The 55431-nt window shown below is 72.8% G+C and carries 53 protein-coding genes and 1 tRNA gene (2 of these 54 running past the window's edge); 38 read left to right on the top strand and 16 right to left on the bottom strand.

Features of this window, described 5'->3' with window-relative positions; translation table 11 throughout:
* Both ACNJ93_RS09950 and ACNJ93_RS09945 read left to right on the top strand, forming a co-directional pair.
* Positions 1–485, top strand: the final stretch of a protein-coding gene (locus tag ACNJ93_RS09950; protein WP_418957009.1) for an MFS transporter. Its footprint begins 949 nt before the window's first position; the window shows 485 of its 1434 coding nt (coding positions 950–1434); its start codon lies beyond the left edge, outside the window; the stop codon is at positions 483–485.
* Positions 486–733: 248 nt separating this feature from the next.
* Positions 734–967 carry a hypothetical protein gene (locus tag ACNJ93_RS09945; RefSeq protein WP_026277450.1) on the top strand — a complete coding sequence of 78 codons (234 nt, stop codon included), beginning with the start codon at positions 734–736 and terminating at the stop codon, positions 965–967.
* Here ACNJ93_RS09945 and ACNJ93_RS09940 read toward each other — a convergent pair.
* The gene (locus tag ACNJ93_RS09940; protein ID WP_418957008.1) at positions 936–2147 is read right to left on the bottom strand and encodes a glycosyltransferase 87 family protein; all 1212 of its coding nucleotides are present in this window, start codon (positions 2145–2147) and stop codon (positions 936–938) included. The two genes, ACNJ93_RS09945 and ACNJ93_RS09940, sit on opposite strands and share 32 nt — an antisense overlap.
* A 120-nt stretch (positions 2148–2267) precedes the next feature.
* On the opposite strand from ACNJ93_RS09940, the gene ACNJ93_RS09935 reads away from it, so the two are divergent.
* Positions 2268–2340, top strand: a tRNA-Ala gene (locus ACNJ93_RS09935).
* 47 nt (positions 2341–2387) lie between these two features.
* Here the strand turns inward: ACNJ93_RS09935 and ACNJ93_RS09930 are convergent.
* Both ACNJ93_RS09930 and ACNJ93_RS09925 read right to left on the bottom strand, forming a co-directional pair.
* Complete coding sequence (locus ACNJ93_RS09930) at positions 2388–3962, bottom strand: NADH-ubiquinone oxidoreductase-F iron-sulfur binding region domain-containing protein (RefSeq protein WP_418957007.1); 1575 nt, start codon at positions 3960–3962, stop codon at positions 2388–2390.
* Positions 3959–5137: a hypothetical protein gene (locus ACNJ93_RS09925; protein WP_418957006.1), complete on the bottom strand. Its 1179-nt coding sequence runs from the start codon at positions 5135–5137 to the stop codon at positions 3959–3961. The genes ACNJ93_RS09930 and ACNJ93_RS09925 overlap by 4 nt, the downstream gene beginning before the upstream one ends.
* A gap of 477 nt (positions 5138–5614) precedes the next feature.
* On the opposite strand from ACNJ93_RS09925, the gene leuS reads away from it, so the two are divergent.
* From leuS to ACNJ93_RS09890, 7 genes are all read left to right on the top strand, one after another.
* A complete protein-coding gene (gene leuS, locus ACNJ93_RS09920) occupies positions 5615–8479 on the top strand; it encodes a leucine--tRNA ligase (RefSeq protein WP_418957005.1) in 2865 nt (954 codons plus the stop codon).
* A 141-nt stretch (positions 8480–8620) separates the two neighbouring features.
* Positions 8621–9457, top strand: a complete 837-nt coding sequence (locus tag ACNJ93_RS09915) for a hypothetical protein (protein WP_418957004.1) — start codon at positions 8621–8623, stop codon at positions 9455–9457.
* Positions 9458–9592: 135 nt separating this feature from the next.
* Positions 9593–10438: a DegV family protein gene (locus ACNJ93_RS09910; RefSeq protein WP_418957003.1), complete on the top strand. Its 846-nt coding sequence runs from the start codon at positions 9593–9595 to the stop codon at positions 10436–10438.
* Positions 10439–10547: 109 nt separating this feature from the next.
* Complete coding sequence (locus ACNJ93_RS09905) at positions 10548–11678, top strand: helix-hairpin-helix domain-containing protein (RefSeq protein WP_418957002.1); 1131 nt, start codon at positions 10548–10550, stop codon at positions 11676–11678.
* A gap of 101 nt (positions 11679–11779) precedes the next feature.
* On the top strand, positions 11780–14185 hold the full coding sequence (locus ACNJ93_RS09900) for a ComEC/Rec2 family competence protein (protein WP_418961358.1): 2406 nt from the start codon (positions 11780–11782) through the stop codon (positions 14183–14185).
* 74 nt (positions 14186–14259) lie between these two features.
* Positions 14260–14931 carry a winged helix-turn-helix domain-containing protein gene (locus ACNJ93_RS09895; protein WP_418957001.1) on the top strand — a complete coding sequence of 224 codons (672 nt, stop codon included), beginning with the start codon at positions 14260–14262 and terminating at the stop codon, positions 14929–14931.
* Positions 14928–16199: an MFS transporter gene (locus ACNJ93_RS09890; RefSeq protein WP_418957000.1), complete on the top strand. Its 1272-nt coding sequence runs from the start codon at positions 14928–14930 to the stop codon at positions 16197–16199. The genes ACNJ93_RS09895 and ACNJ93_RS09890 overlap by 4 nt, the downstream gene beginning before the upstream one ends.
* Here the strand turns inward: ACNJ93_RS09890 and ACNJ93_RS09885 are convergent.
* Positions 16196–16441: a hypothetical protein gene (locus tag ACNJ93_RS09885; protein WP_418956999.1), complete on the bottom strand. Its 246-nt coding sequence runs from the start codon at positions 16439–16441 to the stop codon at positions 16196–16198. The genes ACNJ93_RS09890 and ACNJ93_RS09885 overlap by 4 nt on opposite strands.
* A gap of 57 nt (positions 16442–16498) precedes the next feature.
* On the opposite strand from ACNJ93_RS09885, the gene holA reads away from it, so the two are divergent.
* Positions 16499–17485, top strand: a complete 987-nt coding sequence (holA, locus tag ACNJ93_RS09880) for a DNA polymerase III subunit delta (RefSeq protein WP_418956998.1) — start codon at positions 16499–16501, stop codon at positions 17483–17485.
* Positions 17486–17783: 298 nt separating this feature from the next.
* Here holA and rpsT read toward each other — a convergent pair whose 3' ends face one another.
* A complete protein-coding gene (gene rpsT / locus ACNJ93_RS09875) occupies positions 17784–18050 on the bottom strand; it encodes a 30S ribosomal protein S20 (protein WP_318106881.1) in 267 nt (88 codons plus the stop codon).
* Between the two features lie 217 nt (positions 18051–18267).
* Here rpsT and lepA point away from each other — a divergent pair, with 217 nt between their 5' ends.
* The 3 genes from lepA (at position 18268) to hemW (ending at position 23579) form a co-directional block, all read left to right on the top strand.
* Complete coding sequence (gene lepA / locus ACNJ93_RS09870; protein WP_418956997.1) at positions 18268–20139, top strand: translation elongation factor 4; 1872 nt, start codon at positions 18268–18270, stop codon at positions 20137–20139.
* Between the two features lie 247 nt (positions 20140–20386).
* Complete coding sequence (locus ACNJ93_RS09865) at positions 20387–22279, top strand: AMP-dependent synthetase/ligase (protein WP_418956996.1); 1893 nt, start codon at positions 20387–20389, stop codon at positions 22277–22279.
* A gap of 67 nt (positions 22280–22346) precedes the next feature.
* Entirely contained in the window at positions 22347–23579 is a 1233-nt protein-coding gene (hemW, locus tag ACNJ93_RS09860; RefSeq protein ID WP_418956995.1) for a radical SAM family heme chaperone HemW, read from the top strand.
* Positions 23580–23739: 160 nt separating this feature from the next.
* Here the strand turns inward: hemW and ACNJ93_RS09855 are convergent, their stop codons facing one another.
* On the bottom strand, positions 23740–24543 hold the full coding sequence (locus ACNJ93_RS09855) for a DUF3097 domain-containing protein (protein WP_418956994.1): 804 nt from the start codon (positions 24541–24543) through the stop codon (positions 23740–23742).
* A gap of 123 nt (positions 24544–24666) precedes the next feature.
* On the bottom strand, positions 24667–25392 hold the full coding sequence (locus ACNJ93_RS09850) for an MBL fold metallo-hydrolase (protein WP_418956993.1): 726 nt from the start codon (positions 25390–25392) through the stop codon (positions 24667–24669).
* Positions 25393–25536: 144 nt separating this feature from the next.
* On the opposite strand from ACNJ93_RS09850, the gene hrcA reads away from it, so the two are divergent.
* From hrcA to ACNJ93_RS09805, 9 genes are all read left to right on the top strand, one after another.
* Positions 25537–26553, top strand: coding sequence for a heat-inducible transcriptional repressor HrcA (gene hrcA / locus ACNJ93_RS09845; RefSeq protein WP_418956992.1), 1017 nt, complete (start codon positions 25537–25539; stop codon positions 26551–26553).
* Positions 26554–27693, top strand: coding sequence for a molecular chaperone DnaJ (gene dnaJ / locus ACNJ93_RS09840; RefSeq protein WP_418956991.1), 1140 nt, complete (start codon positions 26554–26556; stop codon positions 27691–27693).
* A 77-nt stretch (positions 27694–27770) separates the two neighbouring features.
* Complete coding sequence (locus ACNJ93_RS09835; protein ID WP_418956990.1) at positions 27771–28847, top strand: nitronate monooxygenase; 1077 nt, start codon at positions 27771–27773, stop codon at positions 28845–28847.
* Positions 28844–29587 carry a 16S rRNA (uracil(1498)-N(3))-methyltransferase gene (locus ACNJ93_RS09830; RefSeq protein ID WP_418956989.1) on the top strand — a complete coding sequence of 248 codons (744 nt, stop codon included), beginning with the start codon at positions 28844–28846 and terminating at the stop codon, positions 29585–29587. The genes ACNJ93_RS09835 and ACNJ93_RS09830 overlap by 4 nt, the downstream gene beginning before the upstream one ends.
* Positions 29588–29711: 124 nt before the next feature.
* Entirely contained in the window at positions 29712–31091 is a 1380-nt protein-coding gene (locus ACNJ93_RS09825) for an AAA family ATPase (protein WP_418956988.1), read from the top strand.
* The gene (locus tag ACNJ93_RS09820; protein WP_418956987.1) at positions 31088–32200 is read left to right on the top strand and encodes a tetratricopeptide repeat protein; all 1113 of its coding nucleotides are present in this window, start codon (positions 31088–31090) and stop codon (positions 32198–32200) included. Before ACNJ93_RS09825 ends, ACNJ93_RS09820 begins: the two co-directional genes overlap by 4 nt.
* A gap of 188 nt (positions 32201–32388) precedes the next feature.
* Positions 32389–32748, top strand: coding sequence for a histidine triad nucleotide-binding protein (locus ACNJ93_RS09815; RefSeq protein WP_418956986.1), 360 nt, complete (start codon positions 32389–32391; stop codon positions 32746–32748).
* A 22-nt stretch (positions 32749–32770) separates the two neighbouring features.
* Positions 32771–33673: a ribonuclease Z gene (locus ACNJ93_RS09810; RefSeq protein ID WP_418956985.1), complete on the top strand. Its 903-nt coding sequence runs from the start codon at positions 32771–32773 to the stop codon at positions 33671–33673.
* 105 nt (positions 33674–33778) lie between these two features.
* Positions 33779–34771 (top strand): adenosine deaminase, encoded by a 993-nt coding sequence (locus ACNJ93_RS09805; protein ID WP_418961357.1) that lies wholly within the window; start codon positions 33779–33781, stop codon positions 34769–34771.
* A 69-nt stretch (positions 34772–34840) separates the two neighbouring features.
* Here ACNJ93_RS09805 and ACNJ93_RS09800 read toward each other — a convergent pair whose 3' ends face one another.
* The gene (locus tag ACNJ93_RS09800) at positions 34841–36025 is read right to left on the bottom strand and encodes an MFS transporter (protein ID WP_418956984.1); all 1185 of its coding nucleotides are present in this window, start codon (positions 36023–36025) and stop codon (positions 34841–34843) included.
* A gap of 253 nt (positions 36026–36278) precedes the next feature.
* On the opposite strand from ACNJ93_RS09800, the gene ACNJ93_RS09795 reads away from it, so the two are divergent.
* The 9 genes from ACNJ93_RS09795 to era all read left to right on the top strand — a co-directional run bounded on the left by ACNJ93_RS09795 (position 36279) and on the right by era (position 44681).
* Positions 36279–37397, top strand: a complete 1119-nt coding sequence (locus ACNJ93_RS09795; RefSeq protein ID WP_418956983.1) for a carbohydrate kinase family protein — start codon at positions 36279–36281, stop codon at positions 37395–37397.
* A 165-nt stretch (positions 37398–37562) separates the two neighbouring features.
* Positions 37563–38588, top strand: coding sequence for a PhoH family protein (locus ACNJ93_RS09790; protein ID WP_418956982.1), 1026 nt, complete (start codon positions 37563–37565; stop codon positions 38586–38588).
* Between the two features lie 12 nt (positions 38589–38600).
* Entirely contained in the window at positions 38601–39098 is a 498-nt protein-coding gene (gene ybeY, locus ACNJ93_RS09785) for an rRNA maturation RNase YbeY (protein ID WP_418956981.1), read from the top strand.
* Between the two features lie 19 nt (positions 39099–39117).
* Positions 39118–40416, top strand: a complete 1299-nt coding sequence (locus ACNJ93_RS09780; protein ID WP_418956980.1) for a hemolysin family protein — start codon at positions 39118–39120, stop codon at positions 40414–40416.
* The gene (locus ACNJ93_RS09775) at positions 40413–40766 is read left to right on the top strand and encodes an MmcQ/YjbR family DNA-binding protein (protein ID WP_418956979.1); all 354 of its coding nucleotides are present in this window, start codon (positions 40413–40415) and stop codon (positions 40764–40766) included. The genes ACNJ93_RS09780 and ACNJ93_RS09775 overlap by 4 nt, the downstream gene beginning before the upstream one ends.
* Before the next feature lie 40 nt (positions 40767–40806).
* Entirely contained in the window at positions 40807–41169 is a 363-nt protein-coding gene (locus ACNJ93_RS09770; RefSeq protein ID WP_418956978.1) for a cytidine deaminase, read from the top strand.
* Between the two features lie 193 nt (positions 41170–41362).
* Positions 41363–42700 (top strand): beta-xylosidase, encoded by a 1338-nt coding sequence (locus tag ACNJ93_RS09765; RefSeq protein ID WP_418956977.1) that lies wholly within the window; start codon positions 41363–41365, stop codon positions 42698–42700.
* Between the two features lie 59 nt (positions 42701–42759).
* The gene (locus ACNJ93_RS09760; RefSeq protein WP_418956976.1) at positions 42760–43701 is read left to right on the top strand and encodes a WxL protein peptidoglycan domain-containing protein; all 942 of its coding nucleotides are present in this window, start codon (positions 42760–42762) and stop codon (positions 43699–43701) included.
* A 38-nt stretch (positions 43702–43739) separates the two neighbouring features.
* Positions 43740–44681 (top strand): GTPase Era, encoded by a 942-nt coding sequence (gene era, locus ACNJ93_RS09755; protein ID WP_418956975.1) that lies wholly within the window; start codon positions 43740–43742, stop codon positions 44679–44681.
* Between the two features lie 10 nt (positions 44682–44691).
* Here era and ACNJ93_RS09750 read toward each other — a convergent pair whose 3' ends face one another.
* Positions 44692–44961, bottom strand: coding sequence for a protealysin inhibitor emfourin (locus ACNJ93_RS09750; protein ID WP_418956974.1), 270 nt, complete (start codon positions 44959–44961; stop codon positions 44692–44694).
* Between the two features lie 3 nt (positions 44962–44964).
* Complete coding sequence (locus tag ACNJ93_RS09745; protein WP_418956973.1) at positions 44965–46029, bottom strand: M4 family metallopeptidase; 1065 nt, start codon at positions 46027–46029, stop codon at positions 44965–44967.
* A 295-nt stretch (positions 46030–46324) separates the two neighbouring features.
* On the opposite strand from ACNJ93_RS09745, the gene leuA reads away from it, so the two are divergent.
* Together leuA and ACNJ93_RS09735 are read left to right on the top strand one after the other, a co-directional pair.
* Positions 46325–48088: a 2-isopropylmalate synthase gene (gene leuA, locus ACNJ93_RS09740; RefSeq protein ID WP_418956972.1), complete on the top strand. Its 1764-nt coding sequence runs from the start codon at positions 46325–46327 to the stop codon at positions 48086–48088.
* 198 nt (positions 48089–48286) lie between these two features.
* Complete coding sequence (locus ACNJ93_RS09735) at positions 48287–48982, top strand: TerB family tellurite resistance protein (protein ID WP_418956971.1); 696 nt, start codon at positions 48287–48289, stop codon at positions 48980–48982.
* Between the two features lie 73 nt (positions 48983–49055).
* Here the strand turns inward: ACNJ93_RS09735 and ACNJ93_RS09730 are convergent, their stop codons facing one another.
* From ACNJ93_RS09730 to ACNJ93_RS09720, 3 genes are all read right to left on the bottom strand, one after another.
* Positions 49056–50435: an FAD-dependent oxidoreductase gene (locus ACNJ93_RS09730; protein ID WP_418956970.1), complete on the bottom strand. Its 1380-nt coding sequence runs from the start codon at positions 50433–50435 to the stop codon at positions 49056–49058.
* A gap of 164 nt (positions 50436–50599) precedes the next feature.
* On the bottom strand, positions 50600–51076 hold the full coding sequence (locus ACNJ93_RS09725; RefSeq protein ID WP_418956969.1) for a hypothetical protein: 477 nt from the start codon (positions 51074–51076) through the stop codon (positions 50600–50602).
* Positions 51077–51161: 85 nt separating this feature from the next.
* Positions 51162–52013 (bottom strand): DUF3592 domain-containing protein, encoded by an 852-nt coding sequence (locus ACNJ93_RS09720; RefSeq protein WP_418956968.1) that lies wholly within the window; start codon positions 52011–52013, stop codon positions 51162–51164.
* Positions 52014–52099: 86 nt separating this feature from the next.
* Here ACNJ93_RS09720 and ACNJ93_RS09715 point away from each other — a divergent pair, with 86 nt between their 5' ends.
* Complete coding sequence (locus ACNJ93_RS09715; protein WP_418956967.1) at positions 52100–52549, top strand: hypothetical protein; 450 nt, start codon at positions 52100–52102, stop codon at positions 52547–52549.
* Between the two features lie 6 nt (positions 52550–52555).
* Here the strand turns inward: ACNJ93_RS09715 and ACNJ93_RS09710 are convergent, their stop codons facing one another.
* Positions 52556–53404: a hypothetical protein gene (locus ACNJ93_RS09710; RefSeq protein WP_418956966.1), complete on the bottom strand. Its 849-nt coding sequence runs from the start codon at positions 53402–53404 to the stop codon at positions 52556–52558.
* An 86-nt stretch (positions 53405–53490) separates the two neighbouring features.
* On the opposite strand from ACNJ93_RS09710, the gene ACNJ93_RS09705 reads away from it, so the two are divergent.
* Entirely contained in the window at positions 53491–53937 is a 447-nt protein-coding gene (locus ACNJ93_RS09705) for a hypothetical protein (RefSeq protein WP_418956965.1), read from the top strand.
* On the opposite strand, the gene ACNJ93_RS09700 is transcribed toward ACNJ93_RS09705, so the two are convergent.
* Both ACNJ93_RS09700 and ACNJ93_RS09695 read right to left on the bottom strand, forming a co-directional pair.
* The gene (locus ACNJ93_RS09700) at positions 53927–54121 is read right to left on the bottom strand and encodes a DUF397 domain-containing protein (RefSeq protein ID WP_418956964.1); all 195 of its coding nucleotides are present in this window, start codon (positions 54119–54121) and stop codon (positions 53927–53929) included. The two genes, ACNJ93_RS09705 and ACNJ93_RS09700, sit on opposite strands and share 11 nt — an antisense overlap.
* Positions 54103–54936, bottom strand: a complete 834-nt coding sequence (locus ACNJ93_RS09695) for a helix-turn-helix domain-containing protein (protein ID WP_418956963.1) — start codon at positions 54934–54936, stop codon at positions 54103–54105. Before ACNJ93_RS09695 ends, ACNJ93_RS09700 begins: the two co-directional genes overlap by 19 nt.
* A gap of 116 nt (positions 54937–55052) precedes the next feature.
* Here ACNJ93_RS09695 and ACNJ93_RS09690 point away from each other — a divergent pair, with 116 nt between their 5' ends.
* Positions 55053–55283, top strand: a complete 231-nt coding sequence (locus ACNJ93_RS09690) for a hypothetical protein (RefSeq protein WP_418956962.1) — start codon at positions 55053–55055, stop codon at positions 55281–55283.
* A 2-nt stretch (positions 55284–55285) separates the two neighbouring features.
* Positions 55286–55431, top strand: the 5' portion of a protein-coding gene (locus ACNJ93_RS09685; protein WP_418956961.1) for a hypothetical protein. It continues 70 nt past the right edge of the window; only the first 146 of its 216 coding nucleotides appear in the window; it begins with the start codon at positions 55286–55288; the stop codon falls past the right edge of the window.

The raw sequence follows: 55431 nt of genomic DNA, 5'->3' as shown, positions 1-55431 counted from the left end.
ACAGCGCGCTGCGCGCCGGGCTGACCTTCGCGCCGACCGCCGTGATCTTCGGCGCGGTCGGGTACACCTGGCGGCGCTGGCCGGGACGGCTGCAGCGGTACCTGATCCCGGCCGGCTTCGCGCTGACCGCGATCGGCACGCTGTTCGTGGGCTGGGTGCTGAGGGACGGCTCGGACGGGGGCGCGGCGCTGTACGCGGCCTTCGCCGCCGTCGGCGCGGGTCTCTCGATGGCCTTCAGCCCCGCCCTGACCGGCGCGCTCGCCACCGTACGGGCGGAGGACGCGGCGGACGCCAGCGGACTGCTGGCCACCGTGACGCAGCTCGGTCAGCTCGTCGGGGTCGCGGTCTTCGGGGCGCTGTTCCTGAACCGGCTGGACGCTCTGGGGGCGCACGCCTCCGCCGATGCGCTCTGGGTGTGCGCCCTTGCGCTCTCCCTCGCGTCGATCTTGGGCGGATCGGCCGGTCCGGTGCGCCGAGCCCGCTGACCCCCTTGCCAGGCCATGGCAGAATCGGACCGCCGGAGGGGGAAGACGGTCCGGGCGGGAGGGAAGGTGCGATGGCCGCGAGCAGTTCCGGGCAGGCCGATGATCTGTTCGTCGCCGCGGAACGAGCGGAGTCCCGAGCTGCCCTGCACTGTCCGTCCTGCGGCTCTTCGCACGTCGCCCAAGTCCTCGGCGACAACGGTGGAGTGTCCTACGTCTGCACGGCCTGCGGCCACAGCTGGAGCTGAGTGATGGGTGCCCACAGGCGGAAGTGCGACTGGTGCGGCAGCGGCACGCCCATTGTCCGGGACATGGATCCCGTCAACCCCGAGTACCAGTACTGGTGCGAGGAGTGCGCGCGGGCGCTGATCATAAAAGGCGACCCCATCGAGACCTACCGGGAGCTCGAGGGGGAGCCGATTTACGGACGGCTGCTCGACGAGCACTGCACGCTCAAGCGCTTCTACTCGTTCGCCACCGCGTGACCGCGTAGCCCACGAGCAGCCCCGCCGCCACCAGGGGGTACACCCCGGACAGCAGCATCTGCCCCGGGTTCTGGTCCAGTTCGGGCCGGCCCGGGTCGTGCGGCACCCACCACAGCGCGAACGACGCGAAGGCGAGCGCCACCACGACCACCGGCCAGACCCTGCGCGCCCGGTCGGCCAGCAGCACCAGGAGCGGCACGCACCACACCCAGTGGTGCGACCACGAGATCGGGCTGATCATCAGGGCGGTCACGGCGCAGACGACCACCGCGAGGGCCTTGTCGCCGCGCAGCGCCGCCCGTACGGCAAGCGTCATCGCTACCGCCCCCAGGACGGCTGCCGTCGCCGCCCACCACAGGCCCGGGTCGTCGGTGTGCAGCAGACGGGCCAGCACGCCGCGCAGCGACTGGTTCGCGGTCTCCTCCGCGAAGCCGACCCGTCCGGTCTCGAACAGCGTCTCGGTCCAGAAGCGCTTCGAGTCGTACGGCAGGACCAGCGCGCTGAGCAGCGTCGTCCCCAGGAACACGGCCGCGGCCGTCAGCGACTGGCGCAGCCAGTGGTTCCAGCCCGCCTGCCGCAGGCGGCACACTCCGACGACGAAGAGCAGCACCGCGAACAGTCCCGGAGTGAGTTTGACCGCCGTGGCCAGACCGATGCCGAAGCCGGCCCACCGGTTGTCGTCCCGCCGCGTCAGGTCCCAGAGCACCGCCACCGCGATCAGCAGGTTGATCTGTCCGTACCGCAGCGTCGTCCACACCGGCTCGCACCACACCAGCACGGCCGCCGCCCAGAAGGTCGCCTTCCACTGCGCCGTCCGCGACCGGTCCGGCGACACCAGACGCAGTGACAGACGGACCAGCGCCACCACGAGCAGCAGGTTCCCCGCCGTGGCCAGGGTCCGCATCAGCGGGACGTCGACCAGGGTGAGCGGGGTGAACAGCAGACCCGCGAACGGCGGGTACGTCATCGCCAGGTTCGCCGAGGTGGCGCGCATCGCGTACAGATCGCCGCCGGCCCGCACGGTCTCGCCCTCGGCCCGGTAGACCATCAGGTCGAGCATCGTCACATGGGCGGCGCGCTGGGCCGCCCAGAACGCGATGAACGAGAACAGGCAGGCCGTCGCGGCGGTGGCCAGAGGCCACTGCCGGACACGGGATGCGGCGATCACGGACACGGTCACATCGGGCGACCCTACCCGCCGCCGTCGGACCGCCGGAGAACCGATTTGGTGATCCCAGGGGGAGCCGGTTAATGTTCTGTCTGTCGCCGCGAGGGAAACCAAGGCGGAGACGGAAAGCAAGGGGCTATAGCTCAGTTGGTAGAGCGCTTGCATGGCATGCAAGAGGTCAGGAGTTCAATTCTCCTTAGCTCCACAGAAGAAGAAGCGGGCCACCCGGATCGGGTGGCCCGCTTCTCGTCGTCAACCCCGACCGCTGCCCAGGGCCTTGCGGGTCACCGCCGGCAGCGCCGGCCGCTCCTGCTCCGTCTGCTCCACCCGCAGCGCCAGCGCGGGACAGCGACGTACGGCGCGCTGCGCACGGCCGCGCAGATGCATCGGCACCGAGGCGTCGGCGAGCGCCGGGAATCCGTCCGGGCCGAGCCGGATCAGCTCGGGCACGATGTCCGCGCACAGCCCGTGGCCCTGGCAGAGCGTCCAGTCCACCGCCAGCCGCTCCCCGCTCGGGATCGACTCCTCGGCGTCCTGGTAGCCCGGTGCGGGCAGCGGCAGCACCCCCGTCGTGGGCCGGCCGCAGCCGCCGTCCAGGACGTGCGCGGCCAGGTCGTCGGTGAACGCCGACAGGGTCGAGGCGAAGAACCGGGCCGAGCCGTCGGGGTGCTTGCACGCGCCCCGGCCCTTCACGGCCTGGGTGACCTCGCGCAGCGCCTCCAGGGCGGCCGGCCCGCCGCCGTTCAGGACGTCCGACAGCCCGCCCGCCGCCGCGGGCAGCCCCAGCCGGCAGGGCCCGCACTGTCCGGCCGTCTCCGCGGCCAGCCAGTTCGCCACCCGCAGCGCCTCGCCCAGGGGGCAGGTCTCCGGCCCGATCGGCAGGATCGCCCCCGCGCCCAGGGAGCCCCCGACCGCCGCCAGGGACGCCCGGGACACCACGGCGTTGTGCACGGCCATGGAGTCGATCCAGTTGCCGTGGTATCCGCCGGTCAGCACGCCCTGCGGCATGGGCGGCGCGCCGGCCAACTGGAGCACGTACCGCAGCGGGACGCCGCTGGGGACCTCGACCACCATCGGACGGGCGACCGCCCCGGAGAGCGTCAGCAGGACCGTCCCCGGCTCGCTGTCGAGACCGGTGTGGCCGTAGCGGCGCGGGCCGATCCGGGCCGCCACGGCGAGCTGCGCGAACGTCTCCGCGTTCGACAGCAGCGTCGGCGCACCCCCGACGCCCGACTCCGCCGCCCGCTCCCGGCGGCCCGGCGGCAGTGCCGGCCCGCCGCCCGCCGCGCGGATCACCGCCGACGCCTCGCCCGAGACCATTCGCTCCGGGGTGCGCACCACCCGGGCGCGCAGCGACTGGCCGCGCCGGTCCGACAGTCCGCGCTCGGCGAGCGCGGCCCGGATCGAGATCTCCGTGGAGTTGCGGGTCACGGCCACGATCAGGGTGCGGGCGCCGAGCGCCTCCGCCGCGAGCAGGGCGCCGTCCAGGATGAGGTGCGGGGAACGGTTGAGCATGACGGTGTCCTTGCGGCAGGCGGGCTCGCCCTCGCTGCCGTTGATCACCACGACCGGCCGCACACCGCGCCGGATCGCCGACTTCGCCACCGAGCGGAGCTTGCGGCCGAAGGGGAAGCCCGCGCCGCCGCGGCCGCGCAGGGATATGTCGTCCGCGAGCTGTGCGAGCCGCTCGCCGTTCATGGGCTCCAACGGGCCGTGCACCTTCAGGTGCATGGCCAGGTCGAGCCGCTCCACCAGGTCGAAGCCCTGGGTGAGCTGGGGAAGGCCGACGACGCGGACCTCGGGGACGTCGGGGAGCGGGGCGTTCACGGGCGGTCTCCTGCGGGTGTGGTCCAGGGCTCGCCCGGCGCGGGGCCGCCGAGCGGGCCGGTCACGGTCTCGGCGGGGTTCGCGTAGGCCGGCGGCGGGGGAGAGGGGGCGGGCCAGTAGCCGGGCCGGGGGGCGGGGTCGGTGACGACCGGCAGTTCCTCGGTCATCGGCACCCGCTCGGCGAGCGGAATCTCGGACACGGCGCGGTAGGCGGCGGAGAAGCCGCCCGTGGTGGCCGCGGCGGGCGTCGCGGCCGGAGCGGCCGGGGCCGGCTCGGGCGCGCCCGGTGAGGGGGCGGTCAGCCGGGGACGGGTCCGGACGGTCGTGGTGTCGAGCGGGGCCGGGGCGAGCGGGCCCCGGTCGACCCCGTCCGCGTACGGCGCGGCGTACCCGTCCGCGCCGTCCCCGTACCCGCTCGTGTACCGCTCCGTGAAGCCCCTCAGGGGTCGCTGGGCGGCCGGCGGGGCGTACGGCTCCGGTTCCGGCTCGCGGGGCGGTTCCGGGCGCTCCTCGGGGCGTTCACCGGCCCGGCCGGACAGCGCCAGGATCCGGCTCGCGATCTGCTGCCGCACGGGTTCGGGCAGCAGCCGCAGCGCCACGGCGGCGGCGACGCCGGCGAGGGACAGGCAGTACATGACGACGACCCAGGTCGCGGGGGCGCGTCCCGCGTACAGGCCGTGGACGAGCGCGGAGCACCAGGCCGGGTAGGCCAGCATGTGCAGCGGCCGCCAGCGGGCCGCGACCCGGCCGCGTCCGGCGAGGGTGCTGCGCAGCGCCCCGGTGGAGGCCGCGACGACCATCAGCAGTCCGGCGAGCGAGCCGAAGCCGATGAGGCCCGCGGTGCCGGTGATGCCGAGTCCGAAGGGGACGAACGCGCCCAGCGCCTCCACGTGGCCCAGGGAGACCTTCACCGTGCCGTGCAGCAGGAGGAAGCCGAGGGAGGCGACGGCGGTGGCGCGGTGGATGCCCTGGGCCAGCAGCCGCTGCCGGGTGGTGAGCAGCAGCCGGTCGGTGGCCATCAGACCCCAGGCCACGGACGCCGTGAGCGACACGAGGGAGAGCACGCCGGTGGTGAAGTCGAGCGCGGCGCGGAATCCGTCACTGCCGCCGACGGCGAGCAACGGAATGATCACCAGCGCCGCGACCGAAAGTCCGCCCTGAACCGGCCGGCTCATACCGGCATTCAGTCCGGGCGAGGAACGGATCTTGCGATGAGGCTTCATGGGGGCGACTCCGAATGGTGCGGATAAGCGGTCCCGTTGCCGCATGCTAAGTCGCTGCATACCAGTGGGTAGGTGGTTTGCGGGTTTACCTGGTGCGCTCGTGCAAACTGACTCTGGGGTTGCCCTGGATAGGGGCGATACGCGGAGTAACCCGGCGGCCCGGACGGCCGCCGTCAGCCTGCGGCGCGCCGGGCCACCCGTCCGCGCCCATGGCTCGGAACGTCGGTGCGCCCCGCTCGGGCCCTGCGGTACCCTGACGCCATGCGTGCCGACCGCCTTCTGCTTAGTGAGCCGCGCTGATCAGTCCCGACGGATGAGCGATCCGTCGGAATCGGCGCGGCGTCCCCTCCTGTGCGAGGGGCTTTTTCATTTCGCGACAGCGCAGTTCGCGGGCAGTGGGCAGAGACGATCGATGGAGCTTCAGGGATCATGAGCGAGATGAATTCGGCTGCCGAGACGGCGGCCCCGCATCGTTACACGGCGGCCATGGCCGCCGACATCGAGGCACGCTGGCAGGACTTCTGGGACGCCGAGGGCACCTACGAGGCGCCGAACCCGAGCGGCGACCTGGCCGGGGACGCGGCGGTCGTCGCCCGCCCCAAGAAGTTCATCATGGACATGTTCCCGTACCCCTCCGGTGCGGGCCTGCACGTCGGCCACCCGCTGGGCTACATCGCCACGGACGTGTACGCGCGCCACCAGCGCATGACCGGGCACAACGTGCTGCACACCCTGGGCTTCGACGCCTTCGGCCTGCCGGCGGAGCAGTACGCCGTGCAGACCGGCACGCACCCCCGCGTGTCCACCGAGGCCAACATGGAGAACATGAAGGCGCAGCTGCGCCGCCTGGGCCTGGGTCACGACAAGCGCCGCTCGTTCGCCACGATCGACCCGGACTACTACAAGTGGACCCAGTGGATCTTCCTGCAGATCTTCAACGCCTGGTACGACGACGAGGCGAAGAAGGCCCGCCCGATCGCCGAACTGGTCGAGCAGTTCCAGAGCGGTGCGCGTGAGGTCCCCGGCGGCCGCGACTGGGCCGCCCTGAGCGAGACCGAGCGCGCCGACATCCTGAGCGAGTACCGCCTGGCGTACACCTCCGACGCCCCGGTCAACTGGTGCCCCGGCCTGGGCACCGTGCTGGCCAACGAGGAGGTCACCGCCGAGGGCCGCTCCGAGCGCGGCAACTACCCCGTCTTCAAGGCGAAGCTGCGCCAGTGGAACATGCGCATCACCGCCTACGCGGACCGCCTGCTGGAGGACCTGGACGCGCTGGACTGGCCCGAGGCCATCAAGCTGCAGCAGCGCAACTGGATCGGCCGCTCCGAGGGCGCCCGCGTCGACTTCGCCGTCGGCGACGACGCCATCACCGTCTTCACCACCCGCCAGGACACGCTGTTCGGCGCGACCTACATGGTGCTGGCGCCCGAGCACGACCTGGTCGAGAAGATCGTCCCGGCCGCCTGGCCCGAGGGCACCCACGACGTGTGGACCGGCGGGCACGCCACCCCGGCCGAGGCCGTCGCCGCGTACCGCAAGCAGGCCGCCTCCAAGTCCGACGTCGAGCGGCAGGCCGAGGCCAAGGAGAAGACCGGCGTCTTCACCGGCGCGTACGCCACCAACCCGGTCAGCGGCGAGCAGGTCCCCGTCTTCATCGCCGACTACGTCCTGATGGGCTACGGCACCGGCGCGATCATGGCCGTCCCGGCGCACGACTCCCGCGACTTCGCCTTCGCCCGCGCCTTCGAGCTGCCGATGCGCTGCGTCGTCGAGCCGAGCGACGACCGCGGCACCGACCCGTCGACGTGGGACGACGCCTTCGCCTCGTACGAGGCCAAGCTGATCAACTCCGCCAACGACGAGGTCTCCCTGGACGGTCTGGGCGTCGTCGACGCCAAGGCGCGGATCACCGCCTGGCTGGCCGAGCGCGGCATCGGCGAGGGCACCGTCAACTTCCGCCTGCGCGACTGGCTGTTCAGCCGCCAGCGGTACTGGGGCGAGCCCTTCCCGATCGTCTACGACGAGGACGGCGTCGCCCACGCGCTGCCCGAGTCGATGCTGCCCCTGGAGCTGCCGGAGGTCGACGACTACTCGCCGCGCACCTTCGACCCGGACGACGCCGACAGCCGGCCCGAGCCGCCGCTGTCCCGCAACGCGGACTGGGTTAACGTCACCCTGGACCTGGGCGACGGCCCCAAGAAGTACCGCCGCGAGACCAACACCATGCCCAACTGGGCCGGTTCCTGCTGGTACGAGCTGCGCTACCTGGACCCGCACAATTCCGAGCGTCTGGTCGACCCGGCCGTCGAGCAGTACTGGATGGGCCCGCGCGAAGGCATGCCGACCGGCGGCGTCGACCTGTACGTCGGCGGCGCCGAGCATGCCGTGCTGCACCTGCTGTACGCGCGCTTCTGGTCCAAGATGCTGTTCGACCTGGGCCACGTGTCCTCGGCTGAGCCGTTCCACAAGCTGTTCAACCAGGGCATGATCCAGGCCTTCGTCTACCGCGACGCCCGCGGCATCGCGGTGCCCGCGACCGAGGTCGAGGAGCGCGACGGCGGCTACTACTACCAGGGCGAGAAGGTCAGCCGCGTCCTGGGCAAGATGGGCAAGTCCCTGAAGAACGCCGTCACGCCGGACGAGATCTGCGCCGAGTACGGCGCGGACACGCTGCGCCTGTACGAGATGGCGATGGGCCCGCTGGACGTCTCCCGCCCCTGGGACACCCGCGCCGTGGTCGGCCAGTACCGGCTGCTGCAGCGCCTGTGGCGCAACATCGTCGACGAGTCGACCGGTGAGGCGACCGTCGTCGACACCGAGCCCGACGAGGACACGCTGCGCGCCCTGCACAAGGCGATCGACGGCGTCTCCCAGGACATGGCCGGGATGCGGTTCAACACGGCCATCGCCAAGGTGACCGAGCTGAACAACCACCTGACCAAGGTGGGCGGCCCGGTCTCCCGGTCGGTCGCCGAGAGCCTGGTGCTGCTGGTCGCGCCACTGGCCCCGCACATCGCCGAGGAGCTGTGGCACAAGCTGGGCCACACCGACTCCGTCGTCCACCAGGACTTCCCGGTGGCGGACCCGGCGTACGTCGTGGACGAGACCGTGACCTGCGTCGTCCAGATCAAGGGCAAGGTCAAGGCCCGCCTGGAGGTCTCGCCGTCGATCACCGACGCCGACCTGGAGGCGCAGGCGCTGGCCGAGCCGGCGGTCGTGGCCGCGCTGGGCGGCGCGCCGATCCGCAAGGTGATCGTGCGCGCGCCGAAGCTGGTCAACATCGTGGCCGGCTGACGAGGGAGCAGCGCACCGGGCCCGCACGGCGGACCCGGGGCAACCCTTACGGGCAGGTTCGGGGTTCCGCTGGAACCACGGGCCTGCCCGCTCCGTTTACCGTGGAAGAACACAGACGACGCTGCCGGAGGGGCGACGCCCATGGAAATCGCGCTCACGATCATGGCGCTGCTCTTCGTCGCCTTCGTGATCCTCGGGGTCTACGCGGCGGTGAAGGCGGCGCGGGCCGCCGCCCGCGGCATCGACCGCACCCTCGACCAGGCCAAGCGCACGGTCGAGGACACGGCGCTGCGCGCCCGCAGCTTCGGCCAGGGCGGCGTCGCGGGCGAGCTGGCCCAGCTCAGACTCGCGCTGCGCAACTCGATGCGCGCGACGCAGACCGCGCTGGAGGGCGGGGTGGCGGAGGACGCGTCGCTGCACGAGTCCCTCGCCCTGTTCCGGCGGCTCAGCGGGCATGCGCGCGAGCTGGACGAGGAGCTCAGGAACCTGGAGCGGGAGCCGGACCGCAGCGGCGTGGCGGCGCAGCTGCCGGGCCTGCGGGAGCGGACCGAGCAGATCACGAAGTCGGCGGAGTCGCTGCGGTGGGCGGCCCGTGACCGGGCGCGCAAGTTCGCGGACGACGACCTGGCCACGCTGAGCGCCGAGATCGACATGGAGGCCGGAGCGCTGCGGCACTGGTCGGAGGAGGAGACCGGGCCGGAGCCGGCGGCGGCCTCGAGACCGGCCACGGCTTCGCGACCGGCCCCGGCTTCCGGGAAGGACACCGGCGCGGCGGCCGGGCGACGCGGGGCCGCGTGGCCCGAGGCCGGAGCGGCCGGGCCGGAGGCCGAGCAGGTCTGGCCCGCCGAGGACGAGGCGGAGGACCGGACGGCCGAGGCGGCCGACGAGACGGCGCGGCCGCGCGAACTCCCGGCACCCGACCCGCGGCTCACCGCGTACCCGTGGGAGAAGTCCGCCCGTCCCGAGACCACCAACTGACCCTGTCCATAGGGGCTTTCGCGCCGGAAACGGAGTACGCGGAAGGCGCCGGGGCGCGCCGGTCCGGGGACGTGCGCGCAAGCCGATCGGGGGCCGGGCTGCCGCGAGGCGGCCCCGAGAGGTAACCTCCCGCTCATGTCCCGGCATGTCGCGATCGTCACCGATTCCACGGCCTACCTCCCAGCCCCGGCGATGGAGCGGCACGGCATCACCGCGGTCCCGTTGACCGTCGTCATCGGAGACGAGGCGCTGGAGGAGGGGACCGAGATCTCGGCCCGCGCGCTCACCCAGGCGCTGCAGAAGCGGAAGCCGGTGACCACGTCGCGGCCGAGTCCGGAGGACTTCGCCGCGGCCTACCGCGCGGCGGCCGAGGCCGGCGCCACCGGCATCGTCTCGCTGCACCTGTCCGCCGAGGTCTCCGGTACGTACGACGCCGCCGTGCTCGCCGCGAAGGAGGCGTCCGTCCCGGTGCGCGTCGTCGACACGGGGATGATGGGCATGGCGGTCGGGTTCTGCGCCCTGGCCGCGGCGGAGGTCGCCGAGGCCGGCGGCTCGCCCGACGAGGCGGTGGCCGCCGCGGAGAAGCGGGCCGCCGGCACGTCCGCGTTCTTCTACGTCGACACGCTCGAGTACCTGCGCCGCGGAGGCAGGATCGGGGCCGCGCAGGCGCTGCTCGGCTCGGCGCTCGCGGTGAAGCCGCTGCTCGAACTGGACGGCGGGCGGATCGAGCTCAAGGAGAAGGTGCGTACGGCCTCGAAGGCGATCGCCCGGCTCGAAGAGCTCGCGGCCGAGCGGGCCGGCGCGAGCCGCGTCGACATCGCCGTCCACCACCTCGCCGCGCCCGAGCGGGCCGCCGCGCTCGCCGAGCGGCTGCGCGAACGTGTGCCGGGAGTCGAGGAATTGCACGTCAGCGAGGTCGGCGCGGTCATCGGCGCGCACACCGGGCCGGGGCTGCTCGCGGTCGTGGTCTCGCCGCGCTAGGGGGCGGAAGTCACCCACAGGGGTGACGGTTTTATCCACAACTCCCTGGTTTTCCACGGAAATCGAGGCTGTTCCCCGCGTTCGGACGGATGTGCCTACCGTCGTCTGCATGGGACTTCGAACGCATTCCTCGACGACGACGGCAACGACGACGACCGACGAGACGACGGCTCCGGGCACACCGGCCGCGACGCCCGTACGGAGCGCGACGTGGGTGCGGAGGGCGGCGAGCAGCGGGCCCGGGCGCGCGCCCGGATCGGACGGCCGGACCCGGAGGGGCGTCCGCGGGTCGCCACCCGGCCGCGCCGGGCGGCGGGCCCGCGTGCGGGGCCGGCACGCGGCGCTCGCGACGGGGGCGGCGGTACGGGGCCGGGGCGACGCGCTGTTCGGCGGTGCTGGTCTCCCGGCCGATGGCTCGGTGGTCGTGCGCAGCGAACCTGAGGCGGCACTGATCGCGGTGCGCGAGCCGGAACGGGAAGCCGAGTACGAGTCGCTGCTCGCGCCGGAGCGTGCCGAACGCGGCGGGTGGCGGGAGCGGTGGGGGGAGGCGCTGCGGGAGCGGCTGCCGTTATGGGTGCAGCTGCGCTGCGGTATCGAGCCGCGGACGCTGGTCGCTCTGACGGTCGTCCTGGTCGTGGCGGCGGGTCTGGCCGGGCGGCACTTCCTGGCCGGGCGGCCGGAGGAGGTCCGGGTGCCCGAGGTCGTCCGGGCCGCGGCGCCGCCCGGGGCCGGGGAGACCGGCGGCACGGGCGGGGTGGCTGCTCCGCCGGGGGCCAGTGGCAGCGCGTCTCCGTCGCTGCGGCCGGCAGCCGTGGTGGTCGACGTGAGCGGCAAGGTGCGCAGGCCCGGGATCCTCAGCCTGCCGGCCGGTTCGCGGGTGGCCGACGCGCTGCGTGCGGCGGGCGGGGTGCGGCCGGGCACGGACATGACCGGGCTGAACCGGGCCCGGGTGCTGATGGACGGCGAGCAGGTCGTCGTCGGGGTGCCGGGGATGGTCGGTTCGGCGGGCGGAGCGGCGGGCGGTGCGCCGGGCGGGGCCGCGCCGGGCATGCCGGTCAGCCTCAACGCGGCAACCGTGGAGCAGTTGGACACGCTCCCAGGGGTGGGGCCGGTGCTCGCCCAGCACATCGTGGACTACCGCACGGAGCACGGCGGGTTCCGCTCCGTCGGCGAGCTGCGCGAGGTCAGCGGCATCGGCGCGCGCAGGTTCGCCGAACTCGAACCCCTGGTGCGGCCGTGAACCGGCGGGACGCGGCCGTGGACCTCCCAGAGCTGCCCGACGACGAACGGCATGAGCCCTGGCGGGAGGGGCCGGCCGATCTCCGGCTGGTGGCCCCGGCCGTGGGTGCCTGGGCGGCCGCCGCGCTCGCCCTGGGCGCGGCGGGAGGAGACGTCGCGGTCGCAGTGGCCGTCTGCTTGACCGGGGCCGTGCTGCTCATGCTTCCGGCGGGGCTGCGCGCGCTGCGGCGCCGGCACGTGCGGGGGCTGCGGGCGACGGCCTGTGCCACGGTGCTGCTGTGCGCGGCGGCCGGCGCGGCCGCGGCGGGGCTGCACGCGGCGGACCTGAGACGCGGACCGTTGCCCGGGATCGCCGGGGAGCACGGGCGGGTGACGGCCGAGGTGACCGTGACCTCCGATCCGCGCCCGAGCCGGCCGGTGGTCCGGGGCGACCGGGCGACCTCGGCGGCCGTGGTGCTGGCCGCGGAGGCCGTGCTCGTGGAGGCCCGGGGCGATCCGCCGGTGCGGACGAGGACGCCCGTGCTGGTCGTCGTACGGTCCGGGGGCGGCGACCGGGCGTGGAGGGCGCTGCTGCCGTCGACGCGGGTGCGGGTGACGGCGCGGGCAGCGCCGCCGATGCGCGCGGGCGACCCGTACGCCGCCGTGCTCCGCGTCGACGGCACGGGACCGCCGCACGTCACCGCACCGCCGAGCGCGGCGCAGCGGCTGGCGGGGGAGCTGCGCGCGGGGCTGCGGCGCGCGACGGACGGGCTCGCGCCGGACGCCCGGGCGCTGTTGCCGGGGCTGGTCGTGGGGGACACCTCGCGGATCCCGCCGGATCTGCGGGACGCCTTCGAGGCGACCGATCTCACGCATCTGCTGGCCGTGAGCGGGAGCAATCTGACGGTCGTGCTGCTGTTGCTCGTCGGGCAGCCGGGCCGGGCCGCGCGGGTCGAGCGGGGCGGTCTCGCGCCGCGGATCGGCTTGTCGCTGCGGGCGACCGCGCTAACCGGCGGCGGGCTCACGCTCGCCTTCGTGGTCGTCTGCCGGCCCGACCCGAGCGTGCTGCGGGCGGCGGCCTGCGGACTGGTCACCCTGCTCGCGATCGGCACCGGGAGACGGCGGACACTGATTCCCGCGCTGGCGGCGGCGGTGCTGGCGCTGGTGCTGTACGACCCGTGGCTGGCCCGCAGTTACGGCTTCCTGCTGTCGGTGCTGGCCACCGGGGCGCTGCTCACGGTCGCGCCGGGGTGGAGCGAGGCCCTGCGCCGGCGCGGGGTGCCCGGGAGGGTCGCGGACGCGCTGGGCGCGGCGCTGGCGGCGCAGGCGGTGTGCGCTCCGGTGGTGGCGGTGTTCGCGGCGCGGGTCAGTCTCGTGGCGATCCCGTGCAATCTGCTGGCGGAGGCGGCGGTCGCGCCCGCGACGGTCCTCGGCTTCGCGGCGCTCGCCCTGGCCCCGGTGGCGCTGCCCGTCGCGGAGGGGCTGGCATGGGTGGCGGGCTGGCCGGCCGGGTGGATCGCGGGGGTCGCGCGGACCGGGGCGGAGCTGCCGGGGGCGCAGACCGGTTGGCCCGGTGGCTGGGCCGGCGGGCTGGTGCTGGCCGCGGGATTCGGGCTGGTGGTGCTCGCGGTGCGTGGCCTGCCGTACCGGCGCTGGTGGCTGACGGGGTGCGTGCTGCTGCTCGTGGCCGCGGTGGTGAGGCCCCCGCCGCTGGCCCGGTGGGTGTCCGGCTGGCCGCCGGCGGACTGGGAGTTCGTGATGTGCCAGGTGGGTCAGGGGGACGCGGCGGTGCTGGCGGCCGGCGGGGATGCGGCGGTGGTGGTGGACGTCGGGCCGGATCCGGTGCTCGTGGACCGGTGTCTGCGCGAACTCGGGGTGAGTCGGGTTCCGTTGCTGGTGCTCACGCACTTCCACGCGGACCATGTGGCGGGCCTGCCGGGGGTGTTGCGGGGGCGCTCGGTCGGGGCGATCCAGGTGACCGGCCTGGAGGAGCCGCCCGGGCAGGCGGCGTTCGTGCGGCGGACCGCGGCGGCCGCGGGGGTGCCGCTGGTGCGGGCGCTGCCGGGGGAGCGTAGGCGGGTGGGCGCGCTGGAGTGGGAGGTGCTGTGGCCGGCCGGGGGCGCCGGCGGTGCGGGGGCGGTGGCGGAGGGGCCCAACGACGCCAGCGTCACCCTGCTGGCACGGACCGGCGGCGGGCTGACGCTGCTGCTGCTCGGGGACCTCGAACCTCCGGCGCAGCAGGCTTTGTTGCGGGCCCGGCCGGAGCTCGCCCCGGTGGACGTCCTCAAGGTCGCCCACCACGGCTCGGCCCATCAGGACCCGGGCCTGATACGCGCCGTCCGTCCGCGGCTCGCGCTGGTGTCGGTCGGGGCGGACAACCCGTACGGCCATCCGTCGCCCCGGACGGTCGGTGCCCTGCGGGACGGCGGGGCGACGGTGCTGCGGACCGACCGGGACGGGGCGATCGCGGTGACCGGTGGCGCGGGCGGGCTGCGGGTGCGGAAGGAGGCGTGGGGGAGCGCGTCGTGAAGGGGCGCGCGTCGTGAGGACGCGCTGCCGAAGCAGCCTTGTAAAGGAGTCTTTCTAAAGATAGCTTTACATGCATGTCGCAGAGCAATGAACCGCCCCGGGGAGGCGAGACGCCCCGCAGTGTCCGGCTCACCGACCCGCGGGCGCTGCGGGCCTACGCCCACCCGACCCGGATGACGCTGGTCGGCCTGTTGCGCCGCAGCGGCCCCTTCACGGCCACGCGGGCGGCCGAGCTGACCGGCGAGTCCGTCGCCAGCTGCTCGTACCACCTCCGGATACTCGCCAAGTACGGACTGGTCGAGGTGGCGCCGGGCGGGCGGGGGCGGGAGAAACCCTGGCGGGCCACGGCGCAGTTCACCGACTGGCCGGAGTACAGCGAGGACCCGGCGGTCGCCGAGGCCGCGGACGCCCTGAACGTGGCGGTCGCCGAGCGGTACTTCGACCGCGTCGTCCGGGCCATGGAGAGCCGGCACCGGCTGCCGCGCGTCTGGCAGGAGGCCGAGCAGTTCGGCGACTCGCTGGTCTACCTCACGCCCGAGGAGCTGGCTGGGCTCGGCGAGCGGATGGACGCGCTGCTGCGGCCGTACGAGGACCGCGAGACCGACCCGGCCCTGCGGCCCGAGGGGGCCCGGCCGGTCAGCGTGCTGCGGATCGCCTTCCTGGACCGCGAGATCCCGGAGGAGGCGCCCCCGGCGGAACCCGGCACGGGACGCGACGAAGACGAAGAGGGAGGGAGACGCGGATGACGATCGGGGAGCGCATACCGGAGCTACTGCGGGAGCGGACGTTCCGGAGGTACTGGAGCGGGCAGACCGTCTCCCTCGTCGGCGACCAGATCTCGCTCATCGCGATCCCGCTCACGGCCGTGCTGGTCCTGGGCGCGGGCGCGGCCGAGATGAGCTGGCTCAAGACCGCCGAGCTGCTTCCGGCGCTGCTCTTCAACCTGCCGCTGGGGGCCTGGGCCGACCGGCAGGCCCGGCGCCGCCGCGCGATGATCGGTGCCGACCTGGTTCGGGCGGCGCTGCTGCTCACCCTGCCCGTCGCGTACCTGCTCGACCGGCTCACGCTGGGGCAGCTGTACGTGGTGGCGCTCGGAGTGGGCACGCTGACCGTGCTCTTCGAGGCCTGCAACGCCGCCCTGCTCCCGGCGCTCGTGCCCGCCGAGCGCTACGTACAGGCGAACGCGCTGGTCAACGGCAGCCGTTCGATGTCCTGGCTCGCCGGGCCGAGCGCCGGCGGCCTGCTGGTGCAGTTCCTCAGCGCACCCGGAGCCCTGCTCGTGGACGCGGTCACCTATCTGGTGTCGGCGGGCAGCCTGGCCCGGATCGCGCCCGCCGAACCCCCGCCCGCACCCGGCGGCAAGGGGCACTTCACGGAGGGGCTGCGCTGGGTGGTGCGCGACCGCTCCATGCGCGCGCTGTTCGCGTCGTCGGGCACGCTGCAGTTCTTCAACTACATGTTCCACACGCTGTTCGTGCTCTATGCGACGACCGAACGCGGCCTGAGCGCGGGCCTGCTCGGAGCCGTGCTCGGCGCCGGGGCGGTCGGCGGCCTGATCGGCGCGACGTGCAGCGGAGCGGTCGTCCGCCGCTTCGGCATCGGCCCGTCCATCGTCTTCGGCTTCGTCGGCTTCACCCTGCCGCTGGTGCTCATCCCGCTCGCCGAAGGGCCTGTGTGGCTGGTCGCGGCCGTGTTCTTCGCCGCCGAATTCCTCTCCTGCGCGGGCGTGATGGTGGTCGACGTGGCCGCCGGTTCGCTGCAGATGGCGCTCGTGCCCGAGCGGATCCGGTCGCGGGTCATGGGCGCGTTCCGGACCCTGAACCACGGGTTCCGGCCGCTCGGGGCCCTCGCCGCCGGCGTTCTCGGCACCGCGATCGGGCTCCGCCCGACCCTGTGGATCGCCACGGTCGGCGGCGTGCTCGCGACGCTGTGGCTGCTCCCCTCCCCGATCCCGAGGACGCGGGACCTGCCCGAGCCCGCCCCCGCCCCCGCGGAGAAGGCCGGCCGGTCCTAGGGGGCCTCCAGCCAGCCGTCGTACTCCGCGGCGAACGCGTCGAGGGCGGCGGGGTCGAGGCGTGCCCGCGGGTCCTCGACGACCACCAGCCACTGCGCGTCCTCGGCGTCGTCCTCGCCGGCCAGGGCGTCGCGGACGAGCTGCGGTTCGTCGTCGACGCCGAAGCGGTCCGCCAGCTCCTCGGCGACCTCCTCCGCGGCGTCGCGGTCCGGGAGCACCAGTACGTGTCTCACATCGCTCACGTGCACATTCTCCGGCATCGGAGGGACTGTCCGTGGCGCGTGGGATGCTGGAGCGCGATGGCAACCAGGAAGACTTCCACCGACGACCTCCTCGCCCCGGTCACGCTCGCCGTGGGCCAGGAGGAGCTGCTCCTCGACCGCGCGGTGCGGGAGGTGGTGGCCGCGGCCCGGGCCGCCGACCCGGACACGGACGTACGCGACCTCACCGCCGACCAGCTGCAGCCGGGGACGCTCGCGGAGCTGGCCAGCCCCTCGCTCTTCGCGGAGCGGAAGGTGCTGGTCGTGCGGAACGCGCACGACCTCTCCGCCGACACGGTCAAGGACGTCAAGGCGTACCTCGACGCGCCGGCCGAGGAGATCACCCTCGTGCTGCTGCACGCCGGAGGCGCCAAGGGCAAAGGCCTGCTCGACGCGGCGCGCAAGGCGGGCGCGCGGGAGGTCGCCTGCCCGAAGACGACGAAGCCCGCGGAGCGGCTGACGTTCGTCCGACAGGAGTTCCGGACGCTCGGGCGGTCGGCGACGCCGGAGGCGTGCCAGGCGCTGGTCGACGCGATCGGCAGCGATCTGCGCGAGCTGGCGTCGGCGGTCGCGCAGCTGACGGCGGACGTCGAGGGGACGATCGACGAGGCGGTCGTCGGCCGGTACTACACGGGCCGCGCGGAGGCCTCCTCGTTCACGGTCGCGGACCGCGCCGTGGAGGGGCGGGCGGCCGAGGCGCTGGAGGCGCTGCGCTGGTCGCTGTCGACAGGCGTCGCGCCGGTCCTGATCACGAGCGCGCTGGCCCAGGGCGTGCGGGCGATCGGCAAGCTCTCCTCCGCGCGCGGCGGCCGCCCCGCGGACCTGGCACGGGAGCTGGGGATGCCGCCGTGGAAGATCGACCGGGTGCGGCAGCAGATGCGCGGCTGGACCCCGGACGGCGTCGCCCTCGCGCTGCGCGCGGTGGCGGAGGCGGACGCGGGCGTGAAGGGCGGCGGGGACGACCCGGAGTACGCCCTGGAGAAGGCCGTCGTGGCGGTGGCCCGAGCCGCCCGCATGCGCCGCTGAGGACGGTCGCCCGCGCCGCTGAGCCGGTCCGGACGCCTCCCCGACGCTCAGCCACCGGCAAGCCCGAGCGCCGGGGCACGACGCACGCCCGAGCCCCGAGCCCCGGCGCACGACCCTCCCCCGCCCCAGGCAAGCCGAAGGCCCCGCCTCTGCCCTGGGGAAGGGTGAGGAGGCGGGGCCTCGGTGTGGTGCTTCGTGGCTCGCACACGCGTGGCGAACGCGTCCGCGTGCGTGCCGGGGGCCGGTCAGGAGCGGGTGAGAGGGACCGCTGAGCCCGTTCCGGCGGTTACATCAGAGCTCAGCCCTGGAGGGTGGCAACCTTGGTGGCCAGCGCCGACTTCTTGTTGGCGGCGGCGTTCTTGTGGATGACACCCTTCGAGACGGCCTTGTCGAGCTGACGGGACGCCTCGCGAGCGGCCACAGTGGCCTTCTCGACGTCACCGGCGGCGGCGGCCTCGCGGGCCTTGCGGATCGCGGTCTTGAGCGAGGACTTGACGGCCTTGTTGCGCAGGCGCGCCTTCTCGTTCGTCTTGTTCCGCTTGATCTGGGACTTGATGTTCGCCACTGAAAGAGCCTTTACAGGTTCGATGTTTCTTCAGGATGCGTCCCGCAGCTGAGAGGGCATGCGAGACACAGCTGTCCACGGTATCAGGACGCCTCTCGGCCGCCCAAACCGAGCGCCCGCCCGCGGGCGTGGGAGCATAGAGGCTACGTATCGATCCGAATCGTCCCGACGTCGACCCGAGCAGAGACGCCCGGCGCCTCAAGAATCAGGACCCTGCGTGCCCGCGACCCCTACCCACGTGCCCGAGCCGAGCCGTACCGACCCGGCGCTGATCCGCAATTTCTGCATCATCGCGCACATCGACCACGGCAAGTCGACCCTCGCCGACCGGATGCTCCAGCTGACCGGTGTGGTCGAGCAGCGGCAGATGCGCGCTCAGTACCTCGACCGCATGGACATCGAGCGCGAGCGCGGCATCACGATCAAGTCCCAGGCCGTCCGTCTGCCGTGGGCCCCCACGGAGGGCCCCGACCAGGGCCGGACGCACATCCTGAACATGATCGACACCCCCGGGCACGTCGACTTCACCTACGAGGTGTCCCGCTCCCTCGCCGCCTGTGAGGGCACGATCCTGCTGGTCGACGCCGCGCAGGGCATCGAGGCGCAGACCCTGGCGAACCTCTACCTGGCGATGGAGAACGACCTCACCATCGTCCCGGTGCTGAACAAGATCGACCTGCCGGCCGCCCAGCCGGAGAAGTTCGCCGAGGAGCTGGCGAACCTGGTCGGCTGCGACCCCGACGACGTGCTGCGGGTCTCCGCCAAGACCGGTCTCGGCGTCGAGGCGCTGCTCGACCGCGTCGTCAAGGACGTCCCGCACCCGGTGGGCGTCGCCGACGCCCCCGCCCGCGCGATGATCTTCGACTCCGTCTACGACTCGTACCGGGGCGTCGTCACGTACGTCCGTGTCATCGACGGCCAGCTCAACAAGCGCGAGCGCATCCGCATGATGTCGACCGGCGCCACCCACGAGCTGCTGGAGATCGGCACCAACTCGCCCGAGATGCTGCCGGCCGACGGCCTCGGCGTCGGCGAGGTGGGCTACCTGATCACCGGTGTGAAGGACGTCCGCCAGTCCAAGGTGGGTGACACCATCACCTCCCAGCACAAGGGCGCCACCGAGGCGCTCGGCGGCTACAAGGACCCCAAGCCGATGGTGTTCTCCGGCCTCTACCCGCTGGACGGCTCGGACTATCCCGAGCTGCGCGACGCCCTCGACAAGCTCCAGCTCAACGACGCCGCCCTGGTGTACGAGCCGGAGACCTCCGCCGCCCTCGGCTTCGGCTTCCGCGTGGGCTTCCTCGGCCTGCTCCACCTGGACGTGATCCGCGAGCGGCTGGAGCGCGAGTTCGGCCTCGACCTCATCGCCACCGCGCCGAACGTGGTCTACCGGGTGCTCATGGAGGACGGCTCCGAGCACACCGTCACCAATCCGAGCGAGTTTCCCGAGGGCAAGATCTCCGAGGTGTACGAGCCGGTCGTGCGCGCCACGATCCTCGCCCCGAGCGAGTTCATCGGCTCGATCATGGAGCTCTGCCAGACCCGCCGCGGCACGCTGCTCGGCATGGACTACCTCTCCGAGGACCGGGTGGAGATCCGCTACACCCTGCCCCTCGCCGAGATCGTCTTCGACTTCTTCGACCAGCTGAAGTCCAAGACCCGCGGCTACGCGTCGCTCGACTACGAGCCCACCGGCGAGCAGGTCTCCAGCCTCGTCAAGGTGGACATCCTGCTGCACGGCGACAAGGTGGACGCCTTCTCGGCGATCACCCACAAGGACGCCGCGTACGCCTACGGTGTCCGGCTCGTCGCCAAGCTGCGCGAGCTGATCCCGCGACAGGCCTTCGAGGTGCCGATCCAGGCCGCCATCGGCTCCCGGGTGATCGCCCGCGAGACCATCCGCGCCATCCGCAAGGACGTCCTCGCCAAGTGCTACGGCGGTGACATCTCCCGTAAGCGGAAGCTGCTGGAGAAGCAGAAGGAAGGCAAGAAGCGGATGAAGATGGTCGGCTCCGTGGAGGTCCCGCAGGAGGCCTTCATCGCCGTTCTGTCGAGCGACGACGCAGCCGGCGGCAAGACCAAGAAGTGACCCGCCGTCCGACCGTCGGGTTTCGGCCAGGCAGCTGACGCATGACACGGAAGGGCTCCCGCGCGACGGCGCGGGAGCCCTTCCGGGTTGTGGCGCGTGTGCCTCTTCGTTATGAACCGGGTATGAAGCGGCTGGGCGCAGGGCCTTACGCAGCAGACTTCGGCCAACTAGTCTGATCCCGGCTCGAAGGTTACTCGCCAGTTAAATACGCACCGCCAGAAGGCACCGCCGCCGCCCGGAGGACGTCGTGAGCGACACACAGACCCTGATCGAGAACCGGCCGCCCTCCGTGGCGACCCTCTTCCTGGAGCGCGTCGCGCAGACTCCCGACGCGGAGGCCTACCGCTATCCGGTGCCCTCCTCCTCGGGTCAGGGCCCGGACGAGTGGAAGTCGCTGACCTGGGGCCAGGCCGCCGAGCGGGTCTACGCCGTCGCCGCGGGCCTGATCGACCTGGGCGTGCGCCCGGAGGAGCGGGTCGCCCTGGCCTCCGCCACGCGCGTCGAGTGGATCCTCGCCGACCTGGGCGTGATGTGCGCGGGCGCCGCCACGACCACGGTGTACCCGTCGACCAACGCCGAGGAGTCGGCGTTCATCCTGTCCGACTCCGACTCCAAGGTGCTGATCGCGGAGAACGCCGAGCAGCTGGCCAAGGCCCGTGAGTGCCGCGCCGAGCTGCCGGGACTGCACCACGTGGTCGTCCTGGACGCCGACGGCATCGCCGAGGGCGCCGACGACGACCCGGAGGGCTGGGTGCTCACCCTCGCCGACCTGGAGAAGCGCGGGGCGGCGTACCTGGAGAAGCACCCCGAGGCCGTCAAGGAGCGCGTCGCGGAGATCACCGCGGACAAGCTCGCCACGCTGATCTACACCTCCGGCACCACCGGCCGCCCCAAGGGCGTCCGCCTGCCGCACGACAACTGGTCGTACATGGCCAAGGCCATCGCCGCGACCGGCCTGTGCACCAAGGACGACGTCCAGTACCTGTGGCTGCCGCTGGCCCACGTCTTCGGCAAGGTGCTCACCTCCGGCCAGATCGAGGTCGGCCACGTCACCGCCGTCGACGGCCGGATCGACAAGATCATCGTGAACCTGCCGGTGGTCCAGCCGACCTACATGGCCGCCGTGCCGCGCATCTTCGAGAAGGTCTACAACGGCGTCGCCGCCAAGGCCCGCGAGGCCGGCGGGGCCAAGTACAAGATCTTCCAGTGGGCGGCCGGGGTGGCCCGCGAATACGCCAAGGTCACCCAGGACAACTTCCGCCGCACCGGCACCGCCTCCGCGCCCTTCGCGCTCACCGCGAAGCACAAGGTGGCCGACGCGCTGGTCTACAAGAAGCTCCGCGAGGCCTTCGGCGGCCGGCTGCGCGCCGCCGTCTCCGGCTCGGTCGCCCTCGCCCCCGAGATCGGCTACTTCTTCTCCGGCGCCGGCATCCACATCCTGGAGGGCTACGGCCTCACCGAGTCCTCCGCCGCGTCCTTCGTCAACCCGGGCGAGGCCTACCGCACCGGCACCGTCGGCAAGCCGCTGCCCGGCTGCGAGGTCCGCATCGCCGACGACGGCGAGATCCTGCTGCGTGGCCCCGGCATCATGGAGGGCTACCACGGCCTGCCGGAGAAGACCGCCGAGGTCCTGGAGCCGGACGGCTGGTTCCACACCGGCGACATCGGCGAGCTGTCCGCGGACGGCTACCTGCGGATCACCGACCGCAAGAAGGACCTGTTCAAGACCTCGGGCGGCAAGTACATCGCGCCGACCGAGATCGAGGGCCAGTTCAAGGCGGTCTGCCCGTTCGTCTCGAACATCGTGGTGCTCGGCGCGGACCGGAACTACTGCTCCGCCCTCATCGCCCTCGACGAGGCCGCCATCCAGGGCTGGGCGGCCGAGAACGGCCTCGGCGGCAGGACGTACGCGGAGGTCGTCGGCTCCCCGCAGGTCGAGAAGCTGATCCAGGGCTACGTCGAGCGCCTCAACACCGGCCTGCAGCGCTGGCAGACGATCAAGAAGTTCCGCCTGCTGCCGCGCGACCTCGACGTCGAGCACGGCGAGCTCACCCCGAGCCTCAAGATGAAGCGTCCGGTGGTGGAGCGCACCTACCAGCACCTCATCGACGAGATGTACGCGGGCGCCCGCGAGGCGTAGAGCCTCCCGCGGCCGGAGTTGTCCACAGGCCGAGGGGTCACCTCGGGCGGTACGGGACAATGGGTCCATGCCTTCCGTACTGCCCGATGGTGAGCCCGTGCCCGAGGACGGGTCCCTGCCCGTCCATGCCCTCCGGGGGGCAGGGGAGCGGCCGCTCGGGTTCTATCTGCACGTGCCGTACTGCGCCACGCGGTGCGGCTACTGCGACTTCAACACGTACACCGCGAGCGAGCTGCGCGGCACCGGCGGCGTGCTCGCCTCGCGGGACAACTACGCCGAGCAGGTCGTCGAGGAGATACGCCTCGCCCGGAAGGTGCTCGGCGACGATCCGCGGCCGGTGCGGACGGTGTTCGTCGGCGGCGGCACGCCGACGCTGCTGGCGGCCGGGGACCTGGTCCGGATGCTCGGCGCGATCCGGGACGAGTTCGGGCTCGCGGACGACGCCGAGGTGACGACGGAGGCGAACCCCGAGTCCGTCGACCCCGCGTATCTCGCGGAGCTGCGGGCCGGGGGCTTCAACCGGATCTCGTTCGGCATGCAGAGCGCCCGGCAGCACGTCCTGAAGGTCCTCGACCGCACCCACACGCCCGGGCGGCCCGAGGCGTGCGTCGGCGAGGCGCGTGCGGCGGGCTTCGAGCACGTCAACCTCGACCTCATCTACGGCACCCCGGGGGAGTCCGACGAGGACTGGCGGGCCTCCCTCGACGCGGCGATCGGCGCCGGCCCCGACCACGTCAGCGCGTACGCGCTGATCGTCGAGGAGGGCACGCAGCTGGCGCGGCGGATACGCCGCGGCGAGGTGCCCATGACCGACGACGACGTGCACGCCGACCGGTACCTGATGGCCGAGGAGGTGCTCTCCGGCGCGGGCTTCGCCTGGTACGAGGTCTCCAACTGGGCGACCTCCGAGGCGGGCCGCTGCCTGCACAACGAGCTGTACTGGCGCGGCGCGGACTGGTGGGGCGCCGGGCCCGGCGCCCACAGCCACGTCGGCGGGGTGCGCTGGTGGAACGTGAAGCACCCGGGCGCGTACGCCGCCGCCCTGGCGGCCGGGAAGTCGCCGGGCGCGGGGCGGGAGGTCCTCGCGGAGGAGGACCGGCGGGTGGAGCGGATCCTGCTGGAGCTGCGGCTGCGGGAGGGCTGTCCGCTGGACCTGCTCAGGCCGCAGGGCCTCGCCGCGGCCCGCAAGGCGCTCGACGACGCGCTGCTCGACCCCGGGGCGTACGCGGCCGGCCGGGCCGTGCTCACCCTGCGGGGGCGGTTGCTGGCGGATGCGGTGGTGCGGGATCTGGTGGACTGATTCGTTCCCCACCCCGCCCCTTCCCGAACCGGGGGCGGGCCCCGGGCCCCCGGGCCCTCGGGTTGATCGGATGAGCGCGCTCCTGGCGGGAACCGGCCTCCGGGCGTTGTGCCCACCCGTTCCGCCATGCGGAACGTCTGCCCACAACGGGGGCCGGCTGCTAGGGGGCCGTCACGAAGTCGATCAGTTCTTCCACCCTGCCCAGCAGGGCCGGTTCCAGGTCCTTGTACGTGGTCACCCGGGACAGGATGTGCTGCCAGGCCGCGCCGGTGTTCTCCGGCCAGCCCAGGGCCCGGCAGACGCCCGTCTTCCAGTCCTGGCCGCGGGGGACGGTCGGCCAGCCGGGGATGCCCAGCGACGAGGGCTTCACGGCCTCCCAGACGTCGATGTACGGGTGCCCCACCACGAGCACGTGCTCGCCCGTCACCTGAGCCGCGAGGCGCGACTCCTTCGAGCCCGGCACCAGGTGGTCGACCAGGACGCCCAGGCGGGCGTCCGGCCCCGGGGCGAAGTCCGCGACGATCGCCGGCAGGTCGTCGACGCCCTCCAGGTACTCGACCACCACGCCCTCGATGCGCAGGTCGTCGCCCCACACCTTCTCGACCAGCTCCGCGTCGTGCCGGCCCTCCACGTAGATCCGGCCCGCCCGGGCCACCCGCGCCCGCGCGCCGGGCACCGCGACCGAGCCCGAGGCCGTGCGCGCGGGGCGGGCCGGCGCGGCCCTGGACGGGCGCACCAGCGTGACGACCCTGCCCTCCAGCAGGAAGCCGCGCGGGTCCATCGGGAACACCCGGTGCTTGCCGAAGCGGTCCTCCAGCGTGACCGTGCCCGCCTCGCAGCGGATCACCGCCCCGCAGAAGCCCGTGGACACCTCCTCCACCACCAGGTCCGGCTCCGCCGGCACCTCCGGCACGGGGGCGGACCGCTTCCAAGGGGGCGTCAGGTCTGGGTTGTAGCTGCGCATGGAGTTCGGTTCCGTCCTGGGCGGGCCGCGGTGGTGGTTCTGCCGGGGGTCCGGGGGGTGCCCCCGGGAAAGCACAGTCAAGGGGGCGTCAGGTCTGGGTTGTGGCTGCGCACTTGGGGGACGTTAGGGCACCTCGACGCGTCGTGCCAGTTCATCGCGCTGCGCGCGGACGAACGCCGCGTCCACCACCGCCCCGTGCCCCGGCACGTACCGCGCCTCCTCGCCGCCCAGCGCCAGCAGGCGGTCGAGTGCCGCGGGCCACTGGGTGGGGACCGCGTCCGGGCCGGCCTGCGGCTCGCCCGACTCCTCCACCAGGTCGCCGCAGAACACCACCTCCGGCGCCCCCGGCACCAGCAGCACCAGGTCGTGTCCCGAGTGGCCGGGCCCCACGTTGGCCAGGAGCACCTGCCGCCCGCCCAGGTCCAGCGTCCACTCGCCGGACACCACGTGCCGCGGCGCCACCAGGACGTCCGCCGCCTCGGCCGCCTCGCCGGCGTCGAGGCCCTGCGTCACCGCGTCGCCACGCAGCGCCTCGCGCTCCCGGACGCTCCGTAGCAGCGTGTCCATGCCGACCGCCCCGTACACCTCGGCGCCGGCGAACGCCGCCGTGCCCAGTACATGATCGAAGTGCGGGTGGCTCAGTGCGATGTGCGTCACTTTCCGGCCCGTCATCGCCTCCGCCTGGGAGCGCAGCTCCGCGCCCTCCCTCAGCGAGCAGCCCGTGTCGTACAGGAGCACCCCGCGACCGCCCAGGACGAGCCCCACGGTGGCGTCCCAGCCCGGCAGCCGCCGGCGCCCCACTCCGTCGGCGAGCCGCTCCCAGCCGTACTCTTCCCAACCGATGTCCATACCGTGACGCTATCGGTCCGGCGTACCGCCTCCTTGCCAGGAGCGATGTCCGCCGCCGTACACTGGCCGGGGGATTCCTGGCACTCGGACACGGCGAGTGCCAAAGACCGGAGCGACCGGACCGACAGCTGGAGGTGTGCGCCCATGCTCAGCGAACGCAGACTCGAGGTGCTGCGCGCCATCGTCCAGGACTACGTCGGGACGGAGGAGCCGGTGGGCTCGAAGGCGCTCACCGAGCGGCACAACCTCGGCGTCTCCCCGGCCACCGTCCGCAACGACATGGCCGCGCTGGAGGAGGAGGGCTTCATCGCCCAGCCGCACACCAGCGCCGGACGCATCCCGACCGACAAGGGCTACCGGCTGTTCGTCGACAAGCTGGCGGCCGTCAAGCCGCTGTCGACGCCCGAGCGGCGCGCGATCCAGAACTTCCTCGACGGCGCGGTCGACCTCGACGACGTCGTGGCCCGTACGGTCCGGCTGCTCGCGCAGCTGACCCGGCAGGTCGCGATCGTGCAGTACCCGTCCCTGACCCGCTCGACGGTCCGGCACGTGGAGCTGCTGTCGCTGTCGCCGGCCCGCCTCATGCTGGTGCTGATCACGGACACCGGCCGGGTCGAGCAGCGGATGATCGACTGCCCCGCGCCGTTCGGCGAGACCTCCCTCGCCGACCTGCGGGCCCGGCTGAACAGCCGGGTCGCCGGCAAGCGCTTCGCGGACGTCCCGCGTCTGGTGCAGGACCTCGCGGAGTCGTTCGAGGCGGAGGACCGCGGTACGGTCGCGGCGGTGCTCGCGACGCTCCTGGAAACCCTGGCGGAGGAGCACGAGGAACGGATGATGATCGGCGGCACCGCCAATCTCACCCGCTTCGGGCACGACTTCCCCCTCACGATCAGGCCGGTGCTGGAGGCGCTGGAGGAGCAGGTCGTGCTCCTGAAGCTGCTCGGCGAGGCCAACGACTCGGGCATGACCGTGCGCATCGGGCACGAGAACGCCCATGAGGGCCTCACGTCCACATCCGTGGTCACGGTCGGCTACGGTTCGGGCGGCGAGGCCGTCGCAAAACTCGGCGTGGTCGGACCGACCCGCATGGACTACCCCGGAACGATGGGAGCGGTACGCGCAGTGGCACGTTACGTCGGACAGATCCTGGCGGAGTCGTAAGTGGCCACGGACTATTACGCCGTACTGGGCGTACGCCGCGACGCATCGCAGGACGAGATCAAGAAGGCGTTCCGGCGCCTGGCGCGCGAGCTTCACCCGGATGTGAATCCGGACCCGAAGACGCAGGAGCGCTTCAAGGAGATCAACGCCGCCTACGAGGTGCTCTCCGACCCGCAGAAGAAGCAGGTCTACGACCTCGGCGGCGACCCGCTGTCCTCCTCGGGCGGCGGGGGCGGTGCGGGCGGGTTCGGCGCCGGCGGCTTCGGCAACTTCTCCGACATCATGGACGCCTTCTTCGGCACGGCCTCGCAGCGCGGACCGCGCTCGCGGACCCGCCGCGGCCAGGACGCCATGATCCGGCTGGAGATCGAGCTGAACGAGGCCGCGTTCGGCACGACCAAGGACATCCAGGTCGACACGGCCGTCGTCTGCACGACCTGCTCCGGCGAGGGCGCCGCGCCGGGCACCTCCGCGCAGACCTGTGACATGTGCCGCGGCCGCGGTGAGGTCTCGCAGGTCACCCGGTCCTTCCTCGGCCAGGTCATGACCTCCCGGCCCTGCCCGCAGTGCCAGGGCTTCGGCACGGTCGTCCCGACGCCCTGCCCCGAGTGCGCGGGCGACGGCCGGGTGCGGTCGCGCCGGACGCTGACGGTCAAGATCCCGGCGGGCGTCGACAACGGCACCCGCATCCAGCTCGCCGGCGAGGGCGAGGTCGGCCCCGGCGGCGGTCCGGCGGGCGACCTGTACGTGGAGATCCACGAGCTGCCGCACCCGGTGTTCCAGCGCCGCGGCGACGACCTGCACTGCACGGTCACCATCCCGATGACGGCGGGCGCGCTCGGCACGAAGGTGCCGCTGGACACCCTGGACGGCCGCGAGGAGGTCGACATCCGCCCGGGCACGCAGTCCGGCCAGTCGATCCCGCTGCACGGCCGCGGTGTCACGCATCTGCGCGGCGGCGGCCGGGGCGACCTGATCGTCCACGTCGAGGTCCAGACCCCGACGAAGCTGGACCCGGAGCAGGAGCGCCTGCTCCGCGAACTGGCCAAGCTGCGCGGCGAGGAACGGCCCACGGGCCAGTTCCAGCCCGGCCAGCAGGGCCTGTTCTCGCGGCTGAAGGACGCCTTCAACGGGCGGTAGGGGTTTCAGCGCTCGTACGTGACGGAGGGGGCGCCGCCTTGTGCGGCGCCTTCTGCGTGTCATGACACGATGGCCGCATGTCCTCCGCGCTGAACGAACTCTGCCGATACCCCGTCGTGCAGGCCCCCATGGCGGGCGGCGGCTCGTGCCCGCAGTTGGCGGCGGCCGTGAGCGAGGCCGGAGGGCTGGGGTTCCTGGCGGCGGGCTACAAGACCGCCGGGAGCATGTACGAGGAGATCAAGCGGCTGCGCGGGCTCACCGGGCAGCCGTTCGGGGTCAACCTGTTCATGCCGCAGACCGGGCAGACCGCCGACGCGGCCGCCCTGGAGGTGTACCGGCACCAGCTCGCCGGTGAGGCGGACTGGTACGACACTCCCCTCGGCGACGCCGACCAGGGCCGCGACGACGGGTACGACGCCAAGCTGGCGATCCTCCTCGACGACCCCGTCCCGGTCGTCTCGTTCACCTTCGGCTGCCCCACCCGCGACACCCTCGACGCGCTCGCGCGCGCCGGCACGTACACGATCGTCACCGTCACCTCCGCCGACGAGGCCCGGCACGCGCAGTGGGCCGGGGCGGACGCCGTCTGCGTGCAGGGCGTGGAGGCCGGCGGGCACCAGGGGACGCACAAGGACGACCCCGACGCGGACGGCGCCGGCCTCGGGCTGCTCGCCCTGGTCACCCAGGTGCGGGAGAACGTCCGGCTGCCGATCGTCGCCGCCGGCGGGATGATGCGCGGCGCCCAGATCGCGGCCGTGCTCGCCGCCGGCGCGGACGCGGCGCAGCTGGGCACCGCGTTCCTGGTGTGCCCGGAGTCCGGCGCGCACCCGCTGCACAAGCGGGCCCTGACCGACCCGCTGTTCGCCCGCACCGAGCTGACCCGGGCCTTCTCCGGGCGCCCCGCCCGCGGCCTGGTCAACCGGTTCATGCGCGAGCACGGCCCGTACGCCCCCGCCGCCTACCCCGAGGTCCACCACCTCACCGCGCCGCTGCGCAAGGCCGCGGCGACCGCCGGAGACCCGCAGGGCATGGCCCTGTGGGCCGGCCAGGGCCACCGCCTCGCCCGCGAACTGCCCGCCGGGCAGCTCGTCGAGGTGCTGGCCGCCGAGATCGACACCGCACTGACCGCGCTGGCCCACAGGAGCGCCTCATGACCGCACCCGTCTTCGTCGTCGACGCCGTCCCGGACGGCGGCACCTTCCTCCTCGACGGGCCCGAGGGCCGGCACGCGGTCTCCGTGAAGCGGCTGCGGGCGGGCGAGGCGCTCGTCCTGACCGACGGGCACGGCGCCTCCGCGGAGTGCACCGTCCTCGCCGCCGAGGGCAAGGACCGGCTGACCGTCAGCGTCGACGCCCGGCACCAGGACCGGGAGCCCGCGCCCCGGATCACCGTCGTCCAGGCCCTGCCCAAGGGCGACCGGGGCGAACTCGCCGTCGAGCTCATGACGGAGACCGGCGTGGACGCGATCGTGCCCTGGGCGGCGTCCCGGTGCATCACCCAGTGGAAGGGCGACCGCGGGCTGAAGGCCCTCGGCAAGTGGCGGGCCACCGCCCGGGAGGCCGGCAAGCAGTCGCGCCGGACGCGTTTCCCCGAGGTCGCGGAACTCATGACGACCAAGCAGGTCGCCGCGCTGCTCGCCGGCGCCGACTTCGCGGCCGTGCTGCACGAGGACCGGGAGCACGCGAGCGCCACGCTCGCCACCGCCGCGGTCCCCGCCGAGGGCGAGGTCGTGCTGGTCGTCGGCCCGGAAGGGGGCGTCTCGCCGGAGGAGTTGGCGGCGTTCGAGGAGGCGGGGGCGAAGCCGTACCGCCTCGGCCCGAGCGTGCTGCGCACCTCCACGGCCGGAACCGCCGCCGCGGCCCTCGTCCTGGGCCGTACCGGCCGCTGGTCCTGACGGGCGGACGGACCCTCCGCACGCCACCGGCCCGATGAGGGGGACGTCACCGGGCCCGATGAGGCGGATGTCACCGGTCCGACCCGCTGGACGGCGTACCCCGTTCGCTCCTTAGGGTGGCGGCATGTCCGACGAGTCATCCGAGTCCCCTCTGCTCCGCAGCCTGCGCGCGGCCGTGGCGGCCTCGCCCGCCGACGTGCCCCTGCGGCTGCACTTCGCCGAACTCCTGCTGGCCGAAGGGCGGAACGACGAGGCCGTCACGGAGGCCGCCGTCGCGCTCCAGCACGCGCCGGGCGACCCGGAGGCGCGAGCCCTGATGGCCCGCGCGATGGGGATCCCCCCGGCCGCGCCGCAAGCGCCCCGGAGCCCCGCGGCGCCGCACGCCCCTGCAGCCACCAACGTCCCCCAGGCCCCACAGTCCCCCGCCGCCCCTCAGCCCCCCGAGGCCCCGCATACCCCCGAGCCTCCGCACACCCCCGAGGCCCCGCACGTTCCCGCCGAGCCGCCCGCCTTCGACTGGGCCGCCGCCGAGCAGCAGGTCGGGGACCTCGTCGGCCCCCGCTTCGCGGACGAGCCGCTCGCCGCCGACGGCGCGGGCAACGACCCCGGCGACGTGTCCGCCTGGGACGTCGACGCGCCCGGCACCGTACGCCTCGCCGACGTCGGCGGCATGCAGGACGTCAAGGAGCGCCTGGAGGCCGCGTTCCTCGCGCCGATGCGCAACCCCGAACTGCGCAAGCTGTACGGCAAGTCGCTGCGCGGCGGCCTGCTCCTGTACGGCCCGCCCGGCTGCGGCAAGACCTTCATCGCCCGCGCCGTCGCCGGCGAACTCGGCGCCAACTTCCTGTCCGTTTCCCTCTCGGACATCCTCGACATGTGGATCGGCACCTCCGAGAAGAACGTCCACGACATTTTCCGGACCGCCCGCCGCAAGGCCCCCTGCGTGGTCTTCCTCGACGAGCTGGACGCCCTGGGCGCGAAGCGCTCCCGCACCCACCACGGCGGTCTGCGCAACGTCGTCAACCAGCTGCTCACCGAGCTCGACGGCATCGACAGCGGCGGCAACGAGGGCGTGTTCGTGCTCGCCGCGACCAACGTGCCCTGGGACGTGGACCTCGCGCTGCGCCGGCCCGGCCGGCTCGACCGCACGCTGCTCGTGCTGCCGCCGGACGCCGCCGCCCGCGAGGCGATCCTCCGCTACCACCTGCGCGACCGGCCCATCGAGTCGGTCGACCTCGGCAAGATCGTCAAGGTCACCGAGGAGTACTCCGGCGCCGACCTGGCGCACCTGTGCGAGACGGCCGCCGAGGCGGCCCTCCTCGACTCCGCCCGCACCGGCCGGGTCCGCATGATCGGCACCAAGGACCTGCTGGAGGCGGCCCGGCAGATCCGGCCGTCCACCGACCCCTGGTTCTCCTCGGCGCGCAACGTCGCCATGTTCGCCAACGACGGCGGCATGTACGACGACCTCCTCGCCTACCTGAAGAAGAAGCGCAAGCTGTGACCGCCCTGCTGCGCGCCGACGCGCTGTACGACGCCGGCCGCTACGAGGCGGCCGCCGCCCTCGCCGCCCAGCACCTGGCGGGCGACCCGGGCGACGCGAACGCCCTCGTGCTCCTGGCCCGCTGCCGGCACCGCCTCGGCCAGGACGGCGAGGCGCTGGCCACCGTGGACGAGGCGCTGCGGGCCGACCCGCACTCCCTGACGGCGCTGCTGGTCCGCACCGACGTCCTGCTGGCCCTCCAGGCGTACGCGGACGCCGAGCTGACCGCCCGGCGGGCCGTCGAACTCGCCCCGCAGCACTGGGGCAGCCACTACGCGCTCGGCGCGGCCCTCGACCGTGCCGTGGACGCCGCCGCGCGCCGCCCCGTCGACTGGTCGGGCACCGCGCACCGCAAGGCGGAGGCGTACGAGGCGGCGCGCCGCGCCGTCGCGCTCGCGCCCGAGGAGGACGCGGCGCACTTCCTCGTCGGGATCACCGCGCAGCGGCTCGGCGACCACGCCACCGCCCAGCGGGCGTACGAGACGGCGCTGCGGCTCAACCCGGAGAGCAGCGAGGCGCACAACAACCTCTCGCTCATCCATATGCGGCGGCGATGGTTCAAACGCGGCGCCTGGACCAAGGCGGCGGTGGGCTTCGTGGAGTCCGCGGCGCTGGACCGGGACGACAAGGAGGCCCGCTACAACCTGGAGGCCATGGCGTGGGGGACCGCGGCCGGGGCCCGCTGGGTGGCCCTGCTCGGCTACCTCGCCGCGAACATCGGCTCCGCGCCGCTGCGCACCGGCGGCTCGGGAACCGGGGCGGTGGTCGCGCTGATGGTCGGCGCGGCGGTGGTCGTCGGGGCCTGGGGCGGCTGGGCGCTGTGGATGCTGCGCCGGGTGCCGCCGCGGGTGCGCCGGCCGCTGCTGCTGGTCGCACGGAGCTGCCGGCCGGTCCTGGCCATGGCCACGGCCGTGGGGCTGCTGGGACTGCAGTCGGTGCTGGCGCTGGTGCTGTGGTGGACGCCCGCCTCGTTCGTCGCGGCGCTGGGCGTGCCGCTGTTCTGGGGCGTGGTGATCACGTACTGGGTCAGCCGGGCGGCGCTGCGGCGCCGGGAACCGGGGCGGACGTAGGCGGCCCCGGGGACGGGCCCCGGGGACGGGCCCCGAGGACGGGCCCCGGGGACGGGCCCCGGGGACGGGGCCCGGGGACCTGCCCGGTCCGCCGGGGCGGGAACTGTCGGTAGCGGCCGATAGCATGCCGTTGTACTGATCACTGGAATCGCTATCGCTGATCGTCACCGATCGAGGAGGCCGGGTCCATGGCCGGAGAGCCGCAGAGCGACTGCCTGTTCTGCAAGATCGTCGGCGGGGAGGTGCCCGCGACGATCGTGCGGGAGACCGAGACCACCGTCGCGTTCCGGGACATCAACCCCCAGGCGCCGACGCACGTCCTGGTCATCCCGCGTCTGCACTACCCCGACGCCGCCTCGCTGGCCGCCGCCGAGCCGCAGGTCGCGGCGGACGTGCTGCGCGAGGCGCACGAGGTTGCCCAGCTCGACAAGGTCGACGAGCCCGGTTACCGCATCGTGTTCAACACCGGCAGCGGCGCGGGTCAGACCGTGTGGCACGCCCACGCGCACGTGCTGGGCGGCCGCGGCCTGAACTGGCCGCCCGGATAGCCCCTACCCGCCCGAGGTTCTCTTGTCCGTACGCGAACTCGTCGTTCTCGGCACCGCCAGCCAGGTGCCGACCCGGCACCGCAACCACAACGGCTACCTGCTCCGCTGGGACGGCGAGGGCATCCTCTTCGACCCCGGCGAGGGCACCCAGCGGCAGATGCTGCGGGCGGGCGTCGCCGCGCACGACATCGACCGGATCTGCGTCACGCACTTCCACGGGGACCACTCGCTGGGGCTGGCCGGGGTGATCCAGCGGATCAACCTCGACCAGGTGCCGCATCCGGTCACCGCGCACTACCCGGCGAGCGGGCAGCGCTTCTTCGAGCGGCTGCGGTACGCGACGGCGTACCGCGAGACCGTGAAGCTGAAGGAGGCGCCCGTCGCCGAGGACGGGGTGCTCGCGCTGACGCCCGCGTACACGCTGGAGGCGCGGCGGCTGTCGCACCCCGTCGAGTCCTTCGGGTACCGGCTCGTCGAGCCCGACGGGCGGCGCATGCTGCCGGAGAAGCTCGCCGCGCACGGCGTCAAGGGCCCCGACGTGGGCCGGCTCCAGCGCGAGGGCGTGCTCGGCGGGATCACCCTGGACGACGTGAGCGAGGTACGGCGCGGGCAGCGGTTCGCGTTCGTCATGGACACCCGCCTGTGCGAGGGCGTGTACGCGCTGGCGGAGGGCTGCGACCAGCTGGTGATCGAGTCCACGTTCCTCGACGAGGACGCGGTCCTCGCGGAGGACCACGGCCACCTGACCGCCGGTCAGGCGGCCTGCGTGGCGCGGGAGGGCGGCGTACGGCACCTCGTGCTCACCCACTTCTCGCAGCGGTACTCCGACCCGGGGGAGTTCGAACGGCAGGCGCGCGCGGCCGGGTTCGAGGGGGAGCTGACGGTCGCGCAGGACCTGGCGCGCGTACCGCTGCCGAAGCGATAGACCCCGCGGCCCGACCGCCGAGCCCGGACCCCGACTCCCGAATCCCGCCACCAGAACCGAGAAGCGATGAACGACCGAAGCCGGACCAGCCAGGCACCCGCCCCGATCCCCGTCCCCAAGGCCGAACTGCACCTCCACATCGAGGGCACGCTCGAACCCGAGCTGGCCTTCGCGCTCGCCGAGCGCAACGGCGTCGAACTGCCCTACCGGGACACGGAGGAGCTGCGCGCCGCCTACCGCTTCGGCGACCTGCAGTCGTTCCTCGACCTGTACTACCGCCTGATGGCCGTGCTGCGCACCGCCGAGGACTTCACGGAACTCGCCGACGCGTACCTCGCGCGGGCCGCCGCGCAGGGCGTCCGGCACGCCGAGATCTTCTTCGACCCGCAGGCCCACCTCGCGCGGGGCGTGTCCATGGGCACGGTCGTGGAGGGCCTGGCCGCGGCGCTCGACCGCGGCGAGGAGCGGCACGGCGTCTCCACACGGCTCATCATGTGCTTCCTGCGGGACGAGTCGGCGGAGTCGGCGCTGCGGACGCTGGAGGAGGCGAAGCCGTACCTGCACCGGATCACCGGCGTCGGGCTCGACTCGGCGGAGGTCGGCAACCCGCCGGCGAAGTTCCGCGAGGTGTACGAGGCGGCCGCCGCCCTCGGACTGCGCCGGGTCGCCCACGCGGGCGAGGAGGGCCCCGCGGAGTACGTGCGCGAGGCGCTGGACGTGCTCGGGGTGGAGCGTGTCGACCACGGCCTGCGGTCCATGGAGGACCCGGAGCTGGTGGAGCGGCTGGTGCGGGAGCGGGTGCCGCTGACGCTGTGCCCGCTGTCGAACGTGCGGCTGCGGGCGGTGGACACGCTGGCGGACCACCCGCTGCCGGCCATGCTGGCCGCCGGGCTGATGGTGACGGTCAACTCGGACGACCCGGCGTACTTCGGCGGCTACGCGGGCGACAACTTCGACGCGGTGCGCGCCGAGCTGGGCCTCGGCGCCGAACAGCTGCGGCTGCTGGCGCGGAACTCGTTCGAGGCGTCGTTCCTGGAGGACGACGAGGAGCGGCGCGCGCGGTACCTCGCGGAGGTCGAGGCGCACGACTTCGGGTAGCCCTGCGCCCCGGGTGCTCGGGTGGCCCTGCGCCCCGGGGCTCGGGTGGCCCCGGGCCCCCGGGCGGCCTCAGGGCTGTGTGCCCGGCCGGGCCAGGGCGTAGGCGTGCCGGGCCTCGTGGGACTCGGGCCGGGGCAGGGCGAACGCGGTGACCCGGGGCCGGGACGCCCGCCGGGCGACGACCGTCAGTGGGACCGCCGTGGCCAGGAGCAGGGCGCCCAGGACGGCGCCCATCACCGGATAGCCCGCGGCCCCGGAGAGGGCGGTGCCGGCCGCCGGGCCGCAGGCGACGCCCAGGGACGAGGCCGCGCCGGCCAGGATCGTCCAGCGGCCGCGCGGGTCCAGGGCGGCCGCGAGGGCGATCACGTACGACAGCACCACCGGGTACATCGCGTTCCAGGCGATCTCGCCCGCCGCGAAGGTCACCGGCTCCCGCGCGCCCGCGCTCAGTGCCACGCAGCCCGCGATGACCGCCGTCCCCACGCCGATCGGTACGGCCCTGCCGAGCCGCCCGCCCAGGGCGCCCGCCGCCGCCACGCCGACCAGCCCCGCGCCCAGCGCCGCCGCGAACACCGCGCCGACCGCCACCTCGCTCAGGCCCGCCTGCACCGTGCCGATCCGCCCGCTGACGCCCCACAGGGCGTTCTGCGCCAGCGACCACAGCAGCAGGGCCGTGGCCAGTGCCGTGCCCGCGCCCCGGCGCGGCAGCCCGGCTGTGCCGGCGGCCGGCCGCCCGCCCCGTACGGCCTCGAGGCGGCGCGTCCCCGGCCACGCGAGCACCGCCACGGCCGCGAGCGCCGCGAACGGCAGGCCGTGGCCGGTGCCGAGCCGCGGCAGCGTCAGGTACAGCGCGCCCGCGGTGGCCGACACCGACAGCAGGCCGAGCGTCGAGGCGCGGTGCGGGTCGCGGTGGGCCGCGATGCCCGCCGCGGCCACGGCGGTCGCCGTGCCCGAGCCGATGCCGCCGAGGACCGCGCCCGCGAGGACGACGGGGACGGCCGCCGTCGCCGCGGCGGTGCCGTAGCCGCAGACCATCGCCAGCAGCCCCGCCCCGGCCGTGCGGCGCGGGCCGATCCGGTCCACCCGGCCGGCCAGCGCGAAGCCCGCGCAGGCCGAGGCGAGGAGCAGCGCCGACCCGGTCAGACCGGCCTGCGTCTGCGTGAGGCCGAGGCCCGTCGCGAGGCGTCCGACGACGGTGGGCAGGAGGTACGGGGCGGCGTAGCCGGCCGTGAAAAGGGCCACGAGAGGCCACATGGGCGGTCCTGGGAACAAGGGGCGAGAGGGGTGGAGCGCCCGGTGTTCCACGGGATCGCGGCCCCATCTGTATCAAGCCCCCGAGCGGCCGGTGAAGACGTTCCGGCCCTCCCGTTCGTGTGGTGTGCGTCACCATGGGTTTGGGGGTGGCCGTCCGGGGTAGCAGCGGCAGCCCTTCGTGCCGCGTCGCCGCTCGCCCGGTGCCCCCTTTCAGGCACACTGGCCTGATCCGCACCACCACCGGGAGCCTGACGTGAGCACCAGGGGAGCAGAGACCGAACGCGCCGCCGGAGTCGACCCGTTGGGAGCCCTGCGCGGCCCCTCGGACCCGCCCTGCGACGTCTTCCTGACCGGCATGGTCTTCCTGGACATCATCTTCACCGGGCTCGACAGCGCCCCCGTCCGCGGCACCGAGTCCTGGGCCCGCGGCATGGGCTCCAGCCCCGGCGGGGTCGCCAACATGGCGACCGCGCTCGCCCGGCTCGGGCTGCGCACCTCGCTCGCCGCCGCCTTCGGCGACGACCACTACGGCGAGTACTGCTGGGACGCCCTGGAACAGGGCGAGGGGATCGATCTGTCGCTGTCCCGGACGGTTCCCGGGTGGCACTCGCCCGTCACCGTGTCCATGGCCTACGAGGGCGAGCGGACCATGGTCTCGCACGGCCACGACGCCCCGCCCCTCGACGGGGCCGCCGCGCCCCCGTACCCGCCGCACGCCCGCGCCGCGGTGGCCTCCCTCGCGCCCGGCCGCAGCGAGGAGTGGATCGCCCGCGCCCACCGCTCCGGCGCCCTGATCTTCGCCGACGTCGGCTGGGACGAGACCGGCCGCTGGGACCTCGCCGCGCTGCCCGATCTGGCGCACTGCGAGGCCTTCCTGCCGAACGCCGAGGAGGCGATGCGCTACACCCGCACCGACTGCCCGCGCGCCGCGGCCCGCGCGCTGGCCGAGAAGGTCCGGTACGCGGTCGTCACGCTGGGCGCGGAGGGCGCGTACGCGGTGGACGGCGGGACCGGCGAGACCGCCGAGGTGCCGGCGATCCAGGTGTCCGCGCTCGACCCGACCGGCGCGGGAGACGTCTTCGTCGCCGGGTTCGTCGCCGGGACCCTGGCGGACTGGCCGCTCGCGGACCGGCTCGCCTTCGCCGGGCTGACCGCCGCCCTGTCGGTGCAGGAGTTCGGCGGCTCCCTGTCCGCACCCGGCTGGGGCGAGGTCGCGGCCTGGTGGCACACCGCCCGGGAGCACGCCTGCCAGGACCCGGCGGCGCTGCGCGACCGGTACGCCTTCCTGGAGCCGCTGCTGCCCGCCGAGGCCCGCCCCTGGCCGCGGCGCCGGGCCGTCCCCACCATCGGCTTCCGGCCCGCCCCGGCCTGAGGCCGGAAAGCCGCCCCGGCCCGAGGCCCCGAGGCCCGTGGGCCCGGGCCCTCCGGGAAATCGCTTCGGCCTTGTCAGTGACAAGTCGTAGGCTTGGTGTCCGAGAGGTTGTCGAGCAGCGAGAACCCTGCAACGGGAGGTATGTGCAGGCCACAGTGCCGGCCCATGACTCAGACATCCACAGCCCACGAGGGAGCGCCGGGGCAGGCGCAGGCCCGGTTCACCGTGCCCGCCAAGCACCCGATGGTGACCGTTCTCGGCTCCGGCGACGCCCTGCTCCGCGTGATCGAGAAGGCGTTCCCGGCCGCCGACATCCATGTCCGGGGCAATGAGGTCACCGCGACCGGCGCGGCGGCGGAAGTCGCCCTGATCCAGCGCCTGTTCGACGAGATGATGCTGGTGCTCCGCACCGGTCAGCCGATGACGGAGGACGCAGTGGAACGCTCGATCGCCATGCTCAAGGCGAGCGAGACCGGTGGCGGCGAGAGCGAGACGCCCGCCGAGGTGCTCACCCAGGACATCCTCTCCAGCCGCGGGCGCACCATCCGGCCCAAGACCCTGAACCAGAAGCGCTACGTCGACGCCATCGACAAGCACACGATCGTGTTCGGCATCGGCCCCGCCGGTACCGGCAAGACGTACCTGGCCATGGCCAAGGCGGTCCAGGCCCTGCAGTCCAAGCAGGTCACCCGGATCATCCTGACCCGGCCGGCGGTCGAGGCGGGCGAGCGGCTGGGCTTCCTGCCCGGCACGCTCTACGAGAAGATCGACCCGTACCTGCGGCCGCTGTACGACGCGCTGCACGACATGCTCGACCCCGACTCGATCCCCAAGCTGATGGCGAACGGGACGATCGAGGTCGCGCCGCTGGCGTACATGCGCGGCCGGACGCTCAACGACGCGTTCATCATCCTCGACGAGGCGCAGAACACGAACCCCGAGCAGATGAAGATGTTCCTCACCCGCCTCGGCTTCGACTCGAAGATCGTCATCACCGGTGACATCACCCAGGTCGACCTGCCGGGCGGCACGAAGAGCGGTCTGCGGCAGGTCCGGGACATCCTCGACGGCGTCCAGGACGTGCACTTCTCGATGCTCACGTCGCAGGATGTCGTCCGGCACAAGCTCGTCGGCCGTATCGTCGACGCGTACGAGAAGTACGACAGCCGGAACGGCTCCGACGGGAAGTAGTCACAGCGCAACATGTCGATCGACGTCAACAACGAGTCCGGAACCGAGGTCGACGAGCAGGCGATCCTCGACATCGCCCGCTACGCGCTGGCGCGGATGCGCATCCACCCGCTCTCCGAGCTCTCGGTGATCGTGGTGGACGCCGAGGCGATGGAGCAGCTCCACATCCAGTGGATGGACCTGCCCGGTCCGACGGACGTCATGTCCTTCCCGATGGACGAGCTGCGCCCGCCGGCCAAGGACGACGAGGAGCCCCCGCAGGGGCTCCTCGGCGACATCGTGCTCTGCCCCGAGGTCGCCAAGAAGCAGGGCGAGGACGCCCCGACGCGGCACTCCATGGACGAGGAGCTCCAGCTGCTCACCGTCCACGGGGTGCTGCACCTGCTCGGCTACGACCACGAGGAGCCCGACGAGAAGGCCGAGATGTTCGGCCTGCAGGCGGCCATCGTCGACGGCTGGCGCGCGGAGCAGGGCCTGACCGGCCCCTCGCCGGCGCCGACCGTCTCCTGACCCCGGCCCCGGGCATCCGATGGACGCTTCACTGATCTTCGGCGCGGTCGCCCTGGTCGTGGTGGCCTGGCTGGCGGCCTGCGCCGAGGCCGGTCTCGCCCGCGTCTCCAGCTTCCGCGCCGCCGAGGCCGTACGGTCCGGGCGGCGCGGTGCGGACAAGCTGGTCCAGGTCGCCTCCGACCCGACCCGCTACCTCAACATGGCGCTGCTCGTCCGCGTCGCCTGCGAGATGGCGGCCGGGGTCCTCGTCACGTACGCCTGCCTGGAGGCCTTCGAGGAGACCTGGCAGGCGCTGCTCGTCGCGATCGCCGTGATGGTGCTCGTCTCGTACGTCGCCGTCGGCGTCTCGCCGCGCACCATCGGCCGCCAGCACCCGCTGAACACGGCGACGGCGGCCGCGTACGTGCTGCTGCCGCTGGCCCGGGTGATGGGCCCGATCCCGCAGCTGCTGATCCTCATCGGCAACGCGCTCACCCCCGGCAAGGGCTTCCGCAAGGGCCCCTTCGCCTCCGAGGCCGAACTGCGGGCCATGGTCGACCTGGCCGAGCAGGAGCAGCTGATCGAGGACGAGGAGCGCCGCATGGTGCACTCGGTCTTCGAGCTCGGCGACACGCTGGTGCGCGAGGTGATGGTGCCGCGCACGGACCTGGTATGCATCGAGCGGTACAAGACCATCCGGCAGGCGCTGACCCTGGCGCTGCGCTCCGGCTTCTCGCGCATCCCGGTCACCGGGGAGAACGAGGACGACATCGTCGGCATCGTGTACCTGAAGGACCTGGTCCGCAAGACGCACATCAACCGCGAGGCCGAGGCGGACCTCGTCTCGACGGCGATGCGCTCGGCGGCCTTCGTGCCGGACACGAAGAACGCCGGCGACCTGCTGCGCGAGATGCAGCAGCAGCGCACGCACGTGGCCGTGGTGATCGACGAGTACGGCGGCACGGCGGGCATCGTCACCATCGAGGACATCCTCGAGGAGATCGTCGGCGAGATCACCGACGAGTACGACCGCGAGCTGCCGCCGGTCCAGGAGCTCGGCGACGACCGCTACCGGGTCACCGCCCGGCTCGACATCGGCGACCTCGGCGAGCTGTACGGCTTCGGCGCGGACGAGTACGACGACGAGGACGTCGAGACGGTCGGCGGCCTGCTCGCCAAGGCGCTCGGCCGGGTCCCGATCGCGGGCGCCTCTGCGGGCGTCGAGCTGCCCGACGGGCGCTCGCTGCGGCTGACCGCCGAATCGCCGGCCGGTCGCCGCAACAAGATCGTCACGGTGCTGGTGGAGCCGGTCGCGGCGCCGGAGGGGGAGACGGGATGACGCCGGAGCGGCTGCGGGCCTTCTGCCTGGACTTCGACGCGGCGACGGAGGAGTTCCCGTTCGGCCCGGAGGTCTCCGTCTTCAAGGTGCGGGGCAAGATGTTCGCCCTCAGCTGGCTGGACGCGAAGCCGCTGCGGGTCAATCTCAAGTGCGACCCCGACGACGCGGTACGGCTGCGCGAGGAGTACCCGGCGGTCGCGCCCGGCTACCACATGAACAAGCGGCACTGGAACACGGTGACCGTCGGCGAGCTGCCGGAACGGATGGTCCGGGAGCTGATCGAGGACTCGTACGACCTCGTCGTGGCGGGCCTGCCCCGGGCGGAGCGGCTCAAGCTCGACCGCCCGTAGCGCCTGCGGTCCGGAACCGGCCTCCGCCTATGCTCGGATCATGACACTCAACCGCGAGCACGGCGATCTCGGCGCCGAGGACCTCAAGATCATCACGCTGGCGCGCAGCGCCCGCGCCCGCAACGGGGTGCCGGAGGGCGCGGCGGTCCGCGACGAGACCGGCCGTACGTACGTCGCCGGCACCGTCGCCCTGGAGTCGCTCAAGCTGAGCGCGCTGCAGACCGCGGTCGCCATGGCCGTGGCCAGCGGCGCGCAGTCGCTCGAGGCCGCGGCCGTCGTCTCGGACGCCGAGGCCGCCTCGGACGAGGACCGCGCCGCCGTGCGCGACCTGGGCGGCCCCGGGACCCCGGTGCTGCTGGCCGGCCCGGACGGCGTGCTGCGGGCCGCGGTCACCGCGGGCTGACCCGTCGACTCGAACGGGGCCCGGCGGAATGCCGGGCCCCGCTTTCATGCCCTCCGACCTGCGGAAACATCGATCTTGCTGTCCGATCTTGACAGTATCTGATGGGTCATCAGTCGGTGGATTTCGATTCCATTGACTTCTCCCGCGGCCCGTCCGTCAATGGCGCCCTCTCATCCCCACCAGGAGGGCACCCATGGCACTGCTCCGGACCAGGACCCGAAGACGGCGGTGGACCGCCGCCCTCGGCGTCACCGCTCTCGTGCTCGCCGGCGGCGGCACCCTCGCCGCGCCCGCCGGCGCGGCGGCGCTCGCCTCGGCGCCCGTCGACTTCCCGACGCACTGCGTGCCGCCGCCGATCGCCGGCATCCCGCCCATCGACGGCACCACCACCGCCGAGATCACCGTCGACAACCCGACGCCCAAGGTCGGCGACACCGTCACCGTCACCTACAAGGTGACCAAGCCCGCCGCGTCCAACCCCGTCGACCTGGCCCTGCCCGCCGACATCATGACCCCGACCGGCAAGGTCGTCCTCGGCGGCGCCCAGTCCGGCGCGGTCACGGTCGCCGGGCCCAAGAAGAACGACCCGGTCCCCGGCAAGGGCGCCTTCCCGCCGTTCTCCATGACCGGCACGTTCACGGTCACCCAGCCCGGCTCGATCACCCTGTCGCCCGGCGACTACAACATCCACACCAGCTACCTGATGGAGCTGGACACCCCCTGCACGGTCACGAACCCGCCCGCGCCGGTCTCCGAGACCATCGTCGCGAGCGCCGATCCCGGGGCCAACGAGCGCTCGCTGCAGCTCGGCACCGCCTCCGGCGCGCCCGGCGCCCGCGTCACGGTCACCGGCGCCAGGTTCACCCCGCTCGCCGAGGTGACCGTCGTCGGCCGGGCCGGGGCCGCCGAGACCGCCGACCGGATGACGGTCACCACGGACGCCGAGGGCGGTTTCACCGCCCGCCTCGCCGTGAACGACAGGGCGACCAGCGGGATCGTGGCGTACGAGGGCGCGGCCTGGGACCCCGAGAAGGGCGCCGGACCCGTCACGTACACCGTGATCGACGACACCCCGCCGCCGCCGAACAGCCAGAAGATCCACGCGGCGGTCACCGCCGGCGAGCTGTCCATGACCCAGGCCGGCGACACCGTCGAGCTGTCCGCGGTGGACTTCGGCCGGGGCGGCGCGGCCACCGGCGACCTGAGGACCGTCACCGTCAAGGACTTCCGCGGCGGCCCCGCGGGCTGGTCCCTGACCGGCAAGGTCACCGACTTCACCGGACCGGGCGGCGCCATCGGCGCCGGCAGGCTGAGCTGGACCCCGGCCTGCACCACCAAGGCCGGCAGCCCCAGCACCTGCGTCCCCGGCTCGACCGGACCGGTGGGCAGCGGCGGCGCGACCCTCGCCTCCACGCCGAACGCGACGGTCACCGGCGGCGAGTTCACCGTCGACGCCGGACTCTCCCTGGACGTCCCGGCCTTCACGGCCCCCGGCGCGTACACCGGCCTGCTCACCCTGACCCTCACCTGACCGCCGGCGGGCCGGGCGCGCACCCGGTCGGCCCGCCCCGACCCCGGGAGTCCCGCACCGTGCGCACGCTGTACGCGATCCTCCTCGGCACCCTCCTCGTCCTCGTCGGCGCGCCCCCGTCGCACGCCGCGGAGAACGGCGAATGGGCCGTGTTCCCCGCCGCCTCCCGGCTCGGCAGCCGGCCGTACTTCTACCTGTCCGCCGACCCCGGCGGCACGGTGACCGACCGCGTCACCGTCAGCAACAAGACCGCCGCCCCGCTGACCTTCCGCCTCTACGGCGCCGACGCCTACAACACCGCCCGCGACGGCGGCTTCGCCGTCCGCACCCGCGACGAGAAGCAGACCGGCGCCGGGGCCTGGATCACGCTCGCCCGCGACCGCGTCACCGTCCCCGCCAGGAGCCGGGTCACCGTGCCCTTCACCCTCGCCGTCCCGGCCGGCGCCGAGCCCGGCGACCACCCCGGAGCCGTCGTCGCCCTCGACGAGCGGATCGCCTCCGGCGGCGGCTCCGTCGCGGTCGGCGTGCAGCGCGCCGTCGGCGCCCGCGTGTACCTGCGCGTCGGCGGGCCGACCGTGCCCGCCCTCGGCGTCGAGGACGTCACCGTCGACCAGGACCGGCCGCTCGTCCCCGGCACCCGCGCGAGCACCGCCCTCGTCTCGTACACCCTGCACAACCGCGGCAACGTCACTCTCCACCCGCGGGTCGCCCTGCGCGCCGAGGGCCTCTTCGGCCGGACCCTGCTCGCCCGGGACCTCGCGGGGATCCCCTCCGAGCTGCTGCCCCGGCAGAAGATCAGACTCACCGAGCGCTGGGCCGACGCGCCCCAGTTCGACCGGGGCCGGGTGACGCTCACCGCGACCGCCAAGGACGTACGGGAGTCCGCGCACGCCTCCTTCGTGGCCCTGCCCTGGGCGGCCGGCTTCGCGCTCCTCGTCCTCGGCGCGGGCGCCGCGGGAGGGCTGCTGCTGCGCCGTCGCCGGGCCGCCGCGGGGCACTGAGTACGTCCCTGTCCCCCGCATCGGGGAGAATGGCCCCCATGAGCGCTCGCACCCCAGAAACCGAAGCCGTCCACCGGGCCGGCTTCGCCTGCTTCGTCGGCCGCCCCAACGCGGGCAAGTCCACCCTCACGAACGCTCTGGTCGGCCAGAAGGTGGCGATCACCTCCAACCGGCCGCAGACCACCCGGCACACCGTGCGCGGCATCGTGCACCGCCCCGACGCCCAGCTGATCCTGGTCGACACCCCCGGCCTCCACAAGCCGCGCACCCTGCTCGGCGAGCGGCTCAACGACGTCGTGCGCACGACGTGGGCCGAGGTCGACGTCATCGGTTTCTGCCTGCCCGCGGACCAGAAGCTCGGCCCCGGCGACCGCTTCATCGCCAAGGAGCTCGCCGAGATCAAGAAGACCCCGAAGGTCGCCATCGTCACCAAGACGGACCTGGTCGACTCCAAGACCCTCGCCGAGCAGCTGATCGCGATCGACCAGCTCGGCAGGGAGCTGGGCATCGAGTGGGCGGAGATCGTGCCCGTCTCGGCGGTCGGCGACAAGCAGGTGCGGCTCGTCGCCGACCTGCTGATCCCGCTGCTGCCGGAGTCGCCGCCGCTGTACCCGGAGGGGGACCTCACCGACGAGCCCGAGCAGGTCATGGTCGCGGAGCTGATCCGCGAGGCCGCGCTGGAGGGCGTACGCGACGAGCTGCCGCACTCGATCGCGGTGGTCGTCGAGGAGATGATCCCGCGCGAGGGCCGCCCGGCGGACCGGCCGCTGCTCGACATCCACGCCAACGTCTACATCGAGCGCCCCAGCCAGAAGGGGATCATCATCGGCCCGAAGGGCAGCCGCCTGAAGGAGGTCGGGATGAAGTCCCGCAAGCACATCGAGGCGCTGCTCGGGACCCCGGTCTTCCTCGACCTGCACGTGAAGGTCGCGAAGGACTGGCAGCGGGACCCCAAGCAGCTCCGCAAGCTCGGCTTCTGACCCGGCTCCCTCAGGCGCCTTCCTTCAGGACCAGGTGGATCAGCTCCCGCTGCTCGTCCGTGAGGTGCGGGTCCTGGAGGCTCACCGAGCGGCCGTCGACGGTGATCTCGTAGGAGAAGCCGTCCGGGACCACGCGGCGCGGGTTCGCCTCGGGGTGCGGGGCGAGGGCCCGGTGGGCCAGGGCCTCGACGTGCGTGGCGTCGGGCCGGTCCGCGGTGTCGAGCTCGGCGTACCGCTCGATCCCCGCGAACCCGCCCGTGCGGCGTACCTGGATGCGCATGCGTTACTGGGTACCCACGCCCACCTGGGACCACGCCTTCACCACGGCCTCGTGCTCGTCGCCCTGGCCGTAGCGGTCGGCGGCCGCCCGCACCGTGGCCTTCGCGAAGTCCTTGAACTTCGCGTCCGGCTCCAGCACGCCGCTCGTCATCACGTCGTACCAGATCTGCCCGGCCCGCTCCCAGGCGTTGCCGCCGAGCGCGGTGGCCAGCAGGTAGAAGGCGTGGTTGGGGATGCCGGAGTTGATGTGCACCCCGCCGTTGTCCCGGCCGGTGTTCACGTAGTCGTCCATCCTCGCCGGCTGCGGGTCCTTGCCGAGGACGTCGTCGTCGTACGCGGTGCCCGGGGCCTTCATGGAGCGCAGCGCCACGCCCTGCACGTTCTCGTGCAGCAGGCCCGCGCCGATCAGCCAGTCGGCCTGGTCGGCGGTCTGGCCGAGCGCGTACTGCTTGACCAGCGAGCCGAAGACGTCGGAGACCGACTCGTTGAGCGCGCCCGGCTGGCCGTAGTACGTGAGGTTGGCGGTGTACTGGGTGAAGCCGTGGGCCAGCTCGTGGCCGATGACGTCGACCGGCAGGGTGAAGTCGAGGAAGATCTCGCCGTCCCCGTCGCCGAACACCATCTGCTGTCCGTCCCAGAACGCGTTGCCGTAGTCCCGGTCGTAGTGGACCGTCGCGACCAGCGGCAGCCCGGAGCCGTCGATCGAGTCCCGCCCGTACGCGGCGCGGAACAGCTCGAAGGTCGCGCCGAGCCCGCTGTACGCGCGGTTGACGGTGGCGTCCTGCGTGGGGTCGGCGCCCTCGCCGCGGACCAGTCGGCCCGGCAGGTCGGTGCCGTTCTCCGCGTCGTGGACGCTGCGGTTCGGGACGCCGGCCTCCGCTCCGGCGGCCGCGGACGGAGCGCCCAGGGCGGTGAGCAGACCACGGGCCTGGCGCAGCGAGGCGTCGGCGACGAGGGTGCGGCGCGCGGCCGCCGAGACCACCGGGTTCTCGGCCCGGGCGAGCCGGTCGAGCAGATGCGGCGGCACGATCGTGCAGAACACGGGGTGCACAGGGTGAAGGGAATCCATGCCGCGAGAGTGGCACTGTGTCACTCCACTGTCACTACATGCGACCAGGATTGCCGAAATGGAGTGATGAGCCACATTTCCGCCTTGACTCCGACAGCGTCCCGCATACTGAAACGGGACGTCCGCCTCCGCCGGGCCTGGGCTATGGTTCACACCATCATGCGTTTCGGGCTGCTTCTTCTTAGTTGCCGCGGCGAGGGTCTGTAGTCGTAGGCCGACCCCCTCCCCGCGGGACTTGGCGTTGCGTTGACAGTCGGCCGTCCTTCCCGCAGGACCTTCCGAGGAGCCCTACGCCATGTCCCAGTCTCCGTTCGTCAGCCGGCCGACGCCCATCACCAACGCGACGCACTTCCAGAAGCCGTCCGGGATGCCCGTGCACAAGTACGGGCAGTACGAGGCCGTCGACATCCCCGACCGCACCTGGCCGGAGAAGCGCATCACGAAGGCCCCCCGCTGGCTGTCGACCGACCTGCGCGACGGCAACCAGGCGCTGATCGACCCGATGAGCCCGGCCCGCAAGCGGGAGATGTTCGACCTGCTGGTGCGCATGGGCTACAAGGAGATCGAGGTCGGCTTCCCGTCCTCCGGCGAGACCGACTTCGCGTTCGTGCGCTCCATCATCGAAGAGGGCGCGATCCCGGACGACGTCACCATCTCCGTACTGACCCAGGCCCGCGAGGACCTGATCGAGCGGACCGTGGAGTCCCTGGTCGGCGCGAAGCGCGCCACCGTCCACCTGTACAACGCCACCGCGCCGACCTTCCGCCGGGTGGTGTTCCGCGGCTCCAAGGACGACATCAAGCAGATCGCCGTCGACGGCACCCGCCTGGTGATGGAGTACGCCGAGAAGCTGCTGGGCCCGGAGACGGTCTTCGGCTACCAGTACAGCCCGGAGATCTTCACCGACACCGAGCTGGACTTCGCGCTGGAGGTCTGCGAGGCGGTCTGCGACGTCTGGCAGCCCGGCCCGGGCCGCGAGATCATCCTGAACCTGCCGGCCACCGTGGAGCGTTCGACGCCGTCCACGCACGCGGACCGCTTCGAGTGGATGTCCCGCAACCTGACCCGCCGCGAGCACGTCTGCCTGTCGGTCCACCCGCACAACGACCGCGGCACCGCCGTCGCCGCCGCCGAGCTGGCGATCATGGCCGGCGCGGACCGCATCGAGGGCTGCCTGTTCGGCCAGGGCGAGCGCACCGGCAACGTCGACCTGGTGACCCTGGGCATGAACCTGTTCAGCCAGGGCGTCGACCCGCAGATCGACTTCTCGCAGATCGACGAGATCCGCCGGACCAGCGAGTACTGCAACCAGATGGAGGTCCACCCGCGCCACCCCTACGCGGGCGACCTGGTCTACACCGCCTTCTCCGGCTCCCACCAGGACGCCATCAAGAAGGGCTTCGACGCCATGGAGGCCGACGCGGCCGCGAAGGGCGTCACGGTCGACGACATCGAGTGGGCGGTGCCGTACCTGCCGATCGACCCGAAGGACGTGGGCCGCTCGTACGAGGCGGTCATCCGGGTCAACTCGCAGTCCGGCAAGGGCGGTATCGCGTACGTCCTGAAGAACGACCACAAGCTGGACCTGCCGCGCCGGATGCAGATCGAGTTCTCGAGGATCATCCAGGCCAAGACGGACGCCGAGGGCGGCGAGGTCACGCCGAAGGAGATCTGGACGGTCTTCCAGGACGAGTACCTGCCCAACCCGGACAACCCGTGGGGCCGGATCCAGCTGCGCTCCGGCCAGTCGACCTCGGACACCGACGGCACCGACACCCTGAAGGTGGAGGCCGTCGTGGACGGCGTCGAGACGGTGCTGACCGGTTCCGGAAACGGTCCGATCTCGGCCTTCTTCGCCGCGCTGCAGAACATCGGCGTGGACGCCCGACTGCTGGACTACCAGGAGCACACGATGAGCGAGGGCGCCTCCGCGCAGGCCGCCTCGTACATCGAGTGCGCCATCGACGGCAAGGTTCTGTGGGGCATCGGCATCGACGCCAACACCACGCGTGCCTCGCTGAAGGCCGTGGTCTCGGCGGTCAACCGCTCCGCGCGCTGACCTCCGCCTCCCCCTCGTGGGGCGCCCCGGGTCCTTCGTACGAGGGACCCGGGGCATTCCGTTTCCCTGCCGTTCTTCCCATGGCGGGTCTCGGCCATCTACGTGGCGAACTGATGACGAGGTGCTGACGTCGTATCACGGATGTGGCTAACATCACGCCCACGCAGCAATGTTGCTGAAACACGACGGAGGTGCGGCGTGCGCTCACTTCGAGGTGGTCAGGGGCGAAAAGTGCGCGTCTGCGGCATTCGTACCTCGTGGAACACGGTGGGAGACGGCGAGTTCTTCTGCCCCGAATGCGGCGGCGACCGCAACTACCGCCGCCGGACGGGCCGTCGGCGCTTCGCGGTCCTGGGCGTGCCGGTGCTGCCCCGCGGCTTCGCCGGGCCGGTCGTCGAATGCGCCGCCTGTCAGCGGCACTTCGGCACGGACGTCCTCGACCACCCGACGACCTCCCGCTTCGCCGCGATGCTGCGGGACGCGGTGCACACGGTCGCGCTCGCGGTCCTCGCGGCCGGCGGCACCTCCTCGCGCACGGCCGTGGACACGGCCGTCTCGACGGTGCGGGCGGCGGGCTTCGACGGCTGTACGGGCGTCCAGCTGACCGACCTCGTGGAGGCGCTGGCCGCGGACACCGGGCGGTTCCTGCCGGTCGAGTCGGGGCCCTGCGGGGCCGCACTCGCCATCGAACTGCACGAGGCCCTGGAGCCGCTCTCTCCGCATCTGGCTCCGGCCGGGCGGGAGTCGATCCTGCTGCAGGGTGCGCGGATCGCGCTCGCGGACGGTCCGTACACCCCGTCCGAGCGGGACGTGCTGACCACGGTCGGCGGCGCGCTGTCGCTGGACGCGGACGACGTGGCCCGGCTGATGGCGGAGGCCCGGACGCCGCTGTAGGCGGACGGCCCGGGAACGCGGACGGGCCGGGGCGGCCGTGTCTCCACGGCGGCCCCGGCCCGTCCGGTGCGTGCTACTGCTGCGGCGTGACCGCGTTGCTGGCGCGGAGCATGTCCTCGCGCTCCACGATCTTCACGCGCTCGCGGCCCTCCGGCTCGCCCAGCGCCTTCTCGGCGGCGTCCAGCGCGTACCAGCCCTCCCACGTGGTGTACGTGAGGCCCTTGCCGGCCAGGAACGCGGGGACCGCGTCCTCCTCCGGCGAGGCGGGCGCGAGCAGCCGGCCGTGGGCGTGGTCGTCCAGCAGGTTGGCCACGGTCTCGTTGGCGTCGCCCTTGGTGTGGCCGATCAGGCCGACCGGGCCGCGGCGGATCCAGCCCGTGACGTACGTGGACGCCATGTGCTCGCCGTTCTCCAGCATGACCCGGCCGCCCTCGTCCGGGACGGTGCCGCTGGCGGTGTCCCAGGGGAGCTTGGGCAGCTCGTCGGAGAGGTAGCCGACGGCGCGGTACACGGCCTGGACGTCCCAGTCCGTGGTCCGGCCGGTGCCCTTGACGTTGCCGGTGCCGTCGAGCTCGGTGCGCTCGGTGCGCAGGCCGACGACCTTGCCGTCCTCGCCGAGGATCTCCACCGGGGACTCGAAGAAGTGCAGGAACAGCTTGTGCGGGCGGTCGCCGGTGTCGCGGATCGCCCAGTTCTCCAGGGTCTTGGCGACCATGTCGGTCTGCTTGTTCTTGCGCCGCTCGGCGATCGAGCCCTCGTCGTAGTCGATGTCCTCGGGGTTGACGATGACCTCGATGTTGGGGGAGTGGTCGAGCTCGCGCAGCTCCATCGGCGAGAACTTCGCCTGCGCCGGGCCGCGGCGGCCGAACACGTGGATCTCGACGGCCTTGTTGGCCTTCAGGCCCTCGTAGACGTTCGGCGGGATCTCCGTCGGGAGCAGCTCGTCCGCGGTCTTGGCGAGGATCCGGGAGATGTCCAGGGCCACGTTGCCGACGCCGAGGACGGCGACCTTCTCGGCCTCCAGCGGCCAGGTGCGCGGCACGTCCGGGTGGCCGTCGTACCAGGACGCGAAGTCGGCCGCGCCGTACGAGCCGTCGAGCTCCACGCCCGGGATCCGCAGCTCGCGGTCGAACATCGCGCCGGTGGAGAAGATCACGGCGTCGTAGAACGTGCGCAGGTCGTCGAGCTGCAGGTCCTTGCCGTAGTCGACGTTGCCGAAGAGCCGCACCTGCGGCTTGTCGAGCACCTGGTGCAGGGCGGTGATGATGCCCTTGATGCGCGGGTGGTCGGGGGCGACGCCGTACCGGATCAGACCGAAGGGGGCCGGCATCCGCTCGAAGATGTCGATCGACACGCCCGGCTCGGTGGCGGCCTCGGACTTCAGCAGCGCATCGGCGGCGTAGATTCCGGCGGGGCCGGCGCCGACGATCGCGACCCGGAGGGGGCGGGGCATGTCAGGTTCCCTTCGCAAAACGACGTGTCGGAGAGATCACCGACACTTAGGTCACCCTAATTACTCCATGCGGCGGAGTGCTACCCGCCCCCGGTCTATGACCCCATAAGCGCGACTTATGGGGTCCATAGGCATGCCTTGGCTTGTGCGGGCCGCCTACCGGCCTACCACCAGCCGGTCTTGGTGGCGGCGGCGTTGCAGCTGTGGGCCGGGTCGAACAGCAGGCAGGCGCGGAAGGCGACCGCGCTGGACGAGTGGGTGGCCTTGCCGGCGGTGTAGATCCGGTCGGTCACGGCCTTCCAGTAGCGGCAGTCGGCCTTGCGGTCGCCGTTGACGTCCACCTCGAACATGACGTGGAGGCTGTTGTACGCGTACGAGGAAGCCTTGGCCCAGCCGTAGCGCTTGCCGTTGTACCAGCCGGCCCGGATCTGCGCGGTGCCGGTGTCGCCGGTGGCCTGGGCGACCGTGGTCTGGCCGGTGGCGTTGGCCGGGTCGCTCAGGTACGCGAGGTCGCCGCAGACGACCGCCGCGCCGACCTCCCCGCGCGGCGCGGCACCGGCCGGGCCGCTCGCGCCGGCGAGCAGGGTGGCCGCGAGGGCGAGGGCCGCACCCGACGCGGCGAGGGTCTTCGTCTTGACCATGGGTTCGTCTCCTGTCGTCGAAACCGTCTGGCGGGAACCACCTTCGGGCCGGACGGAGGAGCGCAGTACCTCGCAGGTCCGAGGGTCAGCCGGTGAAGGCCGGGAGGACGAGGAGGTACGTCCCGTAGTCCATGAACCCGGCGGCGGCGGTGACGACGAGGGTCACGACCAGCATGAGCACCTTGTCGCCCGTCGACGTGCAGGCGAGGGCGTTCGCGGGGTTCTTCGGGTGGTAGGCGATCCGGACGGTCTTCCCCTTGTTGTGGCCGTGGATGTGGCGGGTCACCCCGTCGGTGGCCGTGAACGCCTGGACGGTGTCGCCGTCGTCCTCCCGGAAGACCTGCTGTCCGTCCACGGTGATGCCGTAGCGGGGCAGGTACCAGTCCCGCCACACCATCGCGCACATCATCGCCGCGACGTAGGTGACCCACGCGCCCGCCGCCCCCAGCAGCAGCGTCGCGACGGCCCGGCTCCAGTCCCCGTCGAGCACCCCGACGGCGACGGCGAGGACCGCGGCGACGGCGCAGCCGGCGTACTTCAGCCAGGAGGCATAGGACAGCAGCCCGACCTGTACCTGGTTCTCGTCCACCTCGTCCTCGTCGTCTCCGATGACCAGGCTCCGGGTGACGACGAGCGTGGAGCCGTCGATCGTCTCCTCGGCCGCGGCGCGTTCGGGCAGGGTGGCGTTCACCGCGTCGGCGAAGACGCCGGCGGCGGCCGCGCTGACGTCGGTGACGCGGTACACCGTCGGCTCGACCCCCGCCGGAGCGGTCAGCTCCACCGCGACGTCCCGCCGTTCGGCGCGGACGCGGGCGATCGCGGCGAGCGGGATGCGCAGCTCGGCGTCCGGACGCCGCAGCAGCAGCTCCTCGCCGTCGGAGCGGAGTTCGGTGCCCTTGTCGCCCTGGAGGACGGGGACGGGCGAAGAGATCGACATGCGCGTGATCGTAAGTCGCGAAGTCCCCGCTGGTGAAGGGGGTGTGGGGGTTTCGGACGAGACCTGTGGTGCCGTACCGTCCGCCTGTGACCTTGGTGATGACAGTGCTCCTCCTTGCCCTCCTCGCGTCCGCGGGCGCCTTCCTCTTCGGCCTGATGCTGATGCAGGGCGAAGGGGCCGAGCTCAAGAAGATGACGGAGCTGTACGAATCCGGCGTCGAGGTGCGGGCCGAGCTGGTGAGCCTGGTGCCGTTCGGCACCAATGGGTACGCGAGCGCCACCTACGAGTGGCAGTCACCGGAGGGCTCGGGCCGGCACAACAAGGGTGCGAACGCGGGCCCCGCCCACGTGGTCGGGCAGGAGTACCCGCTGGTCTTCCTCCCCCGGAACACGAAGCACGTGCACCTGGGGACGAAGGTGGCGACCCGCAGGGAGCTCAAGCGCCGCCGGGAGTACGTGCGCAACGCGCAGCGGATGGCTCTCCTGGGCTTCGCGGCGGGCACGCTGGCGACGGTGGGACTGATCATCAGCCCCTGACGGCCGTCAGCCGCCGAAGGCGGGCAGGGCGAGGTGGTACGTCCCGAGGGTGAACGGCGTCGCGAAGGCGGCGAGGAACACGACGGCGGTCAGGTCCTTGACCTGCCGGATCCACCCCTGGCCGCAGGCGATCGCCATACGCGGCCGTCGCGGGCCGTACGCTACCCGGACCGTCTCCTCCCCGGGCGTGCCGCCGAACTTGTGGGTCCTGCCGTCGAGGTCGGTGTACACGTACGTCTCCCTGCCGTCGAGCCAGACCTCCGTCGCCTCGACGGTGATGCCGTACCGCGGCAGGAACCAGTTGTCCCACGCGGCGAACAGCGCCATGAGCACCGCGAAACCGAGCCCGACGGCACAGCTGCCCATCAGCAGCACGGCGACCGCGCGCCCCAGGTGCTCCCCGGCGATCCCGACGGCGACGGAGAAGCCCAGGAGGGCGACCCACGCGCCGTAGGCCGTCCACTTGCCGACGTTCCACAGGGAGTCGCGGACTTCCTCCTCGTCCTCCTCCTCGGCCGCGCCGGCGTCCTCCACGCCGCGGACGGTGACGAGCGCCGAGCCGTCGACCTCCTCCTCGCCCTCGGCGCGCTCGGGCAGCGTGACGTTCACGGTGTCGGCGAACGCGCTCGCGGCGGCGCGGCTCACGCCCTCGATCCGGTACAGGGTCGACTCGACCCCGTCCGGGGCCGTCAACTCCACCGCGACGACTCTCCCGTTGGCGTGGACCCGTTGGATCGCCGCGAGGGGGATGCGCACCTCTTCGCTCGGGCGGCGCAGCACCAGCTCGTCGCCGCGGGAGCGGAGTTCGGTGCCCTGGTCACCCTGGAGGACGGGTATGGGCGAAGTCGTCGGCATGGGCGTGATCGTAAGTGGCGGACTCCTGGCCGGTGAAGGGGGTGTGGGGGTTCCGGTCGGGCTGTGTGTTGACGTACGGTCCGCGCATGGTCACCGTCGTGCTCGTCGTCTTCATCGTGCTGTCCGTCCTCCTCTTCGTCTTCTCGCTGCTGTGGATGCAGGGCGAGCGGGAGAACCTGAAGACGATGACGGAGCTGTGCGAGATCGGCGTCGAGACTCAGGCGCACCTGACGTACAAGGAGCCGCTCCGCGGCACGACGACGCTGCGGGTCCGGTACACGTTCCGCGCCCCGAACGGCGACAAGGGGGAGTACCAGACGGGCGTCGGGAACTCCCCGGTCCATGTCCTGGGCGACACGTACCCGCTCGTCCACCACCCTCGGCTCCTCAGCCGCGTGCACCTCGGGACGATGAAGACCGTCCGCAAGGAGCGCAGGACCCGCGCGTCCTACGTGAGGACGGCCCAGCGGCTCGCCCTCCTGTCGCTCACCGCGTGCGGGCTCGCGGTCGCGGGGCTGGTCCTCAGCCCCTGACCCCCGCGACGAAAGCCGCCCAGGCGGCGGGGGAGACGAGCAGGACGTCGCCGTCGGGGACCTTGGAGTCGCGGACGGGGACGACGGGGCCGATGCCGGTGGCGACCTCGACGCACTCGCCGCCGTTGCCGTCGCTGTAGCTGCTCTTGCGCCAGCGCGCGTTGCTCAGGTCGTACTCGCGCATCGTCTGTAGTCCTCCGCCGCCGATTCGATCAGGGCCAGGGACGCCTCCGGCGACAGCGCGGCGGCCCTGAACAGATCGTATGCCGCCTGAGCACGCTTCACCATGGCCGGATCGTCCAGCAGATTCCCCGAATACACGGCTTCTGTATAGACCGTGGGCGGGGCGTCCTCGAACTCCATGAGTCGCAGAGTTCCGTTCATGACGGCGTACGCCCCGGCCGAGTACGGCAGCACCTGCACGAGCACCGTCCGCTGCCGCATGGCTGCCGCCATGCGTTCCAACTGCTCGGCCATCGCTGCCGCACCGCCCACCGGGATGCGCAGCACGTTCTCGTGCAGGATCGCCCAGTAGACGGGCCGTCCCGGGTCCTTCAGGATGTGCTGACGTTCCAGGCGGCTCGAAACCTTCTCCTCGATGTACTCGTCGGTCGCGAACGGGTTCGTCGCGAGCGTGACCGCCCGCGTGTACGCCGCTGTCTGCAGCAGGCCCGGCACCACCGCCGGCGCGAAGTCGCAGATCTTCGTCGCCAGCGTCTCCAGTTCCGCGGCGGCGGCGAAATATTCCGCGTAGGGCGACGTGTCGATCAGCTTTCGGTACGTGCGCTCGAAAAAACCGTCGGTTTGCAGGACTTCGTCGATCCTCTGCGCCACATCCAACTGCGGCTTCCGAATCGCCTGCTCGAACTGGCCGATGTAGCCGCCGGATACGAACACCCGTCTTCCGAGCTCGTCTTGCGTCAGCCCTGCGGCCTCACGCCGCCGCTTCAGCTCCGCGCCGAAGAACTCCCAGGCGTCCTGACGTGTGCCTTTGGCCATGGATTAACTCCCCTGCCCTACGCGTTACTTGTAGCGACCGCGAGTCTCCCGAGTCTACGGAACCGGCCCCACCCTGGGTGCGGTAAGCGGGAAATGGATTCGGAAAGGGACCCCCGGTGCAGGAACACAGCAAGAAGCGATCGTCGGAGGCCGTCAACGAGGCGAAGGAGGTGATCGAGGAATTGCGCGCGGCACTGGAACGCAACGGAATCGTGCTGCCCTCGCTCGGGGTGGACGCCCTGTTCCTCGCCGCCGCCTACTCGGGGTCGCTGGTCGAATTGGGGCGCTGCACGGTGGAGACCGCCCGGAGGCTGGCCGCCGTGCTGCCGGAGGAAGGAGGTCGGTGAGGATGAGCCTGCCCATCGGGGCGTACGTCGTCGAGATCCGCACGGGTCGGGTCGGGACGGTCATGGGGCATGTGGGGCCGTACCTCCAGCTGCGGCCGCTGGGAGGCGGCCGGGAGTGGGACGTGGAACCCGAGGGCGTACGCGTCGC

This window comes from Streptomyces tritici (genome assembly GCF_048500665.1).
Taxonomy (GTDB): Bacteria; Actinomycetota; Actinomycetes; order Streptomycetales; family Streptomycetaceae; genus Streptomyces; species Streptomyces tritici.
Note: the sequence above shows the minus strand (reverse complement) of the source record. Positions and strands in the feature narration are given on the sequence as shown.

Coding starts and splice junctions, on each gene's coding strand:
- ACNJ93_RS09945 (WP_026277450.1), top strand. CDS start 734: ATGGGTGCCCACAGGCGGAAGTGCGACTGGTGCGGCAGCGGCACGCCC.
- ACNJ93_RS09925 (WP_418957006.1), bottom strand. CDS start 5,137: ATGAGCCGGCCGGTTCAGGGCGGACTTTCGGTCGCGGCGCTGGTGATC.
- leuS (WP_418957005.1), top strand. CDS start 5,615: ATGAGCGAGATGAATTCGGCTGCCGAGACGGCGGCCCCGCATCGTTAC.
- ACNJ93_RS09915 (WP_418957004.1), top strand. CDS start 8,621: ATGGAAATCGCGCTCACGATCATGGCGCTGCTCTTCGTCGCCTTCGTG.
- ACNJ93_RS09910 (WP_418957003.1), top strand. CDS start 9,593: ATGTCCCGGCATGTCGCGATCGTCACCGATTCCACGGCCTACCTCCCA.
- ACNJ93_RS09905 (WP_418957002.1), top strand. CDS start 10,548: ATGGGACTTCGAACGCATTCCTCGACGACGACGGCAACGACGACGACC.
- ACNJ93_RS09895 (WP_418957001.1), top strand. CDS start 14,260: ATGTCGCAGAGCAATGAACCGCCCCGGGGAGGCGAGACGCCCCGCAGT.
- ACNJ93_RS09890 (WP_418957000.1), top strand. CDS start 14,928: ATGACGATCGGGGAGCGCATACCGGAGCTACTGCGGGAGCGGACGTTC.
- holA (WP_418956998.1), top strand. CDS start 16,499: ATGGCAACCAGGAAGACTTCCACCGACGACCTCCTCGCCCCGGTCACG.
- hemW (WP_418956995.1), top strand. CDS start 22,347: ATGCCTTCCGTACTGCCCGATGGTGAGCCCGTGCCCGAGGACGGGTCC.
- ACNJ93_RS09855 (WP_418956994.1), bottom strand. CDS start 24,543: ATGCGCAGCTACAACCCAGACCTGACGCCCCCTTGGAAGCGGTCCGCC.
- ACNJ93_RS09850 (WP_418956993.1), bottom strand. CDS start 25,392: ATGGACATCGGTTGGGAAGAGTACGGCTGGGAGCGGCTCGCCGACGGA.
- hrcA (WP_418956992.1), top strand. CDS start 25,537: ATGCTCAGCGAACGCAGACTCGAGGTGCTGCGCGCCATCGTCCAGGAC.
- ACNJ93_RS09835 (WP_418956990.1), top strand. CDS start 27,771: ATGTCCTCCGCGCTGAACGAACTCTGCCGATACCCCGTCGTGCAGGCC.
- ACNJ93_RS09830 (WP_418956989.1), top strand. CDS start 28,844: ATGACCGCACCCGTCTTCGTCGTCGACGCCGTCCCGGACGGCGGCACC.
- ACNJ93_RS09825 (WP_418956988.1), top strand. CDS start 29,712: ATGTCCGACGAGTCATCCGAGTCCCCTCTGCTCCGCAGCCTGCGCGCG.
- ACNJ93_RS09815 (WP_418956986.1), top strand. CDS start 32,389: ATGGCCGGAGAGCCGCAGAGCGACTGCCTGTTCTGCAAGATCGTCGGC.
- ACNJ93_RS09800 (WP_418956984.1), bottom strand. CDS start 36,025: ATGTGGCCTCTCGTGGCCCTTTTCACGGCCGGCTACGCCGCCCCGTAC.
- ACNJ93_RS09790 (WP_418956982.1), top strand. CDS start 37,563: ATGACTCAGACATCCACAGCCCACGAGGGAGCGCCGGGGCAGGCGCAG.
- ybeY (WP_418956981.1), top strand. CDS start 38,601: ATGTCGATCGACGTCAACAACGAGTCCGGAACCGAGGTCGACGAGCAG.
- ACNJ93_RS09780 (WP_418956980.1), top strand. CDS start 39,118: ATGGACGCTTCACTGATCTTCGGCGCGGTCGCCCTGGTCGTGGTGGCC.
- ACNJ93_RS09775 (WP_418956979.1), top strand. CDS start 40,413: ATGACGCCGGAGCGGCTGCGGGCCTTCTGCCTGGACTTCGACGCGGCG.
- ACNJ93_RS09770 (WP_418956978.1), top strand. CDS start 40,807: ATGACACTCAACCGCGAGCACGGCGATCTCGGCGCCGAGGACCTCAAG.
- ACNJ93_RS09765 (WP_418956977.1), top strand. CDS start 41,363: ATGGCACTGCTCCGGACCAGGACCCGAAGACGGCGGTGGACCGCCGCC.
- era (WP_418956975.1), top strand. CDS start 43,740: ATGAGCGCTCGCACCCCAGAAACCGAAGCCGTCCACCGGGCCGGCTTC.
- ACNJ93_RS09750 (WP_418956974.1), bottom strand. CDS start 44,961: ATGCGCATCCAGGTACGCCGCACGGGCGGGTTCGCGGGGATCGAGCGG.
- ACNJ93_RS09745 (WP_418956973.1), bottom strand. CDS start 46,029: ATGGATTCCCTTCACCCTGTGCACCCCGTGTTCTGCACGATCGTGCCG.
- leuA (WP_418956972.1), top strand. CDS start 46,325: ATGTCCCAGTCTCCGTTCGTCAGCCGGCCGACGCCCATCACCAACGCG.
- ACNJ93_RS09730 (WP_418956970.1), bottom strand. CDS start 50,435: ATGCCCCGCCCCCTCCGGGTCGCGATCGTCGGCGCCGGCCCCGCCGGA.
- ACNJ93_RS09725 (WP_418956969.1), bottom strand. CDS start 51,076: ATGGTCAAGACGAAGACCCTCGCCGCGTCGGGTGCGGCCCTCGCCCTC.
- ACNJ93_RS09720 (WP_418956968.1), bottom strand. CDS start 52,013: ATGTCGATCTCTTCGCCCGTCCCCGTCCTCCAGGGCGACAAGGGCACC.
- ACNJ93_RS09710 (WP_418956966.1), bottom strand. CDS start 53,404: ATGCCGACGACTTCGCCCATACCCGTCCTCCAGGGTGACCAGGGCACC.
- ACNJ93_RS09705 (WP_418956965.1), top strand. CDS start 53,491: ATGGTCACCGTCGTGCTCGTCGTCTTCATCGTGCTGTCCGTCCTCCTC.
- ACNJ93_RS09700 (WP_418956964.1), bottom strand. CDS start 54,121: ATGCGCGAGTACGACCTGAGCAACGCGCGCTGGCGCAAGAGCAGCTAC.
- ACNJ93_RS09695 (WP_418956963.1), bottom strand. CDS start 54,936: ATGGCCAAAGGCACACGTCAGGACGCCTGGGAGTTCTTCGGCGCGGAG.